The organism is Leisingera daeponensis, assembly GCF_019801465.1.
GTDB lineage: Bacteria > Pseudomonadota > Alphaproteobacteria > Rhodobacterales > Rhodobacteraceae > Leisingera > Leisingera daeponensis_A.
The window spans coordinates 171,772-221,950 of record NZ_JAHVJA010000008.1 but is presented as its reverse complement, the minus strand read 5'-3'; the positions used below and the strand labels follow the sequence as shown (position 1 = coordinate 221,950).

60 protein-coding genes and 1 tRNA gene (1 of these 61 cut by a window edge) are annotated in these 50,179 nt (G+C 61.0%); 49 read left to right on the top strand and 12 right to left on the bottom strand.

Features of this window, described 5'->3' with window-relative positions:
- From KUV26_RS23870 to KUV26_RS17060, 4 genes are all read left to right on the top strand, one after another.
- Window positions 1-91, top strand: a 91-nt coding sequence (locus KUV26_RS23870) for a transposase domain-containing protein (RefSeq protein ID WP_409996951.1), incomplete at its 5' end; no start/stop codon positions are given.
- Between the two features lie 342 nt (window positions 92-433).
- Entirely contained in the window at window positions 434-727 is a 294-nt protein-coding gene (locus KUV26_RS17070) for a hypothetical protein (RefSeq protein ID WP_222509231.1), read from the top strand.
- 346 nt (window positions 728-1,073) lie between these two features.
- Complete coding sequence (locus KUV26_RS17065; RefSeq protein WP_222509230.1) at window positions 1,074-2,144, top strand: type I restriction endonuclease; 1,071 nt, start codon at window positions 1,074-1,076, stop codon at window positions 2,142-2,144.
- A 188-nt stretch (window positions 2,145-2,332) separates the two neighbouring features.
- The gene (locus KUV26_RS17060; RefSeq protein ID WP_222509229.1) at window positions 2,333-3,718 is read left to right on the top strand and encodes an ATP-binding protein; all 1,386 of its coding nucleotides are present in this window, start codon (window positions 2,333-2,335) and stop codon (window positions 3,716-3,718) included.
- A 133-nt stretch (window positions 3,719-3,851) separates the two neighbouring features.
- On the opposite strand, the gene KUV26_RS17055 is transcribed toward KUV26_RS17060, so the two are convergent.
- From KUV26_RS17055 to KUV26_RS17030, 7 genes are all read right to left on the bottom strand, one after another.
- A complete protein-coding gene (locus KUV26_RS17055) occupies window positions 3,852-4,343 on the bottom strand; it encodes a hypothetical protein (protein ID WP_222509228.1) in 492 nt (163 codons plus the stop codon).
- Window positions 4,340-4,945, bottom strand: coding sequence for a Gp49 family protein (locus KUV26_RS17050; protein ID WP_222509227.1), 606 nt, complete (start codon window positions 4,943-4,945; stop codon window positions 4,340-4,342). Before KUV26_RS17050 ends, KUV26_RS17055 begins: the two co-directional genes overlap by 4 nt.
- A 46-nt stretch (window positions 4,946-4,991) precedes the next feature.
- Window positions 4,992-5,204: a hypothetical protein gene (locus KUV26_RS17045; RefSeq protein WP_222509226.1), complete on the bottom strand. Its 213-nt coding sequence runs from the start codon at window positions 5,202-5,204 to the stop codon at window positions 4,992-4,994.
- A gap of 59 nt (window positions 5,205-5,263) precedes the next feature.
- Window positions 5,264-6,100, bottom strand: a complete 837-nt coding sequence (locus KUV26_RS17040; RefSeq protein WP_261399947.1) for a tyrosine-type recombinase/integrase — start codon at window positions 6,098-6,100, stop codon at window positions 5,264-5,266.
- A gap of 8 nt (window positions 6,101-6,108) precedes the next feature.
- Entirely contained in the window at window positions 6,109-6,522 is a 414-nt protein-coding gene (locus KUV26_RS23710; RefSeq protein ID WP_261399946.1) for a hypothetical protein, read from the bottom strand.
- A complete protein-coding gene (locus KUV26_RS17035) occupies window positions 6,519-6,680 on the bottom strand; it encodes a hypothetical protein (RefSeq protein WP_222509225.1) in 162 nt (53 codons plus the stop codon). The genes KUV26_RS23710 and KUV26_RS17035 overlap by 4 nt, the downstream gene beginning before the upstream one ends.
- A gap of 515 nt (window positions 6,681-7,195) precedes the next feature.
- On the bottom strand, window positions 7,196-7,537 hold the full coding sequence (locus KUV26_RS17030) for a helix-turn-helix domain-containing protein (protein WP_222509224.1): 342 nt from the start codon (window positions 7,535-7,537) through the stop codon (window positions 7,196-7,198).
- Between the two features lie 189 nt (window positions 7,538-7,726).
- Between KUV26_RS17030 and KUV26_RS17025 the strand changes: the two genes are divergently transcribed.
- From KUV26_RS17025 to KUV26_RS17000, 6 genes are all read left to right on the top strand, one after another.
- Window positions 7,727-8,080: a hypothetical protein gene (locus KUV26_RS17025; protein WP_222509223.1), complete on the top strand. Its 354-nt coding sequence runs from the start codon at window positions 7,727-7,729 to the stop codon at window positions 8,078-8,080.
- Entirely contained in the window at window positions 8,073-8,342 is a 270-nt protein-coding gene (locus KUV26_RS17020) for a hypothetical protein (RefSeq protein WP_222509222.1), read from the top strand. Before KUV26_RS17025 ends, KUV26_RS17020 begins: the two co-directional genes overlap by 8 nt.
- 261 nt (window positions 8,343-8,603) lie before the next feature.
- Entirely contained in the window at window positions 8,604-8,891 is a 288-nt protein-coding gene (locus tag KUV26_RS17015) for a hypothetical protein (protein WP_222509221.1), read from the top strand.
- Window positions 8,891-9,385 (top strand): single-stranded DNA-binding protein, encoded by a 495-nt coding sequence (gene ssb / locus KUV26_RS17010; protein WP_222509220.1) that lies wholly within the window; start codon window positions 8,891-8,893, stop codon window positions 9,383-9,385. The genes KUV26_RS17015 and ssb overlap by 1 nt, the downstream gene beginning before the upstream one ends.
- Window positions 9,386-9,457: 72 nt before the next feature.
- Entirely contained in the window at window positions 9,458-10,570 is a 1,113-nt protein-coding gene (locus KUV26_RS17005) for a primase-helicase zinc-binding domain-containing protein (RefSeq protein ID WP_222509219.1), read from the top strand.
- A complete protein-coding gene (locus KUV26_RS17000; protein WP_222509218.1) occupies window positions 10,567-12,360 on the top strand; it encodes a phage/plasmid primase, P4 family in 1,794 nt (597 codons plus the stop codon). Before KUV26_RS17005 ends, KUV26_RS17000 begins: the two co-directional genes overlap by 4 nt.
- 4 nt (window positions 12,361-12,364) lie before the next feature.
- Here the strand turns inward: KUV26_RS17000 and KUV26_RS16995 are convergent, their stop codons facing one another.
- On the bottom strand, window positions 12,365-12,790 hold the full coding sequence (locus KUV26_RS16995) for a type II toxin-antitoxin system death-on-curing family toxin (RefSeq protein WP_222509217.1): 426 nt from the start codon (window positions 12,788-12,790) through the stop codon (window positions 12,365-12,367).
- Entirely contained in the window at window positions 12,790-12,972 is a 183-nt protein-coding gene (locus KUV26_RS16990) for a hypothetical protein (RefSeq protein ID WP_222509216.1), read from the bottom strand. Before KUV26_RS16990 ends, KUV26_RS16995 begins: the two co-directional genes overlap by 1 nt.
- 356 nt (window positions 12,973-13,328) lie before the next feature.
- On the opposite strand from KUV26_RS16990, the gene KUV26_RS16985 reads away from it, so the two are divergent.
- From KUV26_RS16985 to KUV26_RS16860, 26 genes are all read left to right on the top strand, one after another.
- Complete coding sequence (locus KUV26_RS16985) at window positions 13,329-13,583, top strand: hypothetical protein (RefSeq protein WP_222509215.1); 255 nt, start codon at window positions 13,329-13,331, stop codon at window positions 13,581-13,583.
- 578 nt (window positions 13,584-14,161) lie between these two features.
- Window positions 14,162-14,860 carry a hypothetical protein gene (locus KUV26_RS16980; RefSeq protein WP_222509214.1) on the top strand — a complete coding sequence of 233 codons (699 nt, stop codon included), beginning with the start codon at window positions 14,162-14,164 and terminating at the stop codon, window positions 14,858-14,860.
- A gap of 385 nt (window positions 14,861-15,245) precedes the next feature.
- On the top strand, window positions 15,246-15,872 hold the full coding sequence (locus KUV26_RS16975) for a hypothetical protein (RefSeq protein WP_222509213.1): 627 nt from the start codon (window positions 15,246-15,248) through the stop codon (window positions 15,870-15,872).
- Window positions 15,873-16,022: 150 nt separating this feature from the next.
- Window positions 16,023-16,643 carry a terminase small subunit gene (locus tag KUV26_RS16970; RefSeq protein ID WP_222509212.1) on the top strand — a complete coding sequence of 207 codons (621 nt, stop codon included), beginning with the start codon at window positions 16,023-16,025 and terminating at the stop codon, window positions 16,641-16,643.
- Window positions 16,644-18,734 carry a phage terminase large subunit family protein gene (locus tag KUV26_RS16965; RefSeq protein WP_222509211.1) on the top strand — a complete coding sequence of 697 codons (2,091 nt, stop codon included), beginning with the start codon at window positions 16,644-16,646 and terminating at the stop codon, window positions 18,732-18,734.
- A gap of 5 nt (window positions 18,735-18,739) precedes the next feature.
- A complete protein-coding gene (locus KUV26_RS16960; RefSeq protein ID WP_222509210.1) occupies window positions 18,740-18,943 on the top strand; it encodes a phage head-tail joining protein in 204 nt (67 codons plus the stop codon).
- A gap of 3 nt (window positions 18,944-18,946) precedes the next feature.
- Window positions 18,947-20,473 carry a phage portal protein gene (locus tag KUV26_RS16955; protein ID WP_222509209.1) on the top strand — a complete coding sequence of 509 codons (1,527 nt, stop codon included), beginning with the start codon at window positions 18,947-18,949 and terminating at the stop codon, window positions 20,471-20,473.
- A complete protein-coding gene (locus KUV26_RS16950) occupies window positions 20,457-22,652 on the top strand; it encodes a head maturation protease, ClpP-related (protein ID WP_222509208.1) in 2,196 nt (731 codons plus the stop codon). The genes KUV26_RS16955 and KUV26_RS16950 overlap by 17 nt, the downstream gene beginning before the upstream one ends.
- Before the next feature lie 97 nt (window positions 22,653-22,749).
- Window positions 22,750-23,088, top strand: a complete 339-nt coding sequence (locus tag KUV26_RS16945) for a DUF2190 family protein (protein ID WP_222509207.1) — start codon at window positions 22,750-22,752, stop codon at window positions 23,086-23,088.
- The gene (locus KUV26_RS16940; protein ID WP_222509206.1) at window positions 23,088-23,411 is read left to right on the top strand and encodes a hypothetical protein; all 324 of its coding nucleotides are present in this window, start codon (window positions 23,088-23,090) and stop codon (window positions 23,409-23,411) included. The genes KUV26_RS16945 and KUV26_RS16940 overlap by 1 nt, the downstream gene beginning before the upstream one ends.
- Entirely contained in the window at window positions 23,408-23,869 is a 462-nt protein-coding gene (locus KUV26_RS16935) for a hypothetical protein (RefSeq protein WP_222509205.1), read from the top strand. The genes KUV26_RS16940 and KUV26_RS16935 overlap by 4 nt, the downstream gene beginning before the upstream one ends.
- 25 nt (window positions 23,870-23,894) lie before the next feature.
- The gene (locus tag KUV26_RS16930; RefSeq protein WP_222509204.1) at window positions 23,895-24,320 is read left to right on the top strand and encodes a phage tail tube protein; all 426 of its coding nucleotides are present in this window, start codon (window positions 23,895-23,897) and stop codon (window positions 24,318-24,320) included.
- 53 nt (window positions 24,321-24,373) lie between these two features.
- The gene (locus KUV26_RS16925; protein ID WP_222509203.1) at window positions 24,374-24,706 is read left to right on the top strand and encodes a hypothetical protein; all 333 of its coding nucleotides are present in this window, start codon (window positions 24,374-24,376) and stop codon (window positions 24,704-24,706) included.
- A 98-nt stretch (window positions 24,707-24,804) separates the two neighbouring features.
- The gene (locus KUV26_RS16920) at window positions 24,805-25,059 is read left to right on the top strand and encodes a hypothetical protein (protein ID WP_222509202.1); all 255 of its coding nucleotides are present in this window, start codon (window positions 24,805-24,807) and stop codon (window positions 25,057-25,059) included.
- Window positions 25,059-27,254 (top strand): hypothetical protein, encoded by a 2,196-nt coding sequence (locus tag KUV26_RS16915; RefSeq protein WP_222509201.1) that lies wholly within the window; start codon window positions 25,059-25,061, stop codon window positions 27,252-27,254. Before KUV26_RS16920 ends, KUV26_RS16915 begins: the two co-directional genes overlap by 1 nt.
- On the top strand, window positions 27,255-27,890 hold the full coding sequence (locus KUV26_RS16910; protein WP_222509200.1) for a hypothetical protein: 636 nt from the start codon (window positions 27,255-27,257) through the stop codon (window positions 27,888-27,890).
- 27 nt (window positions 27,891-27,917) lie between these two features.
- Window positions 27,918-28,559, top strand: a complete 642-nt coding sequence (locus KUV26_RS16905; protein WP_222509199.1) for a hypothetical protein — start codon at window positions 27,918-27,920, stop codon at window positions 28,557-28,559.
- Entirely contained in the window at window positions 28,556-29,005 is a 450-nt protein-coding gene (locus KUV26_RS16900; RefSeq protein WP_222509198.1) for a GNAT family N-acetyltransferase, read from the top strand. Before KUV26_RS16905 ends, KUV26_RS16900 begins: the two co-directional genes overlap by 4 nt.
- Before the next feature lie 4 nt (window positions 29,006-29,009).
- Complete coding sequence (locus tag KUV26_RS16895; protein WP_222509197.1) at window positions 29,010-34,508, top strand: phage tail protein; 5,499 nt, start codon at window positions 29,010-29,012, stop codon at window positions 34,506-34,508.
- The gene (locus KUV26_RS16890; protein WP_222509196.1) at window positions 34,505-34,900 is read left to right on the top strand and encodes a hypothetical protein; all 396 of its coding nucleotides are present in this window, start codon (window positions 34,505-34,507) and stop codon (window positions 34,898-34,900) included. The genes KUV26_RS16895 and KUV26_RS16890 overlap by 4 nt, the downstream gene beginning before the upstream one ends.
- Complete coding sequence (locus tag KUV26_RS16885) at window positions 34,897-35,319, top strand: hypothetical protein (protein ID WP_222509195.1); 423 nt, start codon at window positions 34,897-34,899, stop codon at window positions 35,317-35,319. Before KUV26_RS16890 ends, KUV26_RS16885 begins: the two co-directional genes overlap by 4 nt.
- Window positions 35,319-35,813, top strand: a complete 495-nt coding sequence (locus KUV26_RS16880) for a GNAT family N-acetyltransferase (RefSeq protein WP_222509194.1) — start codon at window positions 35,319-35,321, stop codon at window positions 35,811-35,813. The genes KUV26_RS16885 and KUV26_RS16880 overlap by 1 nt, the downstream gene beginning before the upstream one ends.
- Window positions 35,814-35,924: 111 nt before the next feature.
- A complete protein-coding gene (locus KUV26_RS16875; RefSeq protein WP_222509193.1) occupies window positions 35,925-36,683 on the top strand; it encodes a lysozyme in 759 nt (252 codons plus the stop codon).
- 177 nt (window positions 36,684-36,860) lie between these two features.
- The gene (locus KUV26_RS16870; RefSeq protein ID WP_222509192.1) at window positions 36,861-37,127 is read left to right on the top strand and encodes a hypothetical protein; all 267 of its coding nucleotides are present in this window, start codon (window positions 36,861-36,863) and stop codon (window positions 37,125-37,127) included.
- On the top strand, window positions 37,120-38,802 hold the full coding sequence (locus tag KUV26_RS16865) for a hypothetical protein (protein WP_222509191.1): 1,683 nt from the start codon (window positions 37,120-37,122) through the stop codon (window positions 38,800-38,802). Before KUV26_RS16870 ends, KUV26_RS16865 begins: the two co-directional genes overlap by 8 nt.
- Window positions 38,799-39,449, top strand: a complete 651-nt coding sequence (locus tag KUV26_RS16860; RefSeq protein ID WP_222509190.1) for a hypothetical protein — start codon at window positions 38,799-38,801, stop codon at window positions 39,447-39,449. The genes KUV26_RS16865 and KUV26_RS16860 overlap by 4 nt, the downstream gene beginning before the upstream one ends.
- A 187-nt stretch (window positions 39,450-39,636) precedes the next feature.
- On the opposite strand, the gene KUV26_RS16855 is transcribed toward KUV26_RS16860, so the two are convergent.
- A tRNA-Thr gene (locus KUV26_RS16855) sits at window positions 39,637-39,711 on the bottom strand.
- An 85-nt stretch (window positions 39,712-39,796) separates the two neighbouring features.
- Between KUV26_RS16855 and KUV26_RS16850 the strand changes: the two genes are divergently transcribed.
- From KUV26_RS16850 to hisD, 5 genes are all read left to right on the top strand, one after another.
- Complete coding sequence (locus KUV26_RS16850) at window positions 39,797-39,952, top strand: hypothetical protein (protein ID WP_222504739.1); 156 nt, start codon at window positions 39,797-39,799, stop codon at window positions 39,950-39,952.
- Between the two features lie 6 nt (window positions 39,953-39,958).
- Complete coding sequence (murA, locus tag KUV26_RS16845) at window positions 39,959-41,227, top strand: UDP-N-acetylglucosamine 1-carboxyvinyltransferase (protein ID WP_222504740.1); 1,269 nt, start codon at window positions 39,959-39,961, stop codon at window positions 41,225-41,227.
- Entirely contained in the window at window positions 41,227-41,703 is a 477-nt protein-coding gene (locus tag KUV26_RS16840) for a DUF2948 family protein (protein WP_222504741.1), read from the top strand. The genes murA and KUV26_RS16840 overlap by 1 nt, the downstream gene beginning before the upstream one ends.
- Before the next feature lie 3 nt (window positions 41,704-41,706).
- Window positions 41,707-42,219: a GNAT family N-acetyltransferase gene (locus KUV26_RS16835; protein ID WP_222509189.1), complete on the top strand. Its 513-nt coding sequence runs from the start codon at window positions 41,707-41,709 to the stop codon at window positions 42,217-42,219.
- Between the two features lie 122 nt (window positions 42,220-42,341).
- Window positions 42,342-43,643, top strand: coding sequence for a histidinol dehydrogenase (gene hisD, locus KUV26_RS16830; RefSeq protein WP_222509188.1), 1,302 nt, complete (start codon window positions 42,342-42,344; stop codon window positions 43,641-43,643).
- 81 nt (window positions 43,644-43,724) lie between these two features.
- Here the strand turns inward: hisD and KUV26_RS16825 are convergent, their stop codons facing one another.
- Window positions 43,725-44,483 (bottom strand): SDR family oxidoreductase, encoded by a 759-nt coding sequence (locus KUV26_RS16825; RefSeq protein ID WP_222509187.1) that lies wholly within the window; start codon window positions 44,481-44,483, stop codon window positions 43,725-43,727.
- A 161-nt stretch (window positions 44,484-44,644) separates the two neighbouring features.
- Between KUV26_RS16825 and KUV26_RS16820 the strand changes: the two genes are divergently transcribed.
- The 4 genes from KUV26_RS16820 to KUV26_RS16805 are packed head-to-tail and all read left to right on the top strand — an operon-like array spanning window position 44,645 to window position 46,565.
- The gene (locus tag KUV26_RS16820; RefSeq protein ID WP_174149000.1) at window positions 44,645-45,124 is read left to right on the top strand and encodes a UPF0262 family protein; all 480 of its coding nucleotides are present in this window, start codon (window positions 44,645-44,647) and stop codon (window positions 45,122-45,124) included.
- Window positions 45,125-45,127: 3 nt separating this feature from the next.
- Window positions 45,128-45,586: a low molecular weight phosphatase family protein gene (locus KUV26_RS16815; protein ID WP_027236222.1), complete on the top strand. Its 459-nt coding sequence runs from the start codon at window positions 45,128-45,130 to the stop codon at window positions 45,584-45,586.
- Window positions 45,583-45,981 carry a ketosteroid isomerase-related protein gene (locus tag KUV26_RS16810; protein WP_222509186.1) on the top strand — a complete coding sequence of 133 codons (399 nt, stop codon included), beginning with the start codon at window positions 45,583-45,585 and terminating at the stop codon, window positions 45,979-45,981. The genes KUV26_RS16815 and KUV26_RS16810 overlap by 4 nt, the downstream gene beginning before the upstream one ends.
- Window positions 45,978-46,565 carry a GNAT family N-acetyltransferase gene (locus KUV26_RS16805; RefSeq protein ID WP_222509185.1) on the top strand — a complete coding sequence of 196 codons (588 nt, stop codon included), beginning with the start codon at window positions 45,978-45,980 and terminating at the stop codon, window positions 46,563-46,565. The genes KUV26_RS16810 and KUV26_RS16805 overlap by 4 nt, the downstream gene beginning before the upstream one ends.
- A gap of 37 nt (window positions 46,566-46,602) precedes the next feature.
- On the opposite strand, the gene KUV26_RS16800 is transcribed toward KUV26_RS16805, so the two are convergent.
- Window positions 46,603-47,523 carry a hypothetical protein gene (locus KUV26_RS16800; RefSeq protein WP_222509184.1) on the bottom strand — a complete coding sequence of 307 codons (921 nt, stop codon included), beginning with the start codon at window positions 47,521-47,523 and terminating at the stop codon, window positions 46,603-46,605.
- Window positions 47,524-47,778: 255 nt separating this feature from the next.
- On the opposite strand from KUV26_RS16800, the gene KUV26_RS16795 reads away from it, so the two are divergent.
- The 4 genes from KUV26_RS16795 to KUV26_RS16780 all read left to right on the top strand — a co-directional run.
- Window positions 47,779-48,657 (top strand): carbon-nitrogen hydrolase family protein, encoded by an 879-nt coding sequence (locus tag KUV26_RS16795; protein WP_222509183.1) that lies wholly within the window; start codon window positions 47,779-47,781, stop codon window positions 48,655-48,657.
- Window positions 48,658-48,739: 82 nt separating this feature from the next.
- A complete protein-coding gene (gene infA / locus KUV26_RS16790) occupies window positions 48,740-48,958 on the top strand; it encodes a translation initiation factor IF-1 (protein ID WP_005978431.1) in 219 nt (72 codons plus the stop codon).
- 178 nt (window positions 48,959-49,136) lie between these two features.
- Window positions 49,137-49,718 (top strand): Maf family protein, encoded by a 582-nt coding sequence (locus tag KUV26_RS16785; RefSeq protein ID WP_222509182.1) that lies wholly within the window; start codon window positions 49,137-49,139, stop codon window positions 49,716-49,718.
- Window positions 49,715-50,179 carry the beginning of a ribonuclease E/G gene (locus KUV26_RS16780; protein WP_222509181.1) on the top strand. Its footprint extends 558 nt past the window's final position, so 465 of the gene's 1,023 nt are visible here — the first part of the coding sequence; the start codon lies at window positions 49,715-49,717; its stop codon lies off the right edge, out of view. The genes KUV26_RS16785 and KUV26_RS16780 overlap by 4 nt, the downstream gene beginning before the upstream one ends.

Sequence of the window (50,179 nt, the reverse complement as noted above, 5' to 3'; positions counted from 1 at the left end):
CCTCAAGGCCACCCTCGAAGCCATCGCTGCAGGTCACCCTGCCAGCCGGCTCGACGAGCTCCTGCCCTGGAACTTCCCACCGTCAAGCTGATCCCGCGTGAGGCGGGGGCAACGCTTACCTTCGAATGGTCTTTTCCGAACCCCTCAGGTACAATCGTTTTCAAGGGTATCGAACTCCGGCTCTCACCTTTCCGTTCAAGGTGTTAGCGGGGATACATAAGCAAAACGGTGAAATGGTGCTGCTGGAGAGAATTGAACTCTCGACCTCTCCCTTACCAAGGGAAAAGGCCGCTTGGGAGAAATCAAGCAAAAACAACCACCTGTGACAATCTCAAAAAACCACCTCCCGGATTTTGCCCGGATCGCGCTTTCTGGCCGGATTGCGCGCCCGTGCGGCTGTTCCTGGGTCTAGCGGCTAAGAAAGGAAAATCGAGTGCAAGAGCAAGCGACGGCGGATCAGCAGATCCTAGCCATTTTGGGGGAGTTGCAGGCGGCCATTGGCGGCGATGTAACCCGGCTCAAGCCTGATGAGGTGGATCGGGTACGCAAGATCCTCGCATATGGCGAAACTCTGGTTGAAATCGCGAAATATGAGGAAGCCAAGGGGATCGTGCGGGCGCGCTGGCGCAGCGTGATCCTGGGTCTTGCGGCTGTGGCGTCTGGTCTGGCGCTGCTTTGGGAAAAGGTCGCGGCCTTAGGCCGGTGGGTTTTGGGGATGGTGCAATGAGGGGGCCGGTTCACCCGTGCCGCAGAAAGCTGCGGCCTTTGGATTGGTTAAGCGTGGGCTTGATCGCGCTCGCGGTCGGTTCTCTTGCGGTCCCGGTGGTGCTGCCTGAGATCCTGCGAGTGGTGCGCGCGGTTCCTGCAGTGCAGCCGGATTGCCGTGGACTGCGGGAGCCACCGCGGCGGCTCAAGGTTTTTGAGCTGTAAGAGTAGGGAGCCTCACTCGCACCGCATGCCGTTCGCAGCCCCGAAGCGGACCTTCACCCCTGTAGCAGACTCGGATTAAATAACCTCCTTGACGAACACCTCTGGATTGTAAGAACGTGAAACAGTTCTTTTGGGAGAGTGCTATGGGCGATTTTTTTCAACTCGTGGAGGGGCTTGCGGAACGCTCCAGGATCGCAGAACAGCAGGCGGTAACTGAAGAGGCCACGAAAACATCGGTCATTCTGCCCTTGCTGCAATCTTGGGGCTTTGATGTTTTCAACCTAAACGAAGTCATCCCAGAATTTGTGGCCGACGTCGGAACAAAAAAAGGTGAAAAGGTTGATTTCGCTGTAAAAATTGATGGGAAAATTGCCATGCTGGTGGAGGCGAAACCTATCACATCGAAGCTCGGCGATGCCCAGTTCAACCAGCTCTTTCGCTACTTTTCGGTTACTGAAGCGCGCCTTGCCATTCTGACTAATGGGCGGGAAGCTTGGTTTTTCTCCGATACCGACGCTCCGAACAAAATGGACAAAAAGCCATTCTTCAAATTCGATTTCCAGTCCTACGATGCCGTCCAGGTCGAAGAGTTGTCCCGTTTCCGCAAGGAAAGTTTCGAAATTGATCAGATCATCGAGGCCGCCTCTACACTGAAGTATACGAGGGCGGCGTCAAACTACCTTAAAGCTCAACTTGAGGACCCCGACGACGAATTTGTACGGCTTGTTGGACGTCAAATTTACGATGGTTCGATTACCAAGAACGTGGCCGAACAATTGAAGCCCGCAATCCAGGCCGCGCTGGACGAATTGATACGCGACCGCATCCAGGACAAACTCTCCATCACCTTCCGGAACAGCGGTAGTGCAGACGTCAGCACGGTGCCGGATGAAAGTGACGCGGCAAAGAATGACGACGATATCGTGACCACGGAGGAAGAGATCGAAGCCCATCGCATCATCCGTGCCATAGGTGCGAAAATGGTGGACGTGAACCGGATCGCTATGCGTGACGCTAAAAGCTACTGCGCAATCCTAATGGACGACAACAACCGCCGCCCAATTTGCCGCCTATTCTTCAACTCGCCGACCAACAAATCGGTAGTCATTTTCGACGCGGATAAGAACGAGCAGAAGCATAAAATCACATCAATTGAAGAACTCTATATGCATGCCGAAGCACTGGAGGCTGTCATCTCCGCATATGGTCAGTGAAGCTTAGGAAAATCCGTCAGGGCCGGGGCACTGCATCGGCCCCAGGCAGCCCTATGCGGACCTGGGCTGTAGGATCGTTAGACGGGGAGCTGCAGCATCTACGGTAGGATAAGAACTTTCAAGAAAGCCCCCTTGGCTCCACTAGTCTTTACCCGCTAGGTTCGGGGTTGGCGACTCCTGGAGGGCAGATGAAAAAAATTGTTCCAGCTGAAGACATTGCGTCTTTGCTCAAGCAAGAAGAGGGTATCTTCTTCGATTATAAGGCTGTGGAAGTATCTCCCGCCTCTTTATCGAAGAGCATCTCCGCTTTTGCCAACACTAGCGGCGGTGAAATAATTGTCGGTGTGGACGAAGTCGCCGACATCCAAGGCAAGGAGCACTATTGGAGGGGTTTCCCTGATCAAGAGGCGGCCAACCCAATCTTTGCAATTATTGAAAAACTTGGCGGACTGAATGTATGTAGTACATCTTTTCTCGAGTCCGAAAATGAAGAAGGCTATCTTCTTCACATCACCATTCGAAAAACTCAGGGCATTATTAAGGCAACAAATGACCTCCCGTATACTCGCAGAAACGCCCAAAACTTAAAGGTCGAGACAACCGACGCGTTGCGGAGGTTGGAACTTGATAAAGGTATTGCTTCGTTTGAAGATGAGACCGTGAACGTCGAAGTGAATGAAGTCTCCAACTCAATTACGGCACTGGAGTTTATGCTACAACAGATTCCCCATTCCGAGCCGGAAGTATGGCTTAAATCTCAATTTCTTCTCAATAATGGCTCTCCAACAGTTGCGTCAATTCTACTGTTTGCGGATGAACCGCAAGCCATACTCCCTAAGCGGTGCGCAATCAAGATTTTCCGCTACACAACCACCGACGAAGGAGTCGACCGAGAAAGGCTTGCCTTCGACCCATTGACGGTTGAGGGTCCAATCGTCGACTTGATTTCCAAGGCTGTAGCACAAACTAAGGAGATCGTTGAGGGCATCAAGAGAATGACAGAGGGCGGCCTTGAGGAAATCAGCTACCCTGACGAAACACTACATGAAATCATAACAAACGCAGTTCTCCATAGGGACTACAGCATCGCTACCGACACACAAATTCGAATTTATGATGATAGGATTGAGGTGCAGAGTCCGGGCAGGCTCGCTGGGCATGTAACAATCGAAACTGTTCTGGATGAACAATTTGCTCGAAACGGAAAAATTGTGAGGATGGCCAACAAGTTCCCGAATCCTCCTAATAAGGATGTTGGTGAAGGTCTGAATACAGCATTTGAGGCCATGAAGAAAATCCGATTGGCTGAGCCTGAAATTACAGAGACAGAGAACTCTGTTCTTGTCTTTATTCGGCACCAAAGACTTGCTAGCCCTGCCCAAATCATCATGGAATATCTGGATTCCCACACTGAAATCACGAACCAGATTGGTCGTGAAATCACAGGTCTTAGGCGTGATGTTCAAGTCAAGGACGAATTCGTTGCACTGCGAAAGCGGGGGCTACTTGAACAAGTTCCCGGCAAACGCGGTCGTGCCTCCGCATGGCGAAAACCCCTGCCAACCAAGAGCTAATTGAGCCATTGACTAGCGGCTGCAGGTGCTTTGGTAAGATGTTGCAAAGTCCGTTTTCTGCGCAAAGCGGGCGCAAGGGCATTTCCTGGCGGCGGGGCTGATTGACATTTTGTGATCCAGTCGCCGGAGTAGTTCATCCTGTCTGCCTTCCATCTTCCTCAAAGGGTTCAAAATCCTCCGGCGGCATGGGTGTGTATTCGTCTGCCGCTGCCTTGCGGGGCTTGGGTTTCGGGATGGCTGGCACATCTTCGCGCTTCATGCCTAAAGCGTGCCGGAGATCGTCAAACATGGCGTAGACATTGACCGGCTTGTCACAGCTCCACACGCCCGCCATCAGGATTGCGCGGGCGGTCACGCGAAGATTGCGCCCGTCGCTCACCGCCGCGGCTGTGGTGTCGGGGCCTGCGCCAAACATGGCCTTGATCCGGCTGGCGGTTGATTTCTCGACCATTGCGCGCGCCTGCTGTTCGGTCCCGTAGGGGCCTAGCACCTGGGCGGCGCCTGGAAGCGAACAGCGCCCGGCAAAGGTTTCGCCATTGGGGCCGGGCGTCCATCCGGGCGAGATCCCGCCAACCTTGAGGCGCCCGATGTAGTAGTCCCGCCCGATCCACTGCGCCGCGGTCATTTGCTGGCCTTCAGTTTGAAGCCGGTCCAGCCAGTGTTTTGCAGTTTTACGTAACGGATCTGTTTGCCGTCGATCTGATCCACAAGCAGCAGGGCTTTCCGGGCGAGGTGTTCGGGCCAAGCGTTCCCAGTGTTGAGTGCCAGCCATTCGCGGAACGCTGTCACGGCCACATGCGACGCGGTAAAAGTGCTATCTTTGCCGTCGATGGCGCAGCGATCCTCAAGAAACCGTTTGGCATAGCCTTGCGGGCCTTCGAGTGCTGCGCGCAGTAGCGGGTCGCTCTGCGCCGCTTTGCTGCCCTGCAACTTCTCACGGGCCTCATTCCGGCGCGTTTCCTGGCTGTGTGCCTCGTCGCGCAGCCGGAAGGCCAGCAGCAGGAACACCTTTTCGCGGGCCTTGGTCTTGGCGCGCTGCTGGCCTTCTTCAAGGTCGAAATCTGCGGGATCCGCGCACGGGCTTTCCCCGGTGACGGTAAATCCGTTCTGCAGCTCAAGTGTGCAGATGGTGAGCGTCGTGCCCTCTGGTACGTGGTAGAGTTCCCGGCTGATTTCGAGATCCACCATTTCAGGGGTGACGCGCGGGGCATCGGGATTATCAGTCATGAACTTTCTCTTAAGGGTTCAAATCAAGATAAAAGGTGCGGTCAGGTCAAAAAATAGCCAGAGTGTCCCGCCGCCGCGCTTCAAGGTGTTTGCGTCGGTAGAAGGATTTCCAGCTCTTGGCCTGTTTACGCCTGTAGTCCGGCATTCCCGGCTCTGTGATTTCATTGCGGCAGCGCAGATAACCGACCAGCAGCATTCCTTTGCGCTTGCGAACTTCGTTGGCGCTTTCATAGGTGGCGCCAAGGCCGGGCCGGATCATGCCTGCCCGCCGACGTGGAAAGGGTTTGCTGCTAAACGGCATAGTTGCTTGACCTCCTATCAGCGCAGGGCGCGCAGGTTGCTGGTGTGTGGCTGGTGCCCGCGCCGGAAGTCCCAGCCGTGCTGCAGCAGGCGTTCCGGCAGATCCTCGGGTGCCATTTTGCGGTAGATGTTGGCAGTGTCCGCATCGGCCCATCCGCCAAGATCCAAGAGCTTTCCGAAATCCTGGGTCTGAGAGTAAAACCATGTGGCCCAAGTGTGGCGGATGGTGTGCGGCGTCACCTTGCGCGGGCCTTTGCTTTCCAATCCGGCGCGGTGGCGCGCCTTGTTGAATGCCGTCTTGATCTGTCCGCCGGTATTGTCGCGCAGCTCATAGGGGTTGCCGCGCGAGGAAAGAAACAGAGTGCCTTTTTCCGGCAGGCCCTTAGTGCAAATCATCTGCCGGGCGCGTTCGGGAAACTCGACCATCCGGGGATGTCCGTTTTTCGTGTCCACAAGATACGCCTGCCGGGTGCCCTGGTAGAAGGTTGACGCCTGTAGGCTGAGAGTTTCCCGCACGCGCGCGCCTGAGCCGATCATGAAACCGATGATCCTAGCAAGGTGCGGCGGCAGCTCTGCCGCGAAGGCTTCAAATTCCTCCGGTGTCAGCCAGCGGGTAACTTTGGTGTCTACCTTGCGGCGGCGCAGCCGGATAGGATCGCAAAGCTTGTCCTCGGCGGCCATGTTCAGGATGGCGGAGATCGGCGTGATGAGCTGGCGGTTGATCGTCGCCGGGGATGCCTTCGGATACAGCTTTTGGGCCGCTGCGTTGATTGCAGCATTGTCGATCTCGGACAGTTTTTTGCCCGCGAAATGCCGCAGCAGAGGATCAAGAAAGCGCTCCTCGCCGTCAGCCATCAGATAGTTTACTGCGGCTTCCTCAAAGGTTGCTGTTGCTTTCTTTCCAAGGGCAGCACGTTGGAGGATTTGCGCCTCCGTCCTGATGCGGATCGCTTCTGCCGCTTTTCGGTTACTAGTTTGAGTGCTGCGGTCAACGTGGATCCCTGAGACAGTCCCGCGGATGTACCAGTTGGGCGAGCCGGGTTTTCTTCTAAGCTTGAGGGGCATGTGTGTTGCTCCGTGATAAAGGCATCTGCCAGATCTTCGCGCCGGTAGAGCACTTTGAATTTTCCGCGGGTTTCGATCCACTTCAAAAGACCTTCCCGGCGCAAAGTGTCGAGGCCGCCGCGGTTGGTGACAATTCCATGCTCCGCGAGCCACGCAATTGCCTCATCCGTGTTGAGGTTTTTATCCTGGGTGAGGATCTGCAGCTTGTTCATTTGCCGGATGCCTCTTTGATGATCATGCCGCAGGTGAAAAGAAAGAAGAGAATCAACAGGCAAACGCCCATTCCTGAGCCGTCAATCAAGGCCACAATCGGGCCGCCTGATGGCGGCCAAGCGCCCGCCTGTGGCGGTGGTATGTCAATGTTGGTCATGCTCTCACCTTTAAGGGCGTCTCAGGTGTGTATCACACATTTAAAGGTGTGCCGCAAGCAATAAAGGTTTTCATATAGAGTTCTGCGTGCGCATCTACATGTTGTGCAGCTCCGGGTTGACTGACGCAAGTTAGCGCCCTAGGAGTGTGCATATGACGATTTAAGGTTGGAAGGATACAATAATGTGTGAACCGCAGATGCCCCATATGGGCGGTGCGCAGCTTGTCCCGGAGGGCGCCTCTGCTCATCGGGAAAGCGGCGGGGGTTCCCGCAATTCAGGTTCAGCACCCCAAGATTGCGCCGGGGCTGCTGTTGTTTGTCAAAATGAGTTCGAAGTATTTGGCGCCCTTGCCCCTATGGCTGCTGGCCGGGGTGAGCAAGAGCTGAATGATCTGGCGGATCGCCTGGAAAGCTTCCTGGCGGAGCGCTAACGCCGCCTCGCAAAAGAACTAAAGCGGCGCCAGCGCCGCTTTTTCTTTGACTTGTTTGCCGGATCTGGCGGCACTCATGAAATCTTAGACCCTGCCCTTTTCGGCGGCAATAAATGCCTCAAGGTCTTTTGCGTCTACGCTGTCAATAAGTTTGGCAAGCCTGATGCGTGCGGGTGAAATTGCCTGATCTGAGACGATTAGAGAGATTGGGACGTTTAGCACTTCACATGCTGAAAGCAGGTTTGTCAGAGTAATGTCTGTCTCACCTCTGCAAAACTTCCCCAGGACGTTGTTGCTCATGCCCCCCTCAACCGCGGCGGATGTCTCGCTGTAGGGACTTAGGGAAATAGCCATTCTCAAATTCATTCGGGCGTTTTCGACTTTGCGCAGGACTTCTGGTCTGCGCTCGTTCTTTGGTTTCGCCATTTGTTTTTACCTAATCAATTCAAACTTTTCGAGTGGTTGGGCTGTCGCCCTCTAACGAATGGCTAACATTTAAAGGTGGGGTTGGCAACTTCAAGTAGGGATTACCCTTAATAAGGTGCGCTTGCCGGGTTGACCGAACCTTTAAAGGTGTTATGGATACATATAGTGTTTGTTTTGTGAGGGAGCACCATGAAGGAACAAGGAATTTTGGCGGATCTCCCGCCCCCTGCCGTGTTTCGCGGTTGGCTTTTGTGCGCTGTCACCGACTTGGAGCTTCCCGCTCAAGTTGTCTCTGGCGCAACTGGCGGCATTAACGCGGTTGGCCGGTTTATGAAGGGGCACAGCAAGGACTTGCGGCTGTCCCGCGCCAATGCGGTTGAGGATTTTTTGCGCAAACAGGCCGCGGAAAAAGGGAAAGTTCTGCCGCCCGTAACCCCTCAGGATGTGCGGGCTTACACGGATCGCGTCTGCGCCAAGCTGGATGAGCGTTTCCCCGATTGGCGGGAAACCATCGCAGAGAATGCGGAGTGTGAAAATGCATGAGATCACCCTGACGTTGAACGACAAGGAGCGCAAAGAGATTGCGCATATTGCGCGTGTTTTCGCCATTCAGAACGGCCTTGCTCCGGTATCGCTGGAAAAGATGGCAACTGAGCTGCTGCGCAGTCATTTGGTTTTGTGCCGTGATTGTCCCGGCGTCCTGCCGTCGCCCAAGCCCGTTGTGCGGGGCAAGATTGCCCGCCAAGGACGAATTGAGGGCAAGGGCGGTGTGAGCCTGCAGGATGGCGTCAATGCCAAAGCCTGACCAAACTTATTTCTCTGCTGGCGGGCGGCGTCTGGTGCGCCGCGATCCGCGGCGGGATCCCAAGATGCCGAATTGTCCGATTGGTCTGCAACGGATCTGCGGCACCTGTTCAAGCTTTCCGCCGGATGCGGAGATCCGGGCAAAGGCGCAGCCCTGCGCGACCCGGCAAGTCAAAGTGGATGGCCCGCGCAACGCGGTGTCCTGCCCCCTCTGGTCGCGCAAAAGCGCGCTTGTTTCCCCTGCTACACAAGGAATTTCATAATGTCTAAGGAAGCACGCGAATACCGCACAATCATCGTTCACGGCCCGCATGGTTGCGGCAAGACGCATCACGGTAAGGATCTCGCCCGCGCCCTGGGTTGCCGCGAGGTTATTGACGGCTGGGCGAAAATGGGCCTTTCAAATGGGTTCCTGCCGCCGGTAACACCCGGCGCCCTGCACCTGACAAGCCTGCCTTTGAACCCTGCGCGGGATCGCCCTCCGGCGGGCGCTGTGATCCTGTCGTTTGATGCGGCTATGGCTGTGGCCTTTGCTGTGGGTGCGATCTGATGGCGGGTTCTCTCAACAAGGTCATGCTGATCGGCCACCTAGGCCGGGATCCTGAGGTGCGCACGTTTCAGAACGGCGGCAAGGTCTGCAACATGCGGATTGCCACCTCTGAAAGCTGGAAAGACCGCAACACAGGCGAGCGCCGCGAGCGCACGGAATGGCACTCTGTCGCCATCTTCAATGAGGGCCTTGTGCGGGTGGCGGAGCAATACCTGCGTAAGGGGTCCAAGGTCTATATTGAGGGTCAGCTGCAAACCCGCAAATGGCAGGACCAAAGCGGGCAGGACCGCTATTCAACTGAGGTGGTGCTGCAGGGCTTTGGCTCTGTTCTCACCATGCTTGACCGGCGGCAGGATGGCGGTTCGGGCGGCGGGTCTGGTGGTGGCTATGGTGGTGGATCCGGTGACGGGTACGGTGGCAGCTCCGGCGGCGGCTATGGCGGTGGATCCGGCGGCGGCAATCACAACATAGATGATGATGAAATCCCGTTCTAATTTTGAGCGCCTCGCTGGCGGATATGTCTGCCAGCGAATCCCCCTGAATTTCTGATTGATTGAGGTGCCCGCATGACGCTGGTGCATGATCCCCGCATTGATGATGCGCGCAACCGTACTATGCGTGAGGTTCTGGACAAGCTGCCACCGCTCGCTGGCGTGAAATTCGGCAAGCGCGAGGGTGTCGGGCCGTGCCCCAAGTGCGGGGGCAATGACCGCTTTTCGATCAATCTGAAAAGCGGTGTTTATAACTGCCGGTCATGCGGCGGGGGCGATCACATCAGGCTTGTGCAGCTCGTGCTTGATTGCACGTTCATGGAAGCGATTGAGGTTCTTGAGGGCGAGCGCGGCGCAGAGATTGACCCGGCTGAGCGCGAGCGCCGCCGGAAGGCACAAGAGGAACAGCGCAAAAAGGATAAGGCAGATGAGGCGCGCTATCGTGCCTGGGCAATCCGCGATGCGGTCAGCATTTGGCAGGCGGGCGAGCCTTTCCGGGGCACGCTGGCAGAGGATTACCTTGCTTTCCGGGTGCCGGATTTCGAGCTGCTGCCGCACACCTTCAAGTGCTTCCGGTTCATCCCGGATCTGCCCTATGTGAAGCGGATCAAGAGGCGAAACCACACACTGTATTCCGGACCGGTTCTGGTGGCCGCGGTGCAAGCCCCGGATGGCATGATGCGCGCGGTGCATCGCACTTGGATAGATCTGGATCAGCCTAGCGGCAAAGCGCAGATCTTTGCCCCCGATGGCGAGCAACTGCCGTCCAAGGTGGTGCGCGGATCAAAGCAGGGCGGCGCGATCCGCCTCACCGGAAACGCTTGCGGTTCCTCGCTGGTGTCTGGTGAAGGGATTGAGACAACCCTGACCGCCCTGGTTGGCGGCGTCCTGCCGGGCGCGAGCTATTGGGCTGGTGTGGATCTCGGCAACATGTCGGGCAAGCGCATTGGCGGCAAGTTCTCGGATGAACCGGATATGGATGGCGGCCCCTCGTTTGTGCCGCCCTGCTCGGTGAGTGATTTCTGGCTAATCAAGGATGGCGATAGCGAGCCTCGCCAGACCCAAGCACAACTAACAGCCTGCGCCAAGCGGGCAATGAGGATCAACCCCGGCCTCAGCGCATATATCGTGCCATCCGTGCCCGGCGGAGATCTGAACAACATGATAAAGAGGCCCGGCGAGCAATGAACGGACAATACGACGATGTGCGCGCAGCCTTTGACCGGGCTGAGCCGGTCTATCCTGATGGCTATGGCCCTGGCCCGGATCCCCGCACCCCTCAGGATGCCGGCCCATACGATCCCGCCCATGATCCCGATGAGCTCCTTGCGGAGGAATGCGCGGTTTTCCCGCTGAACGACTACGGCAACGGCAAGCGGTTCAAGAGCTATTTTGGCGCTGACTGCCTGTTTGTGCCGCGGGTCGCGTGGTTCACTTGGAGAGACCGGCTGTGGGAACAGGATGATGATCAGCTAGAAACCCGCCGCCTTGCGCAGCAGGTTTCCGGTAAAATCACCCGCGAGGCGCAGCACATCCGTCTTGAGGAATGGGAACAGATGCAGGTTGAGGCGGGCGATCAGGCCCGCGAGGAAGTTGACGAAATCAAAGCGGTCACGCCCTCCAATCGCTCTGAGGAACAAAAGGCCCGGCTGCGCGATCTGGAAAAGGTTGTTGAGCGCAGCGAGGATCTGAAAAGGAAACTGGCGGCCCTGCGCCGCGGCCATCATTCGCACGCCAAGGCGGCCGGAAACACCGGCCCGATCAACAACATGATGCGCGAGGCGCAGGTTGACCTTTACCAGCCGCTTACCCGGTTGAATGAGGATCCGCTGATGATCAACACGGAAACCGGCGTGATCCGGTTTCGGGTTGAAATGGATCCGCGCAGCGGCAAGAAAAAGCTGATCCGCGAGGTGCTGAAACACGCGCGGGATCAGTACCTTTCAAAGATGATGGCGGTGGAATTCGACCCGGATGCCCTGTGCCCGGATTTTGAGGAATTCCTGATTTCGATCCAGCCGGATCCGGCGCTTCGCGAGTTTCTGCAGCGCTGGTTTGGCTACTGCCTAACCGGCCTGACCACTGAACAAAAGCTGTGCTTTTTCTATGGCGAGGGTCGCAACGGCAAGTCTACCATTGTGGATCTGATCGCAAAGATGATGGCGGCCTATGCAACCACAGTGCCGATTGAAAGCCTCGCTGGATCCGATCAGCGCAAGGGCTCAGATGCAACGCCGGATCTGGTGCGCCTTCCTGGCGCCCGCATGGTGCGCGCCGCTGAGCCGGAGCGCGGCCAAAAGCTGAAAGAGGGCTTTATCAAGGCGATCACGGGCGGCGAGGAAATCCTTGTGCGCCGGATGCAGCAGGAATTTGTTGAGGTAACGCCTGAGTTCAAGCTGACTATCTCCGGCAACCACAAGCCGGAGATCCGCGGCACGGATAAGGGGATCTGGCGCCGGGTGCTGCTGGTTCCGTTCCTTGTGTCAATCCCGGATGAGGACGTTGATCCGCTGTTGCCTCAAAAGCTGTGGGCGGAGCGCTCCGGCATCCTGAATTGGATGCTGGAAGGGCTTGAGAAATGGCTGACTGACGGCCTGCAAATCCCGCAAGAGATCCTGGACGCAACTGAGGAATACCGTGAGGAAAGCGATCCCATGCTTGTGTTTATCAACAACTGCTGTGTTGTGGATGGGGATCCCGACGTGTTCACCCGTTCGCGCGAGCTGATCGACGCTTTTAATTGGTGGTATGTGGATGCGGGCAAGGGGGATCCCTGGACCTCAAAAACCGTTTCCAAGCACCTGAGCGACAAATCCAAGTTTCACAAGACGCCAGAGGGCAAGGGTTTCACCGCGGCCAAGGTAAGCGATACCGGCTATCGCGGGATCCGGCTGAGCGCTGAGTTCATCCAGAACCGCGAGGATGCAGATGCGCGAGCGAAATATGATGCTGGCGGCGGTTATGATCCCGTTGTTTGAGGGCTTATTCCTCAATCCAGCGGCAGCGGGTTCTCAGGTATTGCTCTAACACCTCTACCGTGAACGTGCCTGCTTGGAACTGTTCTTCAATGAAGCGGCCTGGCTCGCCAGATGAAACACTTTCGTCGATCTCGATCCCGTTCGCCTCAAGAAAGGCGATGGCCGATATGAAGGCTGTGCGCTTGTTGGCGTCACAGTATCCATGCGCAATGGAAATCCCGTGCCAGTAGCGTGCGGCCAAATTGAGCAGGTCGCAAATCCCGCCAAAGTGATGCGCGGTCATTGGTCGGCCAATTGCAGATTTCAGATCATCCGTTTTGAGGTTGCCTGCAAGGCCGCCCTCTTTGAGCGCCAATTCATGGAAGTAATCGATTTGTTCAATGGTGAGGAAGACGATATCAACGCCTTCCTCCGGTGCTAAAGAGAACATCAAGACAGGATCTGCATAGTCTCCTTGAACCGCTGTTCAATCTGAGCGGCGGCCTTTAGCGGATCGCGGCGAACAACCTTCTTGGGCTTTTGCTTCGGGGCAAAATTCGCGTTTGCAACACGGTGCGCGCTAAAGCGCCCGCAATTGCAATTCCGGCAGCCCATGTGTTTACAGGTGTTCATCTCTCTCACTCCTAGGAGAATACAAGCACTCTCCAAAGCCCATGTAAACAAGTATTGACTGAACAATTTGTTACGGTCTGGGCGTTAGGTGGGCTGATATAGGGCCTTGAGTGTGCCTGTCAAGTTGTGCGAGTCGCGCGCTTAATGATTGCGAAACACCTTTGAGTGCGCAATTCAGCTTTTAAGGTGTGATCAAAATGCGCTTCTGCTGAGGCTCCACAGGGAATCGACGGATAGGCAACTGCCCTGGCAGGGCCCCGGATCCGATACGCCAAGCGCAGTGCGTGATCCTGATGAGATGCCATTTTGAGGTTGGGGCTCTTTCCTGGGCGCCTGGTGCTAGGTAAAAGGCTGCCATGTTAAAGCGAGGCGGCACGCGCCTGGGGGTGATCCCCAATCATCAGCTCTATGTTGAATGCGGGGCCTGCGATCACGCGGCCCCGGTTGCCGTTTCGGATCTGATCGCCCGATGCGGCCCGCAGGCCAGCGTTGGGGAAATCGTCTCCAAGATGCGTTGCCAGCGCTGCGGGCGAAAGCAGATCAAGGATTATCGCATCACTTACGCGGGCGGTTCCTCGGAAGCTCTGCGCGGGGCTGAGCAGCAGCATTAAGGCGCGCAGATGCGCTTATGTTGGGCCGCCCCTTACCGGGGCGGCCTCTTCTTTCTGCCTTGCGATCCCCGCACCCCTCTTTTTCGGCTGCACGCTTCGCCCCCTAAGACCCCTATAGGTAGGTGGGAAGGGAAGGGAATAATCAGATCTGCGGGATCATAGGGACTTGGCGCGGGTTTGGCGGGACGTGGCCTATTTCAGGGGTGCGGGTTTTTGCAAAGTAATATCAGCGCGTTACGCGAGATCCGGGACCATAGGGATCACAGGGACCAAACCTTGAGGGCCTTGCCCTATGTGTGTGAGTGCGCGTTTTTGCGTGTTTATCTTTCCTGTGTGTGTACGGAAATCTTGATCCCAATGGTCCCTATGATCCCTAAGTGAAAAACAAAGACTAGGAAAATCAGGAGGTTGAGCGACGGCGCGGGCGCAGGGATCCGGGGTGCGCGTGGTCCCTGCCTGATCCCTGATCCCTTGGTGCGATCCCTAAGAAACCCCTTTTAAGGTGCATCACGTCTCGTATATAGTGGCCGTACCTGGGGCGTTTCACTAGATTTTGTGGCTGAACAGAGGAATTGAGCATGAACCATGTAGCGGCGCGGTTGATCGCGGAGCGGGTCAATATCGCCATCATCACCAACCGGGCGCAGCGGCGGGCGCTTGTGGGTGTCGGCAGCGGCGAGCGGGCCACGCCCGGCCCGGCCCGTGCAGCGGCAGAGCTGTGCGAGGCCAAGGATAGCGCTCCGGCGCCAACCACCTACGGCGGGGCGGAGGAAGCTTTTGAGCTGGTGCCGCCGGGCGTGCAGGCCACCCGGCAGCGGATGCCAGCCTTGCTGCGCCGGATGGATGAGCGGGACGCGCGCCGGGCTGCGGCTGAGGCTTACGCTCATGCCGTCGAGAAAGTCGAATCGGTGGCGGGCGCATCGGCTGAGGGCGGCAAGGTGGATGGCGGCGCGGCCACCAATGACGGCGGTGTGACAACCCGGATCCGCTATGCGGACACGATCTCGACGGTGCAAAAGGCACTGGACCGTGCAGGGGTGGCTCTGGCGCCCAATACTCAGGGCGGCGGCGCCCGCAAGCCGATCATGGCCCGTGCGCTGATGGATGCGGTCTGCCTGGATGGTTCCGATATGAAGGCGATCCTGCAGGGCGCGGGCTGGTCGGGCCATCGCCGCGATGTTGCCAAGCTGAACGCGCTGGCGGATGTGTATCTTGAGCTGATGGCCCGTGTTCTCGGACTGGTGGCGCGCGATGCACCCACGCCTTGGGATGCGTAACGCGGTACACTTTTCGGAAAGTGTTTGACAAAACCCGGCGCCCAACCTTATAAGGTGTATCTATTGATTATAGGTGTGCCTAGACGGCAACGCCCGCCCTGCAGCAGCAGCGCGGGCGTTTTCTTTGCCGCCACCAGCGCCAGCCGAAAAGGGGTTCCAGCCATGAAGTAGCCTAGATCTCGCTCCACATAACACGAATATTTTTGCTCTCACCCGCGAAAGCGGGGTTATCAGCCCCTCGCCAAGGGGCAGGACCGCGTTAGCCCTACCGCCTCAGGTTTAAGCCGCACCGGCTCTGCGTTTACGCGCCCGGTGCTGAGCCTGCTGACTGCACCGGGGCGCGCGGCCACAGTTTTCAATTTGGCGCGCACCGGAAACCCTACACATGATTGAACTGTCCGTAGACACGCGCGCCATAGAGCGGCGGCTGAACAGCATTGCATCAAGTCAACTGCCGTTCGCTACCGCTCTAGGTATCAATGACGTGGCCGGTCAGATCCGCGACGCTGAGCAATCCGGCTTAGAACGCGATCTGGACCGGCCCGCTCCGTTCACCAAACGGGGGATGTTTGTAGCCCGCGCCTCCAAGCGCCGCCCTGTCGGCGTGGTGGGCTTCAAGAAAGTTCAATCCCATTACCTGGCCCTGCAGGCTTCCGGCGGAACGCGCCGTGCGAAGCGCAAGGCCGTGGTTGTGCCGGTGGGTGCCCGCCTCAACAAATATGGCAACATGCCCCGCGGCGCGCTCAAGCGCCAGCTCGCCAAGCCTAACGTGTTCTCGGGCAAGGTGAAGGGTGTGGCCGGTGTCTGGCAGAGGCCTGACCGGGGGCGGCGCCGGGACGGCACGCGCGGAACCAAACGTGCCAAGGGCCTCAAGCTCTTGGCGGTCTATAAATCCGCAGTGAAGTATTCGCCGCGCCTCAAATTCGAGACGCGGGCAAAGGTATTGGCGAGCCGGGAGATCGGCCCCGCCATCGCTAAGCATCTGGCCTATGCAGTGAAAACCGCACGCTAAGGGGCGTTGGGCCTTTGGGTCCTTCCCGGCCCCTGACCGCACGCGGGTAATTCGCGCCCCGGTGCTTTGATGTGTTTCATGATGCTCAGGGATACAGATTAGGGTTGATGTTGTTGTTGCCCTGGCCCCTGACAAAGAGGGGGTTCCGGCATGGCAGAGGAAGCCGAAACCGCAGATGCAGAGGCCGCCGCGGCAGAGCCGCTGCTGAACCGCTCGCAGATTGCGCAGATCTTCGGTGTTTCAGAAAACACCATCGACAAGTGGCGCAAAAAGGGAATGCCGGTTGAGGGCGAGGGCGGCAACGGCGTTGCCTATGAGTTCCGGTTCTCAGACTGCAAGCGCTGGTTTGAAGAAACCAAGGCGCGGGAACAGGCTGAGAAACAGGCTGCGGATGATTTTGTTTCGCAACAGCGCATGGAATTTCTCAACGCGGGTCAACGGGATCAGGCGGCGGGGTTTTCCGCAGGTCAGCGGAAAGAAATGGCGCAGGCTGAGCTTGTTTGGATGCAAGCGGCCCGCGCCCGCGGCGCCCTGATCCATGTGGATGAGGTTGTTGAGCTGCTGGATCAGATCTTTGGCGAGTTCCGGGCGGGCCTGGATGGGCAACCGGATTGGCTGGAACGTGAGTTCAGCCTGACCGGGGATCAGGTCGAGCGGGCGGTTGACTATAACGACGGGATCCTGCGCAGCGTCCAAGCCAAGATCAAGGCCGCGGCCCTGGGGGAGGATCAAACGCAAGTTGTCGATCCGCTGGATGGGAGGTTGTTGTGAATGGTGGTGATGCCTAACCGGCGGCCCGGCGAGATCCCTGATTTGCCGCCGCTGCCGCCCTATGCCGGTGTCTCGGTGCCGCTGGTGCGTGCGCTTCCAACCCTGACGCCTGCAGCCCGCATGGGTGTGATTGCAGCGGCAGAGAAACACATGAAGGTCAACGCAAACGGGCGTTGGGTGGATTTTGACCGGAACGTCACACCTTACATGAATGAGCCTGCAGATATGACGGCATCCCGCCGCTATCGCGAGGTGATCTTTGTGGGTCCAGCGCGGGCGGGCAAAACCGTCATGCTGCTTTCGACGGTCAGCCACATTGTGCTGTGCAATCCCTGTGTTTGCCGCATCGTGCATATGACCGAAAGTTCCGGCGAGGCATGGGTTGATGAGGAACTGAAACCCATGATCGAAAACAGCCCGGATCTTGCCGAACGGCAGGGCACAGGGCGGTCAGACCGGAATATTCTGAGCAAGAAATTCATCGGCGGGGCCAAGATCATCATCGGCGCCCCGACAAAGAATTTCCTTTCGGGGAACACAACGCAGGTTGTGCTTTTTACCGACATTGACCGGATGAAGCTGAACATCGGCAATGAAGGTTCGCCCTTTGCGATGGGTGCCAAGCGGACGGAAACGCTTGGCTCGCGCGGCATGACTGTTGCGGAAGCCTCGCCCGGTTACATGGTCACTGAGGTGGATTGGAAGCCGTCAACCCCGCATGAGGCCCCGCCCTGTTCGGGGATCCTTGAGCTGTACAACGGCGGAACGCGTGCGCGCTGGTATTGGGATTGTCCTGAGTGCGGCGAGGCATTCGAGCCGCACACTGACAAGCTGCACTATGACAAGAGCCTATCACCGGCTGAGGCCGGTGAGGCCGCGGTGATGTTGTGCCCGCATAACGGCTGCTGGATCACTCATGATCAAAAGGTTGATCTGAACCGCAAAGGGTACTGGCTGCATGAAACCGCTGAGGGCGGGCTTGCCCGGATTGATAGCGGCGAGGTGCGCAAAAGCGAGCGGGTGAGCTATCACCTGAACGGCGCCGCTGCAGCCTTTGCATCCTGGGCGCGGATCGTCAGTAAATACGAAACCGCAAAGCGGGCTGTTGATGCTGGCGGTGATGAGGAAACGCTAAAGGTTGTCGTGAATACGGATATGGGGCTTGCCTATGTCCCGCGGGCGCTCAGCACTGAGGGGGATCTGACCCTTAAGGCGCTGAAACGGATGTGCCGGCCATTTGCGCACAAGGTCGCGCCGGAATGGGCGCGGTTCCTGATCGCTTCGGCGGATGTGCAGGGTAATCGCTTTGTGGTGCAGATCACGGCCTTTGGGCTGGATGGCCGCAAACTGATCATTGACCGTTTCGATCTGTTCAAGCCGCCGCATGATGCGCCGCTTGCAAAGGGCCGGGTGCTTGAGCCGCACAAGTACATTGAGGATTGGGATGTGCTGCTGCCGGTGCTGCGCACGCCCTACCCTGTTGACGGGCAGGAATATGGCCTGATCCCGATGGCAATGGCGTGCGACTTTCACGGCAAACCGGGGGTTTCAGACCGGGCAACGCAATTCTGGCAGGATCGCCGGGCTGAAGGTGAGGCGGATCGCTGGTTTTTCGTGCGGGGTCATGGCGGTTACAGGGTTTCGGGCCGGGTCTGGTACAAGGCGCCGGAGCGTAAAAGCGATGGCGGGCAGGCCCGCGATATCAAGCTTTTGAACATCGCAACCGACAAGCTGAAAGACACGGTTTTCTCTGCCCTTGATCGCGAGGATGGCGGCCCCGGTTCCCTGATGCTGGGCGACTGGATGCCGGAGGATCCGCTGAAAGAGTTCACGGCGGAGCGCTGGACCGAAAAGGGCTATGAGAAATTGCAGCCCCGAAACGAAAGCATCGACCTCAGCAGCTACGCGCAAGCGGCGGCTGAACACAAGGGGCTGCTGCGCCTGGATCCAGCGGATCCGCATGATTGGGCGCGCGGCGGCCTGTCAAACCCATTTGCGGTGCCGATGAGCGAGGGCAGCGAGCCTGAGCCGGTAGAGGGTCCGGTTCGGCCCGTGAAAAAGGCGCCCCGCAAAATCAGTTTCTTGGAGTGAGCAGCATGGCGACATACACGCAAGCGGACCTTGCAAACATCAAGGCCGCCATCGCAGGCGGCCTCAAGCAAGCCATGATCAATGGCGAAATGGTGCAGTATCGCGATCTGAACGAAATGCGCCGGATCCAGTCGATGATTGAGGCCGATCTTGCCCCGGCCCACCCATCGGTCCCGCTGATCTATGCAACCACTAGCCGGGGGCTTTGAGGTATGATGCATTTCAGCAGCGCCTCTATGCTGGATAAGGCAATCCTTGCGGTTTCACCGCAGCGCGGATTGTCCCGGATCCAAGCCAAGATTGAGGCGAAAATCCTTATGAACTATGACGCGGCGAGCAATGGCCGCCGTGTCAAGGGCTGGCGTTCTCCGGCGACGGATGCGGATGCTGCATCGCGCGGTGGCCGCGGCACAATGCGGCAGCGCTCGCGCGATATGATCCGCAACGCGCCGTTTGCCAAGCGAGCGCAGTCGGTTATCACAAACAACGTTGTTGGATCCGGCATCACACCATCCATCACCGGCAGGAGCAAGAAACAAGCTGATCTTGCGGCAGCAAAAATCCTGCCGTTTCTGCAGTCAACCGATCTGGATAAGCACCGGGCCTTAAACCTCGCTTCCATGCAAACCGTTGTGATGAACAGCGTTGTTGAAAGCGGCGAGGTGCTGGCAATCCGGCATGTGCGCGCGAATGACGGGCGGGCACTGCCGCTGGCGGTGGAGCTGGTGGAAGTCGATCACCTGAACACGGTGATCACTGATCACGGCGGCAATGAGGTGCGGGACGGCATCGAATTTGACGCGGACGGCGTTGCGGTGGCTTATCACCTCTATGAGCAGCATCCCGGCTCAGCCTCGCGCAAGATCTCGATCAAGACACAGCGGATCCCGGCTGAGCATGTTCTTCACATCCGGCGGATTGACCGGCCCGGCCAGATGCGGGGCGTGCCCTGGCTGGCCCCGGTAATGGTGACGCTTGGGGAAATGCGCGACTATCAGGAAGCGCAGATCCTCAAGCAAAAGATCTCTGCCCTGCTCGCTGGGGTTATCAAGCCCGGTGATAGCGGGAAGCTGCCAAGTGATGCGCCGGGTTTGGATCAATTGGCGCCGGGCGCACTGGTTTACGCTGAGCAGGGGCAGGAAGTAATATTCACTGATCCGCCCAAAGTTGATGATTATGACGTGGTGATGAGGCTCGGGTTGAGCGCAGTCGCTATGGGCATCGGCATCACCTATGAAAGCCTCAGCGGTGATCTGAGCCGGGTCAATTACTCGTCCATGCGGGCCGGGCGGCTCGAAATGGATAAGAACATTGAAACATGGCAAGAGCAGATCATGATTGCGCAGTTCTGCGCGGGCATTGGCCGTTGGGCGCTGGATGCCTACCGGCTGACGCAAACCAAACGCCTTAGCCCGCTGGAAGTGTCTTGGACCGCTCAGCGCCGCGCGTTGATTGATCCGGTCAAGGAAATTCCGTCGATCCTCGCCAAGATCGCTGGCGGGCTTTCGAGCCTCAGCCGCGAGCAACGCGCAATGGGTCTGGATCCCGACATTATCGCTCAGGAGCGAAAAGATGATGCGGCCCGCCTGGATGGCCTCGCCGCAGGTATGGCCGATCAGGAACGGCAGTCAGTCGGGATGCGGGCGGTGATCGCGCTCATGCAGCTAATCGCCGGGGATGATCCGGCGGATTTCACTGGCTCATTGAAAGGGGAAAGCGAGTATGAGCGAACTGATTAAGGCCGGAGCGATCTGGCTGTTTGGAACAGTCGTCAAAGATGATTGGATCTGGCCGGGTGATACCGGCCTTTTTTCTGCGAAAATGGTGATTGATGCCCTCGGGCAGTTTTCCGGTGACGTGACTGTCATGGTCAACTGTGATGGCGGCTCGCCATCTGAGGGCGAGGCGATCCGGGCGGCGCTTGAGGCGCACCCCGGCAAGGTGACTGTGAAGGTCACGGGCAACGCCCATTCTGCCGCATCGCTGATGATCATGTCAGCGGATCGCATCGAAATGTCTGCGGGTTCGCTGATGCTGGTGCATGACCCGTCTGCACCGGCCTATGGCAACCCTGATCAGCTCCGCGCAGCGGCGGATGATCTGAGCGCGATGGCAGACGCATACGCGGCTGTCTATGCGGCCCGCGCTGGCATCACGCCTGAGGCCGCCCGCGAGATCATGAAGGCGGAAACCATGTTCAACGCGAAAGAGGCGGTTGCAGCAGGGTTTGCCGATGCTGTCACGGCTTCGGATGCAGCGGCGGATGCGGATCCGGTGATGCAATACGACGCTGCCAAGCGTGCAGCGCGCGCGGCGTTCAACCGCGCCCAAGAGGCGCAAATGAAATTCGAGGCCCAAGAGGCGGGCCTTGGCGATGGCGCAAGCCAAGAAACCGGGCAGATGCCCAATGGAAATGAGGTTGTGAACATGTCCAATACCCCCCCGAACGCGCCCGGTGCCGTTGCTCCCGCAACTCCGGCGGCCAGCGGTGCCCCGGTGGCGCCGCAGATGCAGGCCACTCCGGCGCCCGCGGCTCCGGCCCCTGCGCCTGCCCCGGCTGCGCCCGTGGCCCCTGCCCCGGCGCCCGTGATGCAGGATCCGGCTCCGGTTGCCCCGGCCCCCGCTCCGCAGATGAGTGCCACGGATGCGGTTGCCGCTGATCGTGCCCGTCAGCAGGGCATCCGCGAGGCCGCTGCGCCCTTCATGGCGCACATCCCGCAGGCGGAGGTTGACCGCATGTGCCACGACGGCACCACTCTGGAACAGGCAAACGCGCGGATCCTGGCGGTCATGTCGGCCAATCAGCCGCGCGGTGTGCGTGTCGAGATCCGGCGCGATGAGGCGCAGACGCAGGTTGAGGGCATGATCGGCGCACTGATGCACCGTGCAAACCCGCTGATGCACGCCCTGGAAGGCCCGGCGGAGCAATACCGCGGGATGCGCCTGCGCAATCTGGCAATGCACCTTGCAGGCGGCTCGGCGGGCTTCAATGAGATCGAAACGATCCGCGCCGGTCTGCGCAGCACTTCGATCATGTCGGGAGCAATGGGCACCTCCGATTTTGCCTACATCACCACTGAAGTGATGGGCCGCACCCTGCGTGCTGCCTATGAGCGCCGGGCCTCGACGTGGCGCCGGATCTCACGCCAGCGAAGCGCATCCGACTTCCGCGCGCTGCATTCGATCACCGCAGGTGGTGATTTCCAGCTCAAGCCGGTAGGCGAAAATGGCGAATATCTGCAGTCCACCATCACGGATGAGGCGTCGGGCCTCAAGGTGGCGAAATACGGGCGGCAGATCAACCTGACCTTTGAGGCCATCGTGAACGACGATATGGGCGTTTTCGAGCGCCTGCCGGGCGATTTCGCGCGTGCAGCCGGTACCCTGGAAAGCAAGATTGCCTGGGGCCTGATCCGCGACAACGCCAAAACCGGCGATGATAAGGCCCTGTTCCATGCTGATCACGGCAACCTTGGCGCAGCCGGTGCTATCAGCGTGACCACTGTGGGCGATGGCCGCAAGGCGATGTGGGAGCAGCGCCCGGCGGGTTCCAAAGACAAGGATGATTTCATCGCTGTTTCGCCGGATCTTCTGTATGTGCCGCCCGCCCTGGAAACCTCGGCTGGGCAATTTGTGGCTGCGGCCACCCCGGCCAAGGCCGCAGATGCCAACCCGTTTGGTGCCACCCTGACCCCGGTGGTTGAGCCGTCGCTGGGCGCCGCGGCTGGCGGTTCGGATAGCCGCTGGTATCTGTTCGCCTCTGACCTGCCGGTTCTGGAACACGCTTTCCTGGATGGCTATGAGGCCCCGACGGTCATGACCAAAGAGGGCATGAACCCGGATGGCGTGAACATGGTGGCCCGCCACATCTTCGGCGCAACGGCGGCGGAGTTCCGGGGCGGCTACCGCCGCGGCTAATTCCTGGCCTGACGGCTGATTTCGCAAAGGGGCGCCCGATAGCGGCGCCCCTTTGCGTTTCGCACTTCCAATCCTTCTGATGCAAAGGGGAAACCCCATGAAAAACTTTATCCAGTCGGGCGAGAATATCAGTCTCGCCGCTCCCGCCGACGTGCTTTCCGGTGCCGGTGTTCTGGTTGGCTCGCTGTTTGGCGTGGCAACTGCTGACGCTCTGTCTGGCGAGACCGTGACCATCGTGCGCCGCGGCGTGTTCGAGCTGCCGAAACTGTCGGCGCAGGCGTGGACTGTCGGCGCCAAGGTGTACTGGAACAACACCGCCAAGGAATGCACCACGGTTGCCAGCGGCAACACCCTGGTAGGCTTCGCCGTGCAGGCTGCAGCGGATCCGTCCGATACCGGCGTTGTCCTGCTGGATGGCGGCGCGGCCACCACCTGATGCAGGGGCCGTTTCGCGGTGTCGCTGGCGCGCTGGCGCGCGCTTTTGGCGGCACCGTCACCATCCACTACGGCACGCCGCAGGCTCGCGATGTAACCGCCATTTTCCGCAAGGTTCCGTTCCGTACACCAGCGGCGGATGGCGCTGAGATCGAAAGCCTTGTTCCAACCCTGCGCGCCTCGCGCGAGGTGATGGCGGATCTCGCTGAGGGGGATCTGATCGACCCGAAAGACGGGCAGATCTACAAATTCCTCTTTGAGCAAGAAAGCTCAAGCCCGGCCTCTGATGCGCTGATCACTGCGGAATTGGAGGAAATGCCGTGAGCGACACGCTGATTGCGAAAGAGCTGCGGCATCGCTTCAAGGCTGCGATCCTGGTGGGCGAGTTCACCGTTGATGAGGGCGGCGAGGCCATTGCTGTCAAGATCTTGGACACGCTGCCCGCGGGCTGGGTGATCAAGGATGAAAAGCTGCCCGCCCTCTATGTGTTCGCCACGGGTGAGGGGCTGGATCACAACCAAAGCATAAGCGAGGTGGAGCGCAGCCTCTCCCTTGCGGTGGCGCTGATGGCGCGCCCTGGCGGTGATCCGATGGATCAGCTTGATGATATGCAGCTTGCCGTTGAGCTAAAGGTGCTGGCCGCGGGAAAGTTCGGCCTCGCCAAGTCCTGCCGCCTGCTGTCGGTGGAGATCGCGCGAAACAATGGTGCGCCGGTCGTCGGCACGCGGATCATGAATTATGAGATCGTCTTTGGCGTCACGCCGGATGATCCATCCCTTTAACCCCTGAAAATTCGGAGGATCTGATATGCCTGTAACTTCGGCACAGATCGGCATGGGCGCCACCTTTTCCATCGGTGATGGATTTGATGGTGGCTCGACTATCTACACCAAATTGGGCGAGGTAACGGGGATCACCTCGCCCGGCATCACCCGCGAGGCCATCGACGCGACGCATCTGGAAAGCCCTGACGATTTCCGCGAGTACATCGCGGGCCTTCTGGACACTGACCCGGCCACCATTTCTTTCAACTACAACCCCAGCGCAACTGATGCGCTCTATGCCGCGATGATCGCGGGCAAGGGGGATTTCCGCATCACTTATCCCAACGGCGTCAAGCTGGACTTTTCCGGCATCCCGCAGAGCTGGAAGCCGGGCGATCCGTCCACAACCACGATGGCCGGCGAGTTCACTGTGAAGCCTTCCGGCAAGCCGACGCTGAGCGCCGCCTAAGCGCGGCCAGGGCTCACCTTTTTTCTGCATTTCAACCCTGAAAGGGCGTCCTCATGGCGAACAAAGTGCGCGGCCAAATTCCGGCCGATTTTGAAGGCGAAAAGATCAATCTGATCCTTTCGACAAACTCCATCTGCGAGCTTGAGGATGCCGCCGAGCTGGCGATTGATGAGTTCCTTGAGAAATTCCAGCCCGGTGCAAAGGTGCGCATGAAGGATTTGCGCCTGCTGTTCTGGGCGCTGATGCTGGATGAGCGCCCCGCCGCAACCGTCAAGGATGCCGGAAAGCTCATTGACGGGCTGCGCGGCGATCATGACCGGATCATGACTGAGGCAATCCTTGCCGCGTTTCCCGACGCCCAAGAGGGCGGTGAGCCGGGAAAGTAAGCGGCGGGCGGGCGGCCTGGGACTGGCTTGAGCTGCACCGCGTTTATGTGGCGCACGGGCTGGACCCTGATAGCTTTTGGCGGATCACGCCCCGCGAAATGGTTGCGCGCCTTGAGGGTGCGCGCCGCCGCCTGTCCGCTGAGCAGGATGGCCGCGCGTGGCTCGCTTGGCACGTTGCCGCGCTCTCGCGCGCTCAAAAGCTGCCCGATCTCGGCAGCATGTTCGCACAACAAGAAAAGCAGGGTCCGCAAACGGCGGCAGAGCAAGAGATCAGCCTTGATCAGTTGTTTCTCGCCTGGGGCGGCGATCCTGCGCAGCTCGCGCAGGTGCGCGAAACAAGGGGGCAATCCTGATGGCGGGGCAGAATATCGGAAACCTCAAGGTTTCCATAGGCGCGAATACAAAAGACCTGGCCCGCGGCATCGGTCGCGCAAAGGCCCTCATGGGCAGCTTGGCCCGCGCCGCCAAAGTCACCGGCGTTGCCGCCGGGGCCGCCTTTGCCGCCGCCTCGGCGGGAATGGTCGCAATGACCAAGGGCGGGCTTGAGGCAGTCGATGCGCAAGCCAAAATGGCGCGTTCCGTTGATGGCACCATTGACGGGCTCAGGGCGCTGCAAATTGCCGGTTCCGATGCCGGGGTTGCAGTGAGCGAAATGAACGGCGCGGTGCAGATGATGGGCAAGCGGCTCGCTGAGGCTGCGCGCGAGGGCACTGGCCCGGCTGCGGATGCTCTCAAGATGCTGGGGCTTGATGCCCGCGAGCTGATGGAGATGGATGTTGACGCCCGGTTTGGCGCAATCGCGGATCGCATCAATGATATGGGCCTGAGCGCGCAGGATGCCGCCGGGGTGATGCGCGAGTTTGGCGTGCGCTCAAATGAGGTTTCGCTTGCGCTCTTGCAGGGATCGGGGGCGATCCGGGCGGCGCGCGGCGAGGTCCAGAAATTCGGGCTCAGCATGTCGGGCGAAATGGCGGCTGGGGTTGAGGCCGCAAATGATGCGATGAGCCGGATTGGCTTTGTCTTTGAGGGGATGCGCAATCAGCTCGCGGTGCAGCTTGCGCCGGTTTTGCAGGGCTTGGCGGTCAATTTCCAAGAGGCGAGCCAAGCGGGCGGGCCGCTGCAAAATGCGGTTTCAATGCTGGTGGGTGCATTCTCCGATCTGGCAACCGTCCTGCTGGACCCGGCATTTATTGAGGCGGCAACGCTGTTTGGTGTCACTATCGCAAACGCTGTGAGCGGGCTTGCCCGGTTCATGGTCACGCTGGCGGAAAACGCGGAGATCGCGGGCACGGCGATGATCGCTCTTGGCGGCGCAATGGCGTTTTTCAGCGGGCCGATTGGGCTTGCCATCGCCGCGGTTGCCGGGGGTGCGTTCCTGCTGTCAACCCGGCTGGGCGAAAGCGCCACGGCGGCAGATGAGGCGGCGCTTGCTGAGGCGCGCTTGCAGGCGGCGCTTGATCTGGTCGATCGCACAAATGATGATGCGGTTGCTTCGGGTGAGGCGCTCATTGCAACCCGTATTGATCAGGCCCGCTCTACGCTTGAGGCGGCAAAGGCTGAGCTGGCGCTTGTGCGCGCCCGCGAGAAAGCGGGCAGTGATCTCTTGGATCAAAACCCGCTCACCGCCGGTGGCAATTCGGGCTATGCGGAGGCTATGGTGGAAAACACCGCCAAGGCTGAGGCTGAGCTTGCCGCCGCTGAGGCGCAGCTTGAGCGCTATCAAAAGATGCTTGAGGGGTTCAAGCGCAGTCAGTTCCCGTCACAGGGCACCGGCGCAAATTCGCGTGATGAGCCATCCGGCACTGCGCCGGGCACGCCTTCGGAAGGCGATCCCTTGGGCGTGAAAAAGCTCAATGAGGAATTGGCAAAGCTGATCGGCACGATTGACCCGGCAACGGCCCGCGCTGACAAATTCCGCGAGGCGATGCAGCTTGTGACCAAGGCCAAGCAGGCCGGGATCATCAGCGGTGATGAGTACATCCTGAGAGCCAAGCAGATCAAAGAGGCTTTCGGGGAGTTGCCTGAAAGCACCTCGGCGGCGGCTGCCGGAATCGGCGCGCTCAATTCGGAGCTTGAAAAGAGCCCGGCGGCGCAAATGGCGGAGGATGTCGAGGCGGCGGTTGGCAACCTCATCAATCGGATTGATAGCGGCAAGGAGGCGCTCAAGCAGTTCGGCGTTGCGCTGATCAAGATGTTTGCAATCCGGGGGGTGTCAAAAATCCTTGGCGGTGATGATTGGCTGACCGGATCGCTGATCGGGAAAAACGCCCTTGGCACTGACAATTGGCGCGGCGGGCTGTCGTGGGTTGGCGAAAAAGGCCCGGAGCTGGTCAATCTGCCGATGGGCGCGCAGGTGATCCCGAATAACAAGATCGGCCAGATCGGCGGCGGTGGCATGAGTTTCAGCTATGCGCCCAAGATCGACGCGCGCGGGGCCTCGCTGCAAGCGGTGCAAGAGCTTGATCAGCGGATGCGGGCGGATGCGGCGCAGTTCAATGCCAAGGTTGAGCAAGCGGTGATGAAAGCGAAATCAGGAAGGAAGCTCTAAATGCCTTTCACCTATCCGCGCAGCGATGTCTTTGATCTCTGCAAGATCAGCGATGCGGCCTTTTGGCCGCTGCACCGGCAAGAGCTGAGCCGCACCGCGGGCGGCGCAACGCAGGCGAAAGACTTGGGCTCTGCCCTGTGGCGGGCGAGCTTCACAACCGCGCCCGCCCGCCTCGCGGATGCCGCAGCGATTGAGGCGGCGCTTATCTCGCTCAACGGGTCGGCGGGATCATTTCTGGCGCATGATGTGCGCAGGCCCTTCCCGGCGGCACACCCTGGCGGATTTGGCGGCACCGTGTCGATCTCGGCGCTCTATGCCGGGGATGCCTTTGCGGTCCAGCTCACAACGCCTGAGGGCGGCCTGACCCTTAGCGCGGGCGATTACATCGGCTTTGAGTACGGAGCGCGGCCAAGCCGGGCGCTGCATATGGTGCAGGAAACAAAGAGCCTGACCGCGCCGGGAGCGGTGCGCAAGTTTCTGGTTTGGCCTGCGATCCGCCCCGGCGCTTTGGTGGGGGCGGCGGTCACGGTCAACCGCGCATCCTGCGAAATGATCCTTGAGCCGGGGCAGCAACCGCCCGGCCTGCGCGATCTGTCGGCCTCATCGGTCAGCTTTTCCGGCATCCAAATTCTCTGAACCCCCTTCACAATCTGAGGTGATGCAATGCGGGTAATTCCTGTCAGCACTCAAGCTTTGCTTGAGGCGCAAACGCTTGTCACGCGCGATTTCATGCGGATCACGGCGCGGGTGCGTGAAACCGGCGCGCCAATCACTGAGGGCTTTTGGTCCGATGTCGGGGATGTCTCGGCGCAGGTGATTGATGCGGATACCGGCTTGGCTGTGTCCTATGATTTCTCGGGTGTTGGATCGCTGATTGCGATTGACCCGATCCCGATGGTGTCAAATCTCACCGTGCAGGAAATCGAGGTGCGGTTTTCGCAACTGGATGATCGCATCAATGAGCTGATGCGGGTTTATGACATCCGGCAGGCCAAGGTTGAGATTTACCGGGGCGAATTTGACCCGCAAACAATGCGGATGGTTGAGCCCGCCACCTCGCGCTTTGTCGGGTTTGTTGACGGGGCTCCGGTCGAAACCCCCTCTGAGGGCAATGAGGGCAGTATTTCCATCAAGTGCGTTTCCAGCGCGCAAGAGCTGACGCGGGGCAACCCGGATATGCGCAGCGATGAAAGCCAGCAAGCCCGCGCGCCGGGGGATGATTTTTACAAGGATGTCACGTCCTGCGGCGATCTGGTGATTTTCTGGGGTCGTAAGGGCACCGTGCGCGAGGATGCTGCGGCGTGACCTGGGCGGCAGTTGTGCGCCCGGCGCGCCCTGATGAGCGGTTTGCGGTTCTGGCCCTGTGCCGGGACTTTCACACCGCATCCGGCATTCCGTTTGCGTTCGATCCTGCGCACGCCTCACGCGCCGCTCAGGATCATATTGAGGACCCGCGCAAGCTCTGCCTCATTCTTGAGGTGAATGGCGCTCTGCGCGGCGTTCTGGCGGCCTCAGCGGCCATTTCACCCCTTGCTCCGGTGCGGATCGCGCAAGAGCTGGTTTTCTGGGTCGATCCGGCGCACCGCGGGCGCGCGCCTCTGCGGATGGTGCGGGCTTATGAGGAATGGGCGCGCGCTGAGGGCTGCGCCGCTGCCGGGCTTTCCGGCCTCAATGATCCGCGTGTTGCGCGGTTTTTCGGCGCGGCGGGCTTCGCGCTGACTGAAAACAAATTCCTGAAAATTCTGGGGTGATTTCATGGCAATCTTTGCGTCAATCACTGCCGCGATCACGGCAATCTCAAGCTGGACAATCAGCCTCGGCGCGCTTGGCACATTTGCCATCGGCAACTTTCTGCTGCGCGCGGCGGTGCAGCTCGGCGTTTCTGCGCTGGTCAAATCGTTTGCCAAAAAGGGCGGCCCACAAGAGGCCCCCTTTGCCATTCAAGGCACCGTGCGCACCGGCGGCAGCGTGCCGCGCTCGTTTGTGCTGGGCCCCTCACTGTCGGCGGGCTCGCTGGTCTGGCATTCCGAATGGGGCGAGGAGGGCAACACGCCCAATGCCTATTACACGCAGGTGATTGCGCTCAGCGATATTCCGGTTGCCGGGCTCAAGCGGTGGTTCATTGAGGGGCGGGCCGTGACCCTTGAGGATACCGGCAGCGAAAAGGGCCTTGCTGCGGTGGAATACCGCGAGGATGGCAAGGATCATGCTTGGATCAGGTTCCATGATGGCACGCAGCTTGTTGCGGATGAGTTCTTGACGCTCACCGTCAATGATGCCGCGCCGCGCGCCTATTCGTCCTCGCGGGTCGGCAAGGGCATCGCCTATGCGGTTGTGACGTTCCGCGTCAACAATGAGATTTTCACCGGGTTTCCGCGCTCCAAATTCGTGCTTGATGGCGTCAAGCTCTATGACGTTTCCAAAGACAGCACGCAGGGCGGAACCGGCCCGCACCGCTGGGATGATCCGGCAACATGGGGCGGCGATGGCGATGCGCTGCCTGCGGTTCAGGCGTACAACCTCGCGCGCGGCATTTATTACCGCGATCCGGGCACCGGCGGCGCGGCGGGGGAAACTTCCACTGTCGATCTGGGCGCAAATCAGGCAACCCTTTCGCTCAAGATCGTCGGCGGCGGCGGCGGCGGCGTCACGGCTGGCACCGGCGGGAATACAGTTGTCACGCTTAAAGATGGCGCATCTGTGGTGAAGTCTTGGACCGCAGCGGGCGGGGTGTCGCGCGGTTCGGCAACCATTTCCGGCGAGGTTTCGGAATATCCGCCGCACGGCAACGGCGCGGCGGGCAAGGCGGCGGTCACTGAGGATGGCGGCCATGTGCAACAGCCCGAAATCAAGGGCGGCGGCGCGGGCTCTCTGGTGGTGGTCGCGGATTACGATATTTCCGGCCTTGCTGACCCAAAAATTGAAATCACCATTGGCGCGGGCGCGCCTGGCGCGCGGGCTGGATATGTTCAATATGCGGCGGGGCTGGCGTCCAGTGCGGTTGAGCCGCAATGGTTCTACGGGCTGCAAGGGCTCACCGCTGCCCGCCTGCCTGCCGCGCATTGGGTTTCTCAGATCGGGAAATGCCGCGCGCAGGTCGAGGGTGAGGACGGGCTTGAGCCGGCCTATCGCTGCGCCGGTGAGATCACCGTGAATAGCGAGATCGGCAGCGCCTTTGAGGCGGTGCTGACCGCCTGCGCTGGCCGCATGAGCGAGGTTGGCGGGATCTTCAAAATCTATGTTGGCGCGCCTGATGCGCCGATTGCGCATTTTGAGGATGAGGACATTGTGAGCCTCGCGCCGCAAACCTTCACGCCGTTTTTCGGCCTGAGCGAAACCGTGAATGGCGTGATCGCGTCTTATCCGTCGCCGGATGAAGGCTATGTGATGCGCTCAACCCCGCCGCTCTACAACGCGGGGTTTGAGGTCGAGGACGGCGGGCGGCGGCTCATGACCGATGTGCAGCTTTCCTTTGTTCCGTTTCCGGCGCAGGCGCAGCGGCTGCTGAAAGGCGAGCTTGCGGCGGCGCGGCGCGCCAGGCGTCACACGCATACCCTGCCCGCAAGGTTCCGGCTCATTGAGCCCGGCGATGTGGTGACGTGGACAAGTGCCCGCAACGGATATGCGGCAAAGCAGTTCCGGGTTGATGGCATCATTGATCTGCCGAATTGCGATCTCATTGCCGATCTGACTGAGGTTGATCCGTCGGATCATGGAAGCTGGGACCATTCAAAGGATTACAAGCCGGTAACGCCGGTTCCTCTGGACCCGGTGCGCCCCACGGTGCAAGGGGTGGTCGGGTTCAACCCGGTTGCCGCGGATATTCAGGACGCGGCAGGCACCGCCCGCCGCCCCGCCCTGCTGATGCAGTGGAATGCCAATGTTGACGACATCGCGGGCATCCGCTTTGAGGTGCGCCTAAAGGAAACCGCTGCGGTGGTGTCCAAAACTGACACGCGCGCCTTTGAAACCGGCGATCTGCTGATTGAGGCCGGGCTTGTCGGAGCCTCGGAATATGAGGCCCGCGCCAAGTATATCCCGGCCTCGCCGCGCCGCGTGTCGTGGACATCCTGGGTGCCTGTTTCAACTAATGACGTGCGGTTTGGAAAGGATGATTTCGGGCCCGGCTCGCTTGAGTGGTCGGCGCTTGCGCTAGAAGTTCGGGATCAGATTGACAGCGCCGGGGATGCCAACCTGTCCGCGCAGGTTGCGGCTGATGCGCAGGCGGCGGCGGAGGCTGCGGCCTCTGGCGCGCAGGGTTCGGCGGCGGCGGCTCAGGCTTCGGAGGCTGCGGCCTCTGGCGCGCAGGCTGCGGCGTCCAGCTCTGAGGCGGCGGCGCTGGCGTCTCAACAGGCTGCGGAGGCCGCTGAAACGGCGGCGGCTGGCTCTGCCTCTGCTGCGGCGTCCAGCGCCTCGGCGGCGAGCGCTTCGGAAACGGCGGCAGGGTCCAGCGCCTCGGCGGCGGAAAGCTCGCGCCTTGCGGCTGAGACTGCTGAGGGCAATGCTGCGGGCTCTGCCTCTGCCGCGGCGTCCAGCGCTTCGGCAGCGAGCGCTTCGGAAACGGCGGCGGGGTCCAGTGCCTCGGCGGCGGAAACCTCGCGCCTGGCGGCTGAGACTGCTGAGGGCAATGCGGCTGGCTCTGCCTCTGCCGCGGCGTCCAGCGCCTCGGCGGCGAGCGCTTCGGAAACGGCGGCGGGGTCCAGCGCCTCGGCGGCGGAAAGCTCGCGCATTGAGGCCGCAATTGCTGGTGACAGGTCGTTTCAGCATAGCGCGGGAAACATGCTTGGGCGCAGCCGGTTCGCACCGGGGGCGTTTGATCCGTTTTCTTCTGATCGGAATCACATTGCATCGGTGACGGGGCATCCGAACGGCGCGGCCTATGCGCTTCGGGCGACGGGCCGGGATGTCTATTCGGATGGCCTCACGCCGGAGGACCTTGCCGGGCGCTCATTCCGTATCCGTGGCGTGGTGGATGCTTCGGCTTCTCCGTATAACGCCAATATCGGTTTCCGGGTGATCCGTGAGGATGGGTCTAGTCACTGGATCACCTTGCGCGCGGCGGATGCGGGCGCAGGTCCGCAGGCGTTTGATGAAACTCTTTCCACCCCGGCCTACACCAATCCGCAGGGGTTCATGTTCTTCCTGCAAAGCGATGGGCCGGGCGCGGCATCTGATCATCAGATTGATTGGTCTGAATTGCATTATGAGGATGTAACGGAAAGCACGCTTTCCGCCTCAAGCGCCTCTGCTGCGGCGTCCAGCGCCTCGGCGGCGAGCGCTTCGGAAACGGCGGCGGGGTCCAGTGCCTCGGCGGCGGAAAGCTCGCGCCTTGCGGCTGAGACTGCTGAGGGCAATGCGGCGGGCTCTGCCTCTGCTGCGGCGTCCAGCGCCTCGGCGGCGAGCGCTTCGGAAACGGCGGCGGGGTCCAGCGCCTCGGCGGCGGAAAGCTCGCGCCTCGCTGCGGAAACCTCTGAGGGCAATGCGGCGGGCTCTGCCTCTGCCGCGGCGTCCAGCGCCTCGGCGGCAAGCGCTTCGGAAACGGCGGCGGGGTCCAGTGCCTCGGCGGCGGAAACCTCGCGCCTTGCGGCGGAAACCTCTGAGGGCAATGCGGCTGGCTCTGCCTCTGCCTCGGCGTCCAGCGCCTCGGCGGCGAGCGCCTCGGAAACGGCGGCGGGGTCCAGTGCCTCGGCGGCGGAAACTTCGCGCCTTGCGGCTGAGGCGGCTGAGGGCAATGCTGCGGGCTCTGCCTCTGCTGCGGCGTCCAGCGCCTCGGCGGCAAGCGCTTCGGAAACCGCTGCCGCGCAAAGCGCAAGCTCTGCCTCTCAATCCGCCAATTCGGCGGGCACGGCTGCAAGCGGGGCCTCGGCCTCGCAATCTGCTGCTGCGCAAAGCGCAACAGATGCGGCGGGCTCTGCCTCTGCTGCGGCGCAAAGCGCAACGGTCGCCTCGCAAACGCTTACTCAGTTCCGGCTTGGGCACACCGATTTTCAGCGCATCCTTGACGGGTTGTCGGCTGTTGATGATGTGGGCCCGGCTGAAACCGCATCAGAGGGCGGCGATGTCTTAGGGCAAGGCGGTTCCGTGATCACGGCAACCGGCGGGGAGATCAACACAAGCGGCAGCACGAGCGGTTTGCGCATCGAAATACCGGCTGAGCAGGCATTGCAGTTTTCCGGGCGGCGCATCCGGGTTGATGTTCTGGCAAAACAGCCCTCATCATCCCCGGCGGCAAAGTTTGCTGCGGCCTATTCGACATCGGACACGGGCAATTCAGGCAAGCAGGCGTTCACGCTGTCCTCTGATTGGGCGTGGCATAGCTTCCATTACAATGTGCCTGCCGCAACCGCTGGCGGTTCCGACTTTATCGGCCTTTGGGGCGATGATGCAGAGGGCGGCAAAAAGACCCAATTTGCGCGCGTTGTTGCGCGGCTCGCCCCTCTTGCGGATGATATTCCTGAGATCGGGATTGTGCAGGCAGAGGCCACGGCGGCAAGTCAGGCGATCACAGATCTTGAGGGCAATGCTGCCGCCTCGCTGGTGTTCCGGGCTAAGGCCGGGGGCGCAACCGGCGCGGTTGAGATCGTCGCGGCTGACAATGCGCAGGGCGGTTCCGCGTCCAAGGTGAAGCTCACCGGGGATGAGATCGAGTTTGACGGGCTGAGCGTTTTCAATAACAGCCTGCAATCGGATGATTTTCAATCCGGGGCTTCCGGCTGGCGGATCACGAAAGGGGGTGCGGCAGAGTTCAATCAGCTTATTGTGCGGCAAAGCCTTGTTGATGGCGCGGCCAGCAAGGGCGGCGTGCTGACCGCGCAGCCTAGCCCGGTCACGAAAAACCACAACAACGGGCTTGGCGCGCTCACTCTAGGGAAGTTTGAGCAAACTGAGTTTTGGCAGATTGCGGCGCGGCTGAAGTACAGGAAGCACTCTGTGCAGGATGCGACTAGCTATCCCCAAAAGGGTGATCCGATTTATGCGCACATAAACAATTTCACGCTGCCCCGCTTGCAGTGGCGCATCAAATCCGGCGGCTCTTGGGGCACTTGGATCACGCTTTACAACTTCCCTCAGGCAACAACGACAAGCTGGCTTGATGAGTCGGTTGTTGTGTCAAAGCAGGGGGTTTTTGATGATGTGCAAATCCGCATTGTGATCAGCATTATCAGCCAGCACACAACCGGCAGCGGCGCAACGGATGCGACTTACACAAATGTGCAAGAGACCTCTTATGTGGCAAGGGCTTTGGTTAGATGAAAAAATTTGCGGTGCTGGCTGAGGATGGCCTTTCTGTCGAGGCGGTGGTTTCGTCGGTCTCTGCCCCTGAGGGGGCGGTGATTGAGCTGCCCGCCAGCTTTGACCTTGCGCGGGTGCTGCGCAGCTATGTTGCCGGGGGCGCTCTGATGCCCCGGCCTGAGGTCCCGCCGCCGGTCCAAACGGCGGCGGGCATTGAGATCACGGGTTGCCCGCCGGGTACCGCGATCATGGTGCATGATGTCTTGGGCGGCGAGGTCCTGGCGGAGATCGTCACCGATGAGGCCGCGCAGGGTGCGGCCTTTTCTCTGCCTGATCCGGGGCTTTATCAAGTCGAGGTCACGCCGCCGTTTCCCTATCTCGGCAGCGTCACAAATCATGAGGTGGCGGAATGATCACTTTGAAGCGGTCGGCGGCGTCAAAGGCCGCTGAGCTGGCCGGTCTGCGTGCTTTCGCGGTGGCATCCATCGCGGCGGCAACCGATGAGGTTCGGCGGCGCTATATCACGTCCATTGCTGGGCAGGAAATGGTTTACTGGGAAAAAGAGCGGGAGGCGGCGGCCTATCTGGCCGCCGATCCTGAGCCTGCCGATCTGTCAGCCTTTCCGTTTCTGGATGCCGAGGCGGCGGCCCTGGGGTTGGATGTTTATCAGCTCGCGCAGATTGTGCTGTTCAAGGCGGCAGAGTGGCGTGAGGTCGGCCCGCGGATTGAAGCGTTGCGGGTGGGGTTCGGTGATGCCGCCGGAAAGGCGCAAACGGCGGCTGAGCTTGATGAGGTGCTGGCTGACTTCAGGCAAGCAATCTGGGAGCTGTGATGCAGTATTTCTGCCATGATCTGCGGGCGCTGCGGGCGCAGTTCCGCCCGCTTGCCCGGCTGCAGTCCCTTTGGCCGGAGGATCAATACATGATGGTGCTGCGCGGCCTTGCGGATCTCGGGGGGCGTGCCGTGACTGCCCGCGACGGGCTGCGCCTCGCCGGATCGGCAATGTTCATGCCCGCTTTAAAAATGGGTGGGATTGCAGCAACTCCGGGCCTCAAGTCTGCTGTTGAGCGGGCCGGAATAGCACCTGGGGCGGTGCTGTGTCTCACCAATATCTTTGTTGATCCGGCCTATCGCGGGCGCGGCGTTAGCGTGGCAATGGAGGCCCGCGCCGCTGAGCTTGCGCGGGTGGCGGGTTTCACGCATTCGGTTGCCCTGCTGTATGCGTCCCGCGAGATCCTGGCTTGGTTTGAGCGCCGTCCTGACAAAATCTCTGCGGGGATCGAGGATGCGGCGGGGGATCCCGTCTATTTCCTGCCGCTAGTCTAAGAGGCCCTGCAACAGCGCCCAAGGGGGTGCTCCAATCCAAATACTGCGCGGCTTGCCGCGCACTCACCCTGACCCGCTTTTGGCGGGTCTTTTTTTTGAGGAAATGAAATCATGAAACTTGTGGAAAATTGGAAAGGTGTCCTTGCGGGCGCGTGGTCAATCTATGCTCTGGTGATCTCGTCGCTGCTTTCCATGGCGGCGGTCTTTTTGGGGCTGGTGGATGCAAAGGCCCTGGGGCTGGATCCTGTGTTCTTTGCGGTGCTGGCATCGGTCGCGTCGGCGCTGGGGGTTGTTGCCCGGATCGTCCAGCAGGTGACTATCCGCGAGCTGCTGAGCCGCTTCCGGCGTGACGCCTCCGGCGCTGTGCGTCGCGGGGTAATGATAACTATGGCTACCGCTTCCATAGGTGGTGCGGCTGCTTTCGTTGCCCCTTGGGAGGGGTTGCGCACTACCGCCTATATTGATGCGGTAGGCGTGGAGACAGTCTGTTACGGTCACACCCGCGGCGTAAAGCTGGGTGATACCTACACCCCGGCGGAATGCAAGGAGCTGTTGAGGGTGGAGCTGCAGCAGTTTGCGGCAAATCTGGGCCGCTGCCTGAAGGTGCGATTGCCTGAGGGGGCGGCTGTTGCCTTCCTGAGCTGGTCTTACAATGTCGGCACCGGGGCGGCCTGCAGCTCAACTCTGGTGCGCAAAGCCAATGCCGGGGATCTGCGCGGTGCCTGCGATGAGCTGCTGCGTTGGGACAAGGGGCGGATCAACGGCGAACTGCAGCGGATCCGTGGCCTCACCAACCGGCGCGAGGCCGAACACAGCCTTTGTTTGCAATCTCTTGAGCCGCTGCGCCCGTGGCGGGCGTTGTTTTCATGATCCGGGCGGTCAGGGCTGCCCTCAGCGCACGCCCTGCGGTCAGGGCGGCGCTTTTGACGGTGACGGGCGCTCTGGTCCTGTCCGCCCTCCTGTGGAGCGCTGTGGAGCGCCTGCGGGCAGATGCGGCGGCTGATGTCCGCCGTGATCTGGATGTGCAGCAAGCTCAAGAGGTAAAAAATGCGATCAAACGGGCTGCGCCTGGGCCTCGCCCTGCTGGCGCTGAGTTTCTTGACTGCCTGCGCCGGGGCGCGCCGGGCTGTCTTTGACGCTTCGGCGGTGCCGGAGCCGCCGAAATACACGGCAAAATTCAAGCGCGATCTGGCGGCTGAGATTGAGGCCGCGCCGCGCAATGATCTGATCATTCAAGCGCTCGTTGATGCCTCACAGCATTATGACCGCATCCGACGCTTGAAGGGGAAAAAGGGGAAACCCCGAAATGAGTAGTAAACGCAAAACCGGCGCAAAGGATCCTGCCCGCGCGCAGCGCATCAAGGACGCGCTTGAGGCGGCGCTGAGGGATGGTTTTGACCCGTTCCGGGACCCGCGCGGCGGCAAGGGGTCCTCTGTCGCTGAGGCTGCCCGCAGGCTCACAGAGCGGGGCTATAAGACAAGCGAGCGGATGGTTCGTTCATTCCTGCAGGTTCAGGCCGCGGCTGAGGCCCGCGGCGATGAGCATTTCCTGCCGGATTGGGATCTGTTCGCAAAGCCTGGGGCGCCTGCGGCGGCATTCCGCAAGGGTGAGGTGCGCCGCTGGCTTCTGACATCGGCGCAGGACGATACGGATGTGCATCTGCGCTTTTGGTCCAACCTGCAGGCATACGCCCGCCACATCGGGGCTGAGGTGGTGGTTGGGGGCTTTACCTACAATCACGCGCTGTTTTCCGATCACCAGACCCGCAACGCGCAGTTTGCGCGCGAGGTTGAGCCGTATATCCGGTTTGATCCCTATGACTGCGGCCCGGTGCTTTTCTGCGCGGAAATGAACACCCTGCCGACTGCGGTGCGCCCGCTGAGCGGCTTGACCACTTACGCGCAGGGCCGCACGGCGATTTTCCCGCACGCCAAGCTTGCCTTTGAAAGCGTTCCGGCCATGCCCGGAAAATTCGTTCCATCGGTCATGACTACCGGCGCCTGCACGGTGCCGAACTACGTTAAGAAAAAGGCGGGCCTCAAGGCTGAGTTTCACCATGTCCTCGGCGCCACGTTGGTTGAGGCTGATGATCGCGGGAACGCTTGGTGCCGCCAGATCAGCGCAACCTCTGACGGTGCGTTTCAGGATCTTGACGTGATCGTGCGGAGCGGGCGGATCAGCACCGGCAACCGCATCAAGGCTGTGACCTTTGGGGATATTCACATCCCAAGCCTTGCTGAGGACGTTTTTCAAGCGCTTTGGGGGCGGCATGGTGCCAGCCTGATCGACGCGCTGCGCCCGGAATACCAGTTCATTCATGACCTCATGTCATTTGAAATGGCGTCCCGTCATGTTGATGGCGACCCGATCCATCGCGCCAGGATGCAGGCCGCCGGCCATTCCGGTATTCGCTGGCAGGTGCGCGAGGGCGCGCGGTTTCTGCGTCAGATCGAGCGGGAAACCTGCCGCACGGTCATGATCGAAAGCAACCATGATGATCGCCTGATGCAGTGGGCGCGCAAGGATGTTGACCGGATGGACACGGGTAACGCCGAATATTGGCATGAGTGCAATCTTGAGCTGCTGCGGGCGATCCGCGAAGAACGGGAAGGCTTTAACCTCTGCCGTTGGGCGCTCAAGAATGAGGATCCCCGCCAGCTTGAGGGGATCGACTTTGTGCCGATGGGCGGATCTTTCGTGATCTGCCAGGATAGCGGCGGCATAGAATGCGGGATGCACGGCCATCAGGGGCCGAATGGTTCGCGCGGCACGGCGCAGGGGTTGGCAAAGATGGGCACGCGTCTCACGATTGCCGACAAGCACAGCCCGCAGATCATGGATGGCGTCTTTATCGCTGGCATGACCGGGGATCTTGATCAGGGCTACAATAATGGCCCGTCGAGCTGGCAGCGCGCTCATGTGATCACCTACGCCAATGGCAAGCGCGCGCTGATCAATCAGGCGCCGGATGCGAGGTGGCGGGCATGAGTGTTTTACCTAAGTGCCGCAATTGCGGCGGCCACGGGTGCCATGATTGGGCCTTCCTTGGGATTGATCACTGCAGCGTTTGTGATGGGTCAGGTGTATCGCCCTTTGAGCTGGATCTGTGCGGATCAGCTCGCCTGTTGATCATCGGTCATGGTCGTCACGGAAAGGATGGCGTCGGTGGGCTGCTTTCTGAAAAATACGGGATGCGCTCTGTATCCAGCTCGGAATTTGCCGCTCGAAAGGCTGTATTCCCCCTGATGCGGGATGTTTACCCGGATTGGCGGGCCTGTTTCGAGGATCGGGCAAATCACCGAGAGCTGTGGTTTCATGCCATCGCGGCTTACAATCTCCGCCCTGGTCCGATGCTGGCAGAGCAGATCCTTGAACATCACGATATTTACACCGGAATGCGGCGCCGTGATGAATTTGAGCGGTCGCGGCATCTGTTCGATCTGGTGGTTTGGGTTGATGCGTCGGATCGCCTGCCGCCTGAGCCGCCTGGATCTATGGAGCTGACCGTCAAGGATGCGGATTGGATCGTCGATAACAATGGGCCTGAGGCGGCGCTTGCGGGCGAGGTGGAGAGGCTCACAAGCGAGATAGAGAATCGGCTGATTTTGGCGGATGCCTTCGCGCGCCACGGTTAGGTGTGCGAATCGCTTTTTTCTGGCGGAACGTCACGCGAACACACTTCCCGGATTTTGCCCGGAATAAGTGGGGAGCAAACGGGACTAAACATTAAAGGTATGCAGTGAACCTTAAAAGGTTTGCCCAGTGTGCAAGTGCCGCACGGCACGAAAACCGTTTACTTTCAGTGTCTTACTTGGGGAAATCTGGTGCTGCTGGAGAGAATTGAACTCTCGACCTCTCCCTTACCAAGGGAGTGCTCTACCTCTGAGCTACAGCAGCGCCGGTGAGGGGGCTTTTAGGCATAAACGCGGGGGGGTGCAAGAGCATTCTGGACGGTTTTTTCGCACTAAGTTACAGAAGTCTTATGGCAGAGAAGAAATCACCTAAAAACGACGGTTCGGCGGCATCGCGCGAAGACCGGCTGAAGGCGGCGCTCAAGGCAAACATGGCCCGGCGCAAGGCACAGGCCAAGGCGCGGGCGGAAAAGCAGGACCAGGACACGGGCAAGAGCGGAGAGTAATTTCAGATGGATTCGATTCTGGTTACGGGCAACGGCCCGCTGAACGGGCAGATCCCGATCGCAGGCGCCAAAAACGCCTGCCTCACCCTGATGCCGGCGACGCTGCTGAGCGAGGAGCCGCTGACGCTGACCAACGCGCCGCGGCTGAGCGACATCAAGACAATGACGCTGCTGCTGCAGTCCCTGGGCGCCGAAGTCTCCAGCCTGCAGGACGGGCAGGTTCTGGCGATGTCGAGCCATGACCTGACCAGCCACATCGCCGACTATGAAATTGTGCGCAAGATGCGCGCCTCCAACCTGGTGCTGGGCCCGATGCTGGCGCGGCTGGGCCAGGCGGTGGTGTCGCTGCCCGGCGGCTGCGCCATCGGCGCCCGGCCGATGGACCTGCATATCCACGGGCTGGAGGCCCTGGGCGCTGAAATCGAGCTGAAGGACGGCTATCTGCACGCCAAAGCGCCAAAGGGGCTGAAAGGCGCGGTGGTGGAGCTGAGCTTTGCCTCGGTCGGGGCAACCGAGAACATCATGATGGCAGCGACCCTGGCCAAGGGCACCACCGTTATCAAGAACGCCGCGCGTGAGCCGGAAATCGTCGATCTTGCCGACTGTCTGCGCAAGATGGGCGCGCAGATCGACGGAGACGGATCGCCGGAGATCACCATTCAAGGCGTCGACCGCCTGCACGGCGCGACGCATCAGGTTGTCACGGACCGGATCGAGCTGGGCACATATATGCTGGCGCCCGCGATCTGCGGCGGCGAGGTGGAACTGCTGGGCGGCCGCCGCAGCCTGCTGGAAAGCTTCTGCGAGAAGCTGGAAGCGGCCGGCATTGAGATTACCGAAGGCAACAACAGCCTGACCGTCAGCCGTAAGAATGGCCGGATCCGGGCGGTGGATGTGGTGACTGAGCCCTTCCCCGGCTTTCCAACCGATCTGCAGGCGCAGATGATGGCGCTGATGTGCACCGCTGAAGGCACTTCGATGCTGGAAGAGAAGATCTTTGAGAACCGGTTCATGCATGCGCCGGAGCTGGTGCGCATGGGCGCGCAGATCGAGGTGCATGGCGGCCATGCCACGGTGACCGGCGTCGAGAAGCTGAAGGGCGCACCGGTGATGGCGACGGACCTTCGGGCTTCTGTCTCGCTGATTCTGGCGGGCCTGGCGGCAGAAGGCGAAACCCGGGTGAGCCGGGTCTACCACCTGGACCGCGGCTATGAGCATGTGGTGCGCAAACTGTCCGGAGTCGGTGCCAAAATCGAGCGGATCAAGGAGCAGTGATGGCGGATGCAAGTTTCGAGGACGGCCGCGAGGCGCCGCTGAACCTGGGCGCATTGGAGGAAGAGGACCTCAAGGTGCTGTCCTCGCTGCTGCAGGATGCGGTGTTTCCGGTGACCGAAATGAGCTGGCGCTCCGCCGAGCGCCGCTTTGCGCTGCTGGTGAACCGGTTCCGCTGGGAGGACCGCGACGCGGCGGAGCGCCGCGGCCGGGCTTACGAGCGGGTGCAGTCGCTGCTGGTGATCGACAACGTCCTGGGGGTTTCTTCGCAGGGCGTCGACCGCAAGGACAAGGACCTGATTCTGTCGCTGCTCTCTGTCACTTTCGAACCGGGGGAGGACGGTGCGGGCCATGTCTTGCTGACCCTCGCCGGCGATGGTGCGGTGCGCCTGTCAGTGGAGGCGCTGGAAGTGTCCCTGCGTGATGTCACACGGCCCTACCGGGCACCCTCCGGCCAGGCGCCGGACCATGGCGCCTGAGCCATGCAGAACAAGCGCGGCATTTCCCAGGCCTTTGCCGCCCCGGCGGCTGCGCTGGAAATCCGCCCCGCCACGGTGTTTGACGTCTTTGCCATGAGCAGGGTTCTCCTCGCCTCGATCCGCGATCTGTGCCAGGCCGACCACGGCGGCGATGACGTCCGGATCGCGGAGTGGACTGCCAACAAGACACCGGAGCAGATCCGCAGCTGGATCGGCGGGCCGGGGCGCTACTGGCTGGCGGAACGCGGCAGCGAGGCCGCAGCTGTGGGCGGCCTGGACCCGGATGGCACCATTTCGCTGCTGTATGCTGCGCCTGCTGCGGCGGGTCAGGGCGCCGGTGCCGCCCTGCTTGCCCATTTGGAAGCGGAGCTGCTGCGGAGCGGCCACAGCGAAGGCCGCCTGAACGCCACCCGAACGGCGCTGGGATTCTACCGCAAACACGGCTGGCAGGAGGCCGGGGCCGGCGGCGGATGCTGCGGCACGCCCTGCATTGCAATGCGCAAGCGCCTGAGCTGAGGCCTGCGCTAGCATCAGGGGCCGCTGACGGCGCGCTTCAATTGCGTCCAATTGCACCGGCTTGCGCATAATTCTTGAGGCCGCGCCGCCATGGGGCTATGCGGGGGCCAAAGGAGATCCCGATGCCGCAGTTTCTGAACACCGCCGATGCAGGTTTTGAACAGTCCTTCACCGCACTGCTGGGCGCCAAGCGCGAGGACAGCCCGGATGTGGACGCCATCGTGGCCGGGATCATTGCCGACGTCCGCGCCCGCGGCGATGCGGCGCTGGTGGAGCTGACGGCGAAATTCGACCGGCTGGAGCTGGAACCGGCGCAGCTGCGGATCTCTGACGCAGAAGTGGATGCAGCCATTGCCGATGTCCCGGCGGAAGAACGCACCGCACTGGAGCTGGCAGCAGAGCGCATCCGTGCCTATCACGGCCGCCAGATGCCCGAGGATGCGCAGTGGACGGACGGCAGCGGCGCAACGCTGGGCTGGCGATGGTCGGCGGTTTCGGCTGCCGGGCTTTATGTGCCGGGCGGGCTGGCCTCCTACCCGTCCTCGGTGCTGATGAATGCGATCCCGGCCAAGGTGGCGGGGGTTTCGCGGCTGGCAGTAACTGTGCCGGCCCCGGACGGGCAGATCAACCCGCTGGTGCTGCTGGCAGCTCGGATCTCGGGTGTGGATGAGATTTACCGCGTCGGCGGGGCACAGGCAGTGGCGGCCCTTGCCTATGGCACCGAGAGCATCGCGCCGGTCGACAAGATCACCGGCCCCGGCAACGCCTTTGTCGCAGCCGCCAAGCGGCGGGTGTTCGGCAAGGTCGGCATCGACATGATCGCTGGCCCGTCGGAAATCCTGGTGATCGCGGACAAGGACAACAACCCGGACTGGATCGCATTGGACCTGATGAGCCAGGCCGAACACGACGAAAGCGCCCAGTCGATCCTGATCACTGATGACGAGAGCTTTGGCCGCGCAGTGGCGGAGGCGGTGGACAAGCGCCTGGAAACGCTGGAGCGCCGCGCCATTGCCGGCGCCTCGTGGCGCGAATTCGGCGCGGTGATCACCGTGCGGGATCTGGATGAGGCGGCAGCGCTGTCGAACCGCATCGCGCCGGAGCACCTGGAACTGTGTGTCACGGACCCGGTGGCCCTGAGCGGGAAAACCATCCATGCCGGCGCCATCTTCCTGGGCCAGTACACGCCTGAAGCCATCGGAGATTACGTCGGCGGCCCGAACCACGTGCTGCCGACAGCGCGCTCGGCCCGGTTCTCCTCCGGCCTGTCGGTGATGGATTTCCTCAAGCGCACAACGCTGAGCCAGTTGACCCCGGACTCGCTGCGCGCAATCGGCCCCGCGGCCGAGGTGCTGGCGAAAAGCGAAAGCCTGGAGGCGCACGGGCTGTCCGTCACCGCGCGGCTGGATGCGCTGAACGGCTAAACAGCGGAGGGGCGCTGCCCCTCTGCACACGCCACGCATTCTTCCCGGGGCATTCCGGACCAGAAAGACGCGGTCAGCAGGTCAGTAGTGGGCGGTATAGCCCCCGTCCACGGCCAGCACCTGCCCTGTGATGTAGGACGCGGCCGGCGACGCCAGGAACAGGATGGCTGGGGCCAGTTCCTCCGGCTCGCCCCAGCGGCCCAGCGCGGTTGCGTTCCTGAGCTTCTCTGAAATCGCCGGATCCGCGGCAGCGGCCATGTTGGGCGCGGTCTTGAAGAAGCCCGGGGCGATGGCGTTCACGGTGATCCCTTTGGGGCCCAGCTCTGCCGCCAGCGCCCGTGTCATGCCGTTGATTCCAGCCTTGGCGGTCGTATAGGCCGCATCGCCGGATTGCGCGATGAGGCCCGCAATCGAAGAGATGTTGATGATCCGCCCCCAGCCCTTGGGCGCCATTTGCGCGGCAGCCATCTGAGACAGGCGGAACGGCGAAACGAGGTCGACCTCCCACAGCGTTTGCAGATCGGTTCGGGTAAACTCCGGCAGGCTGCGCCGGTCGCGCTGGCCGACATTGTTGACCAGGATATCCAGCCCGCCTGCTGCCGCGATCTGTGCCATCGACCCGGTGACGGCATTTTCATCCGCGATGTCCAGCACCAGAGGCCGGGCGGTGCCGGGCATCCGGGCGAGCGCGGCATCGACCCGCTCCCGGCTGCGGCCATTGACCCAGACCTCGGCCCCCGCCTCTGCCAGCAGGCGGGCGGCAGCGAAGCCCAGTCCGGCCGTGGAGCCGGTCACCAGCGCGCGCCGGCCGGTGAGGGAAAACTGTTCAAGACCTGTCATTTCTCTGCCTCCTGCCGGCGGCAGCCTGGGGCGGGCGGGCGCGGCCTGTCAAGCACTGCCGCAAACGGCCAGGATATTGACGCCCGCTGCTGCATTGCCCCAGGCACGGCGGTGCGATACTCATGGCCGGACGCCCCTGCGCATATCAGAGACAAAGACCCATGAGCCGCATCAGCCATATCGAACTGGACGACCGCAACCTGCCGCCCCCGACACCCGAGATCGAGCAGGAGCGCAAGGTGGCGATCTATGACCTGATCGAAGACAACAGCTTTGCCCTGCCGCAGCGGGAGGACCGCGATATCCCGGCCGGCCCCTACCACCTGGGGCTGGCGATCCGCGACAAGCGGCTGGTCTTTGACATCAATACCGAAGCCGGTGAGAAGGCTGCCGAGTTCCACCTGTCGCTGTCGCCCTTCCGGCAGGTGGTCAAGGACTACTACCAGATCTGCGAGAGCTACTTCACCGCGGTGAAAACCCTGCCGCCCAGCCAGATCGAGACCATCGATATGGCGCGCCGCGGTATCCACAACGAAGGCAGCCGGGTGCTGCAGGAACGATTGGAAGGCAAGGCCGAGGTCGACACCGACACCGCCCGGCGCCTGTTCACCCTGATCTGCGTCCTGCATTTCGGAGGCTGACGCGTGGAGGAGCTGCCGCAGTCCGTTCTGTTCTGTTGCGACCACAATTCGGTCCGCTCTCCGATGGCGGAGGGCATCATGAAGAAATTCTACGGCACCGGCACATATGTGCAGTCCGCCGGTGTCAAGAACGACATGGAGATTGACGGCTTCTCTATCGCGGTCTGCCAGGAAATTGACGTTGAGCTGTCGCGTCACCGCTCGCGCTCATTCGACGAGATGGAGCGCTGGGGCGATGACCTGTCGTCATTCGATCTGGTGGTGGCGCTATCGCCTGCCAGCCAGCGCCGGGCGCTGGAGCTCACCCGCTTTTTTCACCTTGATGTCGAATATTGGCCGATTATGGACCCTACCGGGCTCGGCGAGACGCGGGAAGCCAAGCTAGACGTTTACCGGCAAACACGGGACCAAATCATCCAGCACCTGAAGAACCGCTGGGGTGAACCGACGGAGAGAACATGACCGACACCATCGCGCGCTATTTCACAGCCTTCAACGCCGGCGACACGGACACCATGCTGGACTGCCTGGACGAGCAGATTGCCCATCACGTCAATGAGGGCAAAATCCGCGTCGGCAAGGAAAAATTCGCGGAATTCTGCGCCCATATGAGCCGCTGCTACAAGGAAGAGCTGACCGATATGGTGATCTTTTCCAGCGAGGACGGCACCCGCGCCGCGGCGGAGTTCATCGTCAACGGCACCTACCTGGTGACCGACGAAGGCCTGCCGGAAGCCAAGGGCCAGACCTACCGCCTGCCGGGCGGGTCGTTCTTTGAGCTGAAGGACGGCAAGATTTCCCGCGTTACCACCTATTACAATCTGGCGGACTGGATCGCCCAGGTTTCCGCCGGATGACCATCCGGGTCGAAGCGATGACCGGCGCGGCGCTGGAGGCCGCGCTGGACGATGTGGCGGGCCTGCGGATCAAGGTGTTCCGCGCCTGGCCGTATCTCTATGACGGCGATCCGGGGTATGAGCGGGATTATCTGCAAAGCTACCGCGACAGCGAACGGGCGGTGGTGGTCGGCGCCTTTGACGGCGGTACCCTGGTCGGCGCCTCCACCGGCGCGCCGCTGGCTGATCACGCCGATGACTTCGCCGCTGCCTTTGAGGGCACCGGCGTTGATCTGAACGATGTCTTCTACTGCGCCGAATCCGTGCTGCTGCCGGAGTACCGCGGGCATGGCGTCGGCCACGGGTTCTTTGACGCGCGCGAAGCCCATGCCCGCAAGCACGGGTTCAGCAAGACCGCATTTTGCGGCGTGCAGCGCCCGGCGGACCACCCGCTGCGGCCCGCGGACTACGCGCCGCTGGATCCGTTCTGGCGCAAGCGCGGCTATGCCCCGCTGGAAGGTGCCATCGCGCATTTTTCCTGGAAGGACGTGGATCAGGCGGAAGAGACCCGCAAACCGCTGCAGTTCTGGATCCGGGATCTGTGAAAAAGCAGGCGCCTAAGCGGGCGCCTGTCTTGTTTTATCACACGCCTTCGGGGCGCGCGGCCTGGAGTTCCTCCAGCGCGATTTTCTGCTGGGCGGCATAAAGCTTTACGGAATCGCGGGCATCATCGAAGGTGCGCTTGGCTGCCGTCACCGCCCTGCCGGCAGCAACATACTCCTTCTTGTTGTAATCTTCCTGCTTGAACTGCTTGTAGTTCTCAGCCAGCTCCTTGAACAGTTTGGGCAGAGCGCCTTTCACGTTCTTTGCGTGGGCGTCGATCTTGAAGGCCTTGGTCAGGTCGCGGATGCCCTTGTCTGCCTGGGCTTCGATCTTGGAGCGGTCCGCGCCCTCCTTGTGGTAGGCGGATTTCCAAGCCTTCTTGATCGCTTCCAGCTTGTTCAGCGCGGCGTTCACATCCTTAGAAATGTCCAGGCAGGCGGCTTCGATCTTCTTGCCGCGCACCTCAGCCGCCTTGATTTCCTTGAGGATCAGCTTGCGGGTTTCTTCGTGCTCTTTCTTGAGCTTGGCCAGATGCTTGTCGGTTTCCTCATTAGCCTTTTCGCGCTTCAGCTGCTTTTTCATCTGCTGCTGTTTGATCTTGTCTGCATTGCGGGCCAGCTCTGCCGCCGCGTTCTCGCGTTTTTCGATCTGCTTTGCATAGGCCAGGCACAGGTCCTTGCTATGGGACTGCAGCTTGCCGCATTTGCCGCGCGCTTTCAGCATTGCGTTGGCCAGCATGCTGAAGGCCTGAACAATCTCCGGCATGTTGTCCAGATCCGCCTTGGCCGGATCACCCGACGGGGGCACGCCCAATTTCTCCAGCAGATCCATATGCTTGCCAACACCGCTGCCCTTACAGGCCCCGGCGCGGTACTCTCGCCAGAATTTGGTGCGGAAACCTTTCTTAGGAATATCGGCGATAACGCCTTTCAGGCTCTTGTCATCAAGCTTGGTTGCCAAGGGGGGGTCCTCTTTCAAAGAATAAATCGATGAGCTGCGCCAGAGAATGGCCAAATGGCCGCGCATCACCAAGATGCATCGCAGGTCTCGGCCGTTTCCGTTGCAAAAATGCGCATCCCTGCCGGAGGTTTTCACCGTCTTGGGCGGCACCGGCCGCAATCGGGGCACCTCAGGAACTTGCGCCAGGACCAGATGCAGGGCAATTCTGCCGGTGGGCCGCACAGGGATGCGGCTGCTGACTGCCGGAGAAACCGAATGAAAATCGCCACCGCCGCCTATCCGCTCGACTGGCTCGACAACTGGGCACAGTATGAGGACAAGCTGGCCGCCTGGGTGGCGGAAGCAGCCGGAAACGGTGCCCAGTTGCTGGTGTTCCCGGAATACGGCGCGATGGAGCTGTCGACACTGGACGGGGCTACGGTGGCCGGCGATCTGGAACAGTCGATCCATTCGGTGTCAGAGAAGATGGAGGACGCGGCTGCGCTGCACCTGAAACTGGCCGCCGAACATGGGGTGCATATCCTGGGCGCCTCTGCGCCGGTGAACAGCGGGTTCGACAGGCCGGTGAACCGGGCGGAGCTATACACGCCGGCGGGCAAGCGGGACCATCAGGACAAGCAGATCATGACCCGGTTCGAGCGCGAGGACTGGGGCATCACGGGCGGCGGCCCGCTCAAGATCTTCGACACCGCACTGGGCAGAATCGGGGTGCTGATCTGTTATGACAGCGAGTTCCCGCTTCTGGGCCGCGCGCTGGCGGAGGCGGACGTGATTCTGGTGCCCTCCTGCACCGAGGCGCTGGCCGGATACTGGCGGGTGCGCATCGGCGCGATGTCGCGGGCGCTCGAAAACCAATGCGTGACCGCCATGGCCTCTATAACCGGGGCCAACGAATGGTCCGAAGCGGTCGACATGAACACCGGCACAGGCGGCATTTTCGGCCCGCCGGACAAGGGCTTCCCCGGCACCGGCGTGCTGGCGGAAGGCACGCTGAACCAGCCCGGCTGGACCTATGCCGAGGCCGACCTGGAGGCCATCGACCATGTGCGGGCCGATGGCGGGGTGCTGAACCGGCTGCATTGGGAGGAGCAATTGCCGCGGGTAAAATCGGTCGCAAAGGCGGATCTTTACTGATTGAGCCTTGAAATATTGGAAAAATGACCCCATTTAAGCGCACGTCCCGCAGTTTGCGGGTTAACCCAATGATGGAGACAACATGGCCAAGGAAGATACGCTCGAATTTCCCGGTGTCGTGAAGGAACTCCTGCCTAACGCGACGTTTCGGGTCGAGCTTGAGAACGGCCATGAGATCATCGCGCATACGGCAGGCAAGATGCGCAAGAACCGCATCCGTGTTCTGGCTGGCGACAAGGTTCAGGTGGAAATGACCCCCTATGACCTTACCAAGGGCCGGATCAACTACCGCTTCAAGTAAGCGGTTGATCTGGAAGAAATACCAAGGCCCGGCGCTCCGCCGGGCTTTTGTTTTGAGGCGGCCTGGAGGCCGCTGCCTCCGGCGGGAATATTTCTGGAAAGATGAAAGGGCGCAGCGCTCTTTTCACGCTGCCAGTTTTCGCCGTATTACAGGCGCAAACCGGTAAGAGGGCTTTGGCATGGCATTTATCCTTGGATCTGGCAGCCCCCGGCGGCTGCAGTTGCTGGCGCAGCTGGGCGCGCATCCGGACGAGGTGCGCCCGCCGGAGATTGACGAGACGCCGCAGAAGGGCGAACTGCCGCGCGCCTATTGCACCAGGGTAACGCGGGAGAAAACCCAGGCTGTTTCTGCCGGGCCGGAGGATCTTGTGCTCTGCGCGGACACCACCGTCGCCCTTGGCCGCCGCATCCTGGGCAAACCCCGGGACGCGGGCGAGGCGGCGGAGTTCCTGCTGGCCTTGTCCGGCCGCCGCCACCGGGTGATCACCGCCGTTGCCGTGCGCCGCGGGGACCGGGTCTGGGAAAAGGACGTGGTCAGCCAGGTGAAGATGAAAAACCTCTCCGACGAGGAACTGAACGCCTATCTCGCCACCGGCGACTGGGAGGGCAAGGCCGGCGCCTATGCCATCCAGGGACCGGCGGGCGCCTTCATTCCATGGATCAGCGGTTCCTTCACCGGCATCGTCGGGCTGCCGCTGTCTGAAACTGCAAACCTGCTGCGCGCCGCCGGGCTGCCGCTCTATCAGGAGGCCGCCGCATGAAGGGCCGCACCATCATTCTCGACCACATCCAGGACCGCGAAGCCGCTGCGCTGATGGTGGACGGCAAGCTGGAGGATTTCCTGATCGAAAGCGACGCCCCTGCCCCCGGCACCATCTACCGCGCCCGCGCCGACCGGCCGGTCAAGGGCCAGGGCGGCATGTTCCTGACCACCCCGGACGGGCCCGCCTTCCTGCGCCAGGTCAAGGGGCTGGCACCGGGACAGATGATCCTGGTGCAGGTTTCCGGCTACGCCGAACCGGGCAAGGCTATTCCGGTGACTCAGAAGCTGCTGTTCAAGAGCCGCTATGCCATTGTCACGCCCGAGGCGCCGGGGCTGAACATCTCGCGCAGCATCCGCGACGAGGACGAGCGCGACCGGCTGCTGGAAATTGCGCATGAAGAGATGGACGGGTCGGGCTATGGCCTGATCCTGCGCTCGGCCTGTGCTGGTGCGGACAGC

Bases quoted from the DNA above. Each gene is read 5' to 3' on its own strand.
- KUV26_RS17065 (WP_222509230.1), top strand. From the start codon at position 1,074: ATGGGCGATTTTTTTCAACTCGTGGAGGGGCTTGCGGAACGCTCCAGG.
- KUV26_RS17060 (WP_222509229.1), top strand. From the start codon at position 2,333: ATGAAAAAAATTGTTCCAGCTGAAGACATTGCGTCTTTGCTCAAGCAA.
- KUV26_RS17055 (WP_222509228.1), bottom strand. From the start codon at position 4,343: ATGACCGCGGCGCAGTGGATCGGGCGGGACTACTACATCGGGCGCCTC.
- KUV26_RS17050 (WP_222509227.1), bottom strand. From the start codon at position 4,945: ATGACTGATAATCCCGATGCCCCGCGCGTCACCCCTGAAATGGTGGAT.
- KUV26_RS17045 (WP_222509226.1), bottom strand. From the start codon at position 5,204: ATGATCCGGCCCGGCCTTGGCGCCACCTATGAAAGCGCCAACGAAGTT.
- KUV26_RS17040 (WP_261399947.1), bottom strand. From the start codon at position 6,100: ATGGCTGACGGCGAGGAGCGCTTTCTTGATCCTCTGCTGCGGCATTTC.
- KUV26_RS23710 (WP_261399946.1), bottom strand. From the start codon at position 6,522: ATGAACAAGCTGCAGATCCTCACCCAGGATAAAAACCTCAACACGGAT.
- KUV26_RS17035 (WP_222509225.1), bottom strand. From the start codon at position 6,680: ATGACCAACATTGACATACCACCGCCACAGGCGGGCGCTTGGCCGCCA.
- KUV26_RS17030 (WP_222509224.1), bottom strand. From the start codon at position 7,537: ATGGCGAAACCAAAGAACGAGCGCAGACCAGAAGTCCTGCGCAAAGTC.
- KUV26_RS17025 (WP_222509223.1), top strand. From the start codon at position 7,727: ATGAAGGAACAAGGAATTTTGGCGGATCTCCCGCCCCCTGCCGTGTTT.
- KUV26_RS17020 (WP_222509222.1), top strand. From the start codon at position 8,073: ATGCATGAGATCACCCTGACGTTGAACGACAAGGAGCGCAAAGAGATT.
- KUV26_RS17015 (WP_222509221.1), top strand. From the start codon at position 8,604: ATGTCTAAGGAAGCACGCGAATACCGCACAATCATCGTTCACGGCCCG.
- ssb (WP_222509220.1), top strand. From the start codon at position 8,891: ATGGCGGGTTCTCTCAACAAGGTCATGCTGATCGGCCACCTAGGCCGG.
- KUV26_RS17005 (WP_222509219.1), top strand. From the start codon at position 9,458: ATGACGCTGGTGCATGATCCCCGCATTGATGATGCGCGCAACCGTACT.
- KUV26_RS17000 (WP_222509218.1), top strand. From the start codon at position 10,567: ATGAACGGACAATACGACGATGTGCGCGCAGCCTTTGACCGGGCTGAG.
- KUV26_RS16995 (WP_222509217.1), bottom strand. From the start codon at position 12,790: ATGTTCTCTTTAGCACCGGAGGAAGGCGTTGATATCGTCTTCCTCACC.
- KUV26_RS16990 (WP_222509216.1), bottom strand. From the start codon at position 12,972: ATGAACACCTGTAAACACATGGGCTGCCGGAATTGCAATTGCGGGCGC.
- KUV26_RS16985 (WP_222509215.1), top strand. From the start codon at position 13,329: ATGTTAAAGCGAGGCGGCACGCGCCTGGGGGTGATCCCCAATCATCAG.
- KUV26_RS16980 (WP_222509214.1), top strand. From the start codon at position 14,162: ATGAACCATGTAGCGGCGCGGTTGATCGCGGAGCGGGTCAATATCGCC.
- KUV26_RS16975 (WP_222509213.1), top strand. From the start codon at position 15,246: ATGATTGAACTGTCCGTAGACACGCGCGCCATAGAGCGGCGGCTGAAC.
- KUV26_RS16970 (WP_222509212.1), top strand. From the start codon at position 16,023: ATGGCAGAGGAAGCCGAAACCGCAGATGCAGAGGCCGCCGCGGCAGAG.
- KUV26_RS16965 (WP_222509211.1), top strand. From the start codon at position 16,644: ATGGTGGTGATGCCTAACCGGCGGCCCGGCGAGATCCCTGATTTGCCG.
- KUV26_RS16960 (WP_222509210.1), top strand. From the start codon at position 18,740: ATGGCGACATACACGCAAGCGGACCTTGCAAACATCAAGGCCGCCATC.
- KUV26_RS16955 (WP_222509209.1), top strand. From the start codon at position 18,947: ATGATGCATTTCAGCAGCGCCTCTATGCTGGATAAGGCAATCCTTGCG.
- KUV26_RS16950 (WP_222509208.1), top strand. From the start codon at position 20,457: ATGAGCGAACTGATTAAGGCCGGAGCGATCTGGCTGTTTGGAACAGTC.
- KUV26_RS16945 (WP_222509207.1), top strand. From the start codon at position 22,750: ATGAAAAACTTTATCCAGTCGGGCGAGAATATCAGTCTCGCCGCTCCC.
- KUV26_RS16940 (WP_222509206.1), top strand. From the start codon at position 23,088: ATGCAGGGGCCGTTTCGCGGTGTCGCTGGCGCGCTGGCGCGCGCTTTT.
- KUV26_RS16930 (WP_222509204.1), top strand. From the start codon at position 23,895: ATGCCTGTAACTTCGGCACAGATCGGCATGGGCGCCACCTTTTCCATC.
- KUV26_RS16925 (WP_222509203.1), top strand. From the start codon at position 24,374: ATGGCGAACAAAGTGCGCGGCCAAATTCCGGCCGATTTTGAAGGCGAA.
- KUV26_RS16920 (WP_222509202.1), top strand. From the start codon at position 24,805: ATGGTTGCGCGCCTTGAGGGTGCGCGCCGCCGCCTGTCCGCTGAGCAG.
- KUV26_RS16915 (WP_222509201.1), top strand. From the start codon at position 25,059: ATGGCGGGGCAGAATATCGGAAACCTCAAGGTTTCCATAGGCGCGAAT.
- KUV26_RS16910 (WP_222509200.1), top strand. From the start codon at position 27,255: ATGCCTTTCACCTATCCGCGCAGCGATGTCTTTGATCTCTGCAAGATC.
- KUV26_RS16905 (WP_222509199.1), top strand. From the start codon at position 27,918: ATGCGGGTAATTCCTGTCAGCACTCAAGCTTTGCTTGAGGCGCAAACG.
- KUV26_RS16895 (WP_222509197.1), top strand. From the start codon at position 29,010: ATGGCAATCTTTGCGTCAATCACTGCCGCGATCACGGCAATCTCAAGC.
- KUV26_RS16890 (WP_222509196.1), top strand. From the start codon at position 34,505: ATGAAAAAATTTGCGGTGCTGGCTGAGGATGGCCTTTCTGTCGAGGCG.
- KUV26_RS16885 (WP_222509195.1), top strand. From the start codon at position 34,897: ATGATCACTTTGAAGCGGTCGGCGGCGTCAAAGGCCGCTGAGCTGGCC.
- KUV26_RS16880 (WP_222509194.1), top strand. From the start codon at position 35,319: ATGCAGTATTTCTGCCATGATCTGCGGGCGCTGCGGGCGCAGTTCCGC.
- KUV26_RS16875 (WP_222509193.1), top strand. From the start codon at position 35,925: ATGAAACTTGTGGAAAATTGGAAAGGTGTCCTTGCGGGCGCGTGGTCA.
- KUV26_RS16870 (WP_222509192.1), top strand. From the start codon at position 36,861: ATGCGATCAAACGGGCTGCGCCTGGGCCTCGCCCTGCTGGCGCTGAGT.
- KUV26_RS16865 (WP_222509191.1), top strand. From the start codon at position 37,120: ATGAGTAGTAAACGCAAAACCGGCGCAAAGGATCCTGCCCGCGCGCAG.
- KUV26_RS16860 (WP_222509190.1), top strand. From the start codon at position 38,799: ATGAGTGTTTTACCTAAGTGCCGCAATTGCGGCGGCCACGGGTGCCAT.
- KUV26_RS16850 (WP_222504739.1), top strand. From the start codon at position 39,797: ATGGCAGAGAAGAAATCACCTAAAAACGACGGTTCGGCGGCATCGCGC.
- murA (WP_222504740.1), top strand. From the start codon at position 39,959: ATGGATTCGATTCTGGTTACGGGCAACGGCCCGCTGAACGGGCAGATC.
- KUV26_RS16840 (WP_222504741.1), top strand. From the start codon at position 41,227: ATGGCGGATGCAAGTTTCGAGGACGGCCGCGAGGCGCCGCTGAACCTG.
- KUV26_RS16835 (WP_222509189.1), top strand. From the start codon at position 41,707: ATGCAGAACAAGCGCGGCATTTCCCAGGCCTTTGCCGCCCCGGCGGCT.
- hisD (WP_222509188.1), top strand. From the start codon at position 42,342: ATGCCGCAGTTTCTGAACACCGCCGATGCAGGTTTTGAACAGTCCTTC.
- KUV26_RS16825 (WP_222509187.1), bottom strand. From the start codon at position 44,483: ATGACAGGTCTTGAACAGTTTTCCCTCACCGGCCGGCGCGCGCTGGTG.
- KUV26_RS16820 (WP_174149000.1), top strand. From the start codon at position 44,645: ATGAGCCGCATCAGCCATATCGAACTGGACGACCGCAACCTGCCGCCC.
- KUV26_RS16810 (WP_222509186.1), top strand. From the start codon at position 45,583: ATGACCGACACCATCGCGCGCTATTTCACAGCCTTCAACGCCGGCGAC.
- KUV26_RS16805 (WP_222509185.1), top strand. From the start codon at position 45,978: ATGACCATCCGGGTCGAAGCGATGACCGGCGCGGCGCTGGAGGCCGCG.
- KUV26_RS16795 (WP_222509183.1), top strand. From the start codon at position 47,779: ATGAAAATCGCCACCGCCGCCTATCCGCTCGACTGGCTCGACAACTGG.
- infA (WP_005978431.1), top strand. From the start codon at position 48,740: ATGGCCAAGGAAGATACGCTCGAATTTCCCGGTGTCGTGAAGGAACTC.
- KUV26_RS16785 (WP_222509182.1), top strand. From the start codon at position 49,137: ATGGCATTTATCCTTGGATCTGGCAGCCCCCGGCGGCTGCAGTTGCTG.